Origin of the sequence: Sphingomonas nostoxanthinifaciens, assembly GCF_019930585.1 — a bacterium.
GTDB classification, from domain to species: domain Bacteria; phylum Pseudomonadota; class Alphaproteobacteria; order Sphingomonadales; family Sphingomonadaceae; genus Sphingomonas_I; species Sphingomonas_I nostoxanthinifaciens.
In genome coordinates this window covers 3,225,568-3,281,107 of the sequence record NZ_CP082839.1, presented here as the reverse complement: position 1 = coordinate 3,281,107, position 55,540 = coordinate 3,225,568, and the positions used below count along the sequence as shown (strand labels likewise).

The following is a 55,540-nucleotide window of genomic DNA, read 5'->3' as shown; positions in this document are numbered from 1 at the left end:
CGCCTTCATTCCCGGCGGCCGGCCGGATCCCCTGATCCGGGAGCAGCATGGCCAGGTTGGCCGCCCGCTGTCGCGCCTCGATGGCCCGCTCAAGGTGCGCGGCGCCGCGCCCTTCGCCGCCGAATTCCCGCTCGATGGGATGCTCTATGCGGCGATCGCCTTCAGCACGATCGCCAAGGGTCGCATCGTCCGCATCGACACCGAAGCGGCGGATCAGGCACCCGGTGTGAAGCTGGTAATGACGCACCTGAATGCGCCGCATATGGCCAAGGTGCCGCTCTTCATGAGCCAGCCCAAGGCGGCCGGTGGCATCGATCTGCCGATCATGCAGGACGATCGCGTGCACTGGAATGGCCAGCCGATCGCGGTCGTGCTGGCCGACACGCAGGAGCAGGCCGATCACGCCACGTCGCTGATCCACGTCGCTTACGCGACCGAGCCCGCTGCCGTGCACTATGCCGAGACCAAGGCCAAGGGCACCGAAACCGGCAAATTCATGGGCCAGCCGCTCAAGCTGGAATTCGGCAAATCCGAAGCTGCGCTGACGGCCGCGCCGCACAGGGTCGATGCGAACTACACGACCCCGCGGCACAGCCACAATGCGATCGAGCCGCATGCCACGACGCTCGCCTGGGATGGCGATACGCTGCGCGTGCACGACGCGTCGCAATTGGTGTCGCACACCGCCTGGTCGCTGGCGCAGGTCTTCGGCCTGGAGGAGGCGCAGGTCCACGTCACCTCGCCGTTCGTTGGCGGCGGGTTCGGCGGCAAGTGCCTGTGGTGGCATCAGGTTCTTGCGGCCGCAGCGGCCCGGATGGCCGGGCGCCCGGTGCGGTTGGCGCTGTCACGCGAGGGCGTCTATCGCGTCGTCGGCGGTCGCTCGTTGACCGAGCAACGCGTCGCGATCGGCGCTGCCGGCGACGGCACCTTCGCTGCGATCATCCATTCCGGAACCACGGCGATGACGCCGCACAACGAATTTCCGGAACCGTTCATCTTGCCGACGATGAGCGCTTATGCGTCGGGCACGCTGAAGCTGGGCGTGGAAGCGGTGCGCCTCGACATGCTCGCCAACACCTTCATGCGTGCGCCGGGCGAGGCGGTCGGGACGTTCGGGCTGGAGAGCGCGATCGACGAACTCGCCGTGGCAATGGACGTCGATCCGATCGAGCTGCGCCTGAAAAACGAACCGAAGAAAGACCCGGTTACCGGCGCGCCCTTCTCGCAGCGGGACGTCGAGAAGGCGTTTCGCGACGGTGCGGAGCGCTTCGGTTGGTCCCGCCGCGGTCCGGCCGGCGGTCGGCGCGAGGATGAGTGGCAGATCGGCATGGGCGTCGCCACCGCCTGCTATCCCTATCACCGCATGCCAGGTGGTGCCGCGCGCATCACTTTGAAGCACGACGGCAGCCTCGTGGTCGAAATCGCCGCGCACGAGATGGGCATGGGAACGATGACCGCCCACACGCAGGTTGTCGCCGATCGCTTCGGTCTGGCGCTCGACCAGGTCGCCTTCCGCTATGGCGACAGCTTCCAGCCGGGCGTGGTCCTTGCCGGCGGCTCGCAGCAGACCGCATCCATCGGTATATCGATCATCGCGGCGCAGCGTAAGCTGGTGGACGAACTGCTCAAATTGGCTGGAAACGATTCGCCCTTGGCCGGCCTGTCGGCCGACGACGTCGGCGGGATGGGCGGCGGCCTTGCCAAGCTGGACGAGCCGGGCCGCCACGAAAGCTATTCCTCGATCCTCGCACGCGCCCAACGCAGCGAACTGGTCGTGGAGGGCGTCGCGCCGCCGCCGCTCGAGACGCAGCATTGGTCGATGCACAGCCATGGCGCGATCTTCTGCGAGGTGCGGGTAAATGCAGTGACGGGCGAGGTGCGCGTCAGTCGCATGCTCGGCTCGTTCGACTGCGGCAGGATCCTGAATCCCAAGACTGCGGCGAGCCAGTTCCGCGGCGGGATGATCATGGGGCTGGGCCTCGCCCTGATGGAGGAGACCCTGTTCGACGAGCGCAACGGGCGCATCATGAATCCCAACCTGGCCGATTACCATCTTCCCGTGCACATGGACGTGCCGGCGATCGAAATGATGTGGACGGACATCGCCGATCCGCACGCGCCGATGGGCGCGCGCGGTATCGGCGAAATCGGGATCACCGGGGTGGGCGCCGCCGTCGCGAACGCCATCTACAATGCTACGGGCAAGCGTATCCGCGATCTGCCGATCACGCTCGATAAATTGATGTGATCATTTGCAAGGCGGGCTCGTAGCAGCCTTCAACCGCATTGCGCGTCATTCCGGCTGCCAAGCGCGCGCTGACGGTTTTCAGGAAGGAACGCTCCCTTATATCTCACCGGCTTGCCGCCGGTGGTGCCGGAAGGGCGTCTAGCCCGGTCTCTGCATCCGCGGCCTATCGCCGAACATTGGCGCTTATTAATGAGGGTTGGGCGGAGCTTCGGCGGCGATCGTGTCGTTAGAGACGCCCGTTCCCGGCGCGGCGTCACGATGCGCACGCTTTGATATTCCTGCGCGGCGCTCCGTCGCAACGAGGGCTCGACGTCCAGTGGATTCAGAACAGGCTCCAGCCCAGCAGGCGACGCCGTGGCAGCGATTGATGGACCTTCGGCTGGGGATCGTCCCAATCCCGGTCGCGGTCGCCCTTGCCCTGATAATCTGCGGCTTCCTGCTGTCCGGCAAGCTCGCGTCGGACATCCTCGTCGCCATCGGGCTGCTTGGGCTCGGTGGCTTTGCGTGCGCCGAACTCGGTCGGCTCGTTCCGATCGTGCGGCGGCTCGGCGCACCGGCCATCTTCGCGACCTTTCTCCCGTCATATCTGGTCTACGCGCATCTGCTTCCGGCGCCGCTGATCAAATCCGTGTCGGAGTTCACCAAGGCCAGCAACTTCCTGTACCTCTTCATCGCGGCGGTGATCGTCGGCAGCATCCTCAGTATGGATCGGACTGTGCTGCTGCGCGGCTTCCTGCGCGTATTCCCGACGCTGTTCGGCGGATCAATCGCCGGCTTCGCCGTCGGGATGGCGGTGGGCACGGCGCTCGGTATCGAGCCGCGCCACCTGTTTTTCATTGTCCTTGTCCCGATCATGGCCGGTGGCGTCGGCGAAGGTGCGATCCCCTTGTCGGTCGGCTATGCCGCCCAAGGGTCGGCCGGCACGCTCGGCCTGTTGCTCCCGTCGGTGATGCTCGCGAGCCTGACCGCGATCCTCTGTGCCGGCGCGCTCAACATGCTCGGCAAGTATCGGGCCGACTGGACCGGGCCCGGCCTGCTGGCGCAGGGCAGCGACACCCTTCCGGAATCGGGCCAGGCGCTGCCCGATCCATCGACGGAGACGATCGCCGCCGCCACGATGATGATCGTGACGCTCTATCTGGCCGGCGCGCTGGCCCAGCAACTGACGGGCTTCCCCGCGCCCGTCGGGATGCTGCTGCTCACCGTCGTCGTCAAGCTCGGCAGGCTGGCGTCACCGACGCTCGAAGGTGGGGCTGCGGCCGTCTATCGCTTCTTCCGGGCCGGCGTCACCTATCCGCTGCTTTTCGCGATCGGCATCGCGATGACGCCCTGGCAGCAGATCCTCGCCGCCCTCCAGCCGGCGATGGTCCTCACCATCGTCGCGACGGTCGTCGCGATCATCGGCACGGGTTTCATCCTCGCGCCGTGGTTCGGCATGCATCGGATCGACGTCGCGATCGTCAACGCCTGTCATAGCGGGCAGGGCGGTACGGGCGACGTCGCGATCCTGACGGCGGGGGATCGCGTGGCGCTGATGCCGTTCGCGCAGATCGCCACGCGAATCGGCGGCGCGATTACCGTTTCGGCCGCCCTGCTGCTTCACGCCCGCATCGGGGGATGAAAACACGGCCGCGGCGCGGTCTGCGGAGGACGCGGCTGCCGAAGATGCCGGCGCGCCTTCACGAAGCCCCTGTGGGGTGAAGATCGCACGGGGCGCGTGACGCCGGCGCCGTGTCTCGCCCTCGCGACCTTCTCGCCGTTGTCGGTGCTTCGATAGAGCGGTATCGCCATGGTTCTAATCCCATGGCGCCAAGGGGCAATTGTAACCAAATGGAAGCGCCCGTCTCGTCGAACCACCCCGCCGTTGCGCCGGAGCGGGCCCCGTGAGTTCGGCGGCCCTGGATCAGCTTACGCGGCGACAGCGCGAATGCCTGGCTCTGGTCGCTCTTGGACTGACCTCCAAAGAGATTGCGACGGTGCTCGGCATCGAGCCGACGACGGTCGACGTCACGCTGAAGCGCGCCGCGCGGCGCACAGGGATCAGCGACCGGCGACGGCTCGCACGGGCCATGGCCGAGCAGGAGCCGGAAATGACCCAATTGATGCTCCAACGATTGGGTCACGAGCAAAAACGGCTTGTTTCCAATGATTTTGCGCTTGAACAGGGCGGTGCTCAGAGCGGTGCGGACCTGGGGCTGGTAGATCGGACCGGCCTTGGGGCGACGCCGCGAAGGGCATCGGAGGACTTGTCGCCGACCGAGAAGCGGCTGCTCGCGATCGCCGTCGCCTTTGCGGCGATTGCGACGCTGCTCGCGCTCGTCCGGTTGTCCAAGTTCGCACTCGCGTCCATCGCCGCCTAGCGAACCGGGCGGTGGTGGACGCGCAAACAGGGGAACATCAATGCGCAACAAGGTCTTGTCGCTCGGCACCGCCATCCAGCAGCACGTCAAGCAGACGGAGCGGATGCTGGATATCGGCCTCATGGAACAGTCGAACCTGCTCCACTCGCTGTTGAAGGCGCGGCTGGAGCTGGGGTTTGCCGCCTGCGTGGCGCAGGATGTCATCGACGATGCGGGGCGCATGATCGCCGATGGGCTCGATCAGCGCCGCCGGGCCATCAGCCTGCACGATCGGCTGGCAGCGATCAGCCATGGCATGAAGATCGACCCGAAGGCGTTCGGCGATGGCGGCGGCAAGGACATCGTCGCGCCGCTGACCACCGGCCTCGCGCCCGTGGGCGACGCGGACGAGCGACAGGCGGCCTGACGCCGAAGCCTGCAGCAAGCCACCGCGATGCCCAACTGGTTCCTGGCAGCGCCGCTGATCTACGATGCAGCGTTGGTGGCTTGCTGCGGATATGCCGTGGCGGTCGGCGGCCGTCCGGAACGCATCGGCGCGGGGATCGCCATCGCGGCGAGCGGCGCGAGCGATTGCGTGATCCTGCTGCGCCATTGGTCGGCGTTCGACGCCAGCGACGGCCTCGCCATGGTCGATCTGGGCACGCTGATCGCGTTCGACGCGCTGATGGTTCGTTCCAGGCGGCATTGGCCGATCTTCGTGACCGGCGTTCAACTCGCATCGGTGACGATCGACCTGGCCATGCTGCTGAGCCCGATACCGTTGCGGCCTTATCTGCGCTGGCAGGGCAAGTTCGCCTACCCGATCCTGATGGCGCTGGCGGCGGGAGCCTTCAGATATCACCGCCGCAAGATGATCGCGTCCCGTTCGTGCGAGTACGGAGACCCCAATTGAAGATTTCTGGTGGACCGCTCAGCTTCGACCCGCGGCATATCCGGCCCGACGCGTCGATATGCAGTCTCGGCGACCTGGCCCAGACGCTCGTGGACGCGAACGGCCGGATGGGCGATTATTTCGAGGGGCTGTATTCGGGCGACCCGACGCGGTGCCTGCTGCTGGAGCTGTTCGTCGCCGCGGAGGCAGGCATGCGCCTGAAAGCGGCCGCGTCGTGCCTCAGGACCGTTCCGTTGACGACCGGAGCGCGCTGGATCGGGCTGCTCGAAAGCATGGGGTTGATCGTCCTGAGCGCCGACGATCGTGATGCCGAGGTTTCGCTGTCGCTGTCCGACGGCGCACGCGAAACTATGACGCGCTATCTGTGCGATCTTCGGTCGCGAATGTGGCCTCCCCCGCCTTCAATTCGGCGGTGAGGAGGTGGATAGCCAGATCGAGGTGAGGGGCGGCCGTCAGGCCGACCTTGCCTTGGTCGAGTAACCGCAGCGCTTCCGACGTAAGGCTGACAGCGCGGGCGAGAGCGTTCGTCACGGCAGCATTCCATAGCGCATGCGAACCACGATCCCCATCGGCGTTGCGCAGATCGCCGACGATCGACCGGACGCTTATGACCGGCGAATAATGACGCCACACGCGAGGATAAACCGCATCCGGCCCGGGGTTCAACCCGTTCGACAAGCGACGGAATGATGCGGCCGGGGGTTGCGGGCGGCGCTCCGGCGCATCATCTATTGTGCAGTGCAGCAAGATGGTCATGGCCACGCCTGTGCCGGCTTCACCATGAAGGACGCTGCCGATGCGAAAACTTTCCGATACGATGGCGCGCCTGTCGGCGCTGCGCGATGCCGCCATCGTGGGGGGCTCGCCTGGCGATAGCGGCCGTTTGTCCGCCCTTGCCGCTTTCGGGTCGAATCCCGGCGCGCTGCGCGGCCATATCTACGTTCCGGCATCTCTCCGCGAGGATGCGGCGCTCGTCGTCGTCCTGCATGGCTGCACGCAGACGGCCGCGGGCTACGACCATGGCGCGGGCTGGTCGGAGATGGCGGATCGCCACGGCTTCGCGCTGCTGTTTCCCGAGCAGCAGCGGCAGAACAATCCCAACCTCTGTTTCAACTGGTTCACGCCCGAGGACAGTCGGCGCGGGACGGGCGAGGCGTTGTCGATCCGACAGATGATCGCCGCGACGTGCGATGCCTGCGGGATCGACCCCGCCCGCATCTTCGTGACGGGCCTTTCGGCCGGCGGCGCGATGGCCACCGTGATGCTGGCGACCTATCCCGAACTCTTCGCCGGCGGCGCGATCATCGCCGGCCTGCCCTATGGGAGCGCCAGCACGATCCCCCAGGCCTTCGATCGGATGCGCGGCTACGGCGTACCGGGCGAGCCGGAGCTTGCGGGGCTGGTCCGCGCCGCGTCCGATCATGCCGGTCCCTGGCCCACTTTGTCGATCTGGCATGGCAGCAGCGATGTGACGGTGAGCCCCGTCAATGCCGAAGCCATCGTCCGTCAATGGCGGTCGCTCCACGAGGTCAGCGCGGCGCCGAGCCGGCTGGACAAGGTGGACGGTTATCCGCGGCGCGCCTGGCGCAACGCTCAGGGCCGCGAGGTGATCGAGGAGTACAGCATCACCGGCATGGGCCACGGCACGCCGCTCGACACGACCGGCGAGGACGGCTGCGGCACCGAGGGCGCCTACATGCTCGAGACGGGCATTTCCTCGACGCGGCACATCTGCCGCTTCTGGGGTCTGGTGTCGACCGGGCACGCAGGCGAGCGGGTCGCGCGCCAGCCGGCGCTCGTTCCGGCGCTCGCTTCCGCCGCGCCGCAAGCGGCATCACCGCTTCGCCCCCGGCCGCAGAGTCCGGTCGGAACGTCCGGCCTCGCGGGCGTGGGCAAGGTGATCGAGGATGCGCTGCGCGCGGCCGGACTGATGCGCTAGACGTATCGCCGCGCGCCCGGCGGCCGCCCTTTGACCCTGACGATCGGGCCTGCCAGTCTTCGCCGCGCCGGCTGGTGCCGAACGAAGGGCTGAAGCGATGACCGATCCGGTTCAGGAAAAGATCGATAGCCTCGGCGACTGGCGCGGCCCGCTTCTGGCCCGCATTCGCGCGGTGATCCTGGCGGCGGATGCGGACATCGCCGAGGAGATCAAGTGGCGCAAGCCGACCAATCCGCTGGGCGTGGTCGTCTGGTCGCGCGCCGGCATCATCTGCACCGGCGAGACATACCGGGACAAGGTCAAGCTGACCTTCATGAAGGGCGCCGCTGTGAGCGATCCCGGCGGGCTCTTCAACGCGAGCCTCGACGGCGTTCGTCGCGCGATCGATATCAGGCAGGACGACGCGCCCGACGAGGCTGCGCTCACCGCGCTCATCCGCGCCGCGATTGCGATCAACCTGACGGGCAAGCGCGGCTAGCGTCTGGCCATGCCCGCTGAAACATTCCTATGATAACGCGCGCAAAGCGGGGGCGGCGACAGCCGGGCCCGTGGGCGGGCATCCGCTTCCTCGACTAACATGGAGGACGACTTGGGCTACATCACGACATCCGACGGCGCGGAGATCTTCTACAAGGATTGGGGCCCGAAGGAGGCCCAGCCGATCGTGTTCCACCATGGCTGGCCGCTGTCGTCCGACGATTGGGACGCGCAGATGCTGTTCTTCCTCGCCAACGGCTATCGCGTCGTCGCCAGCGATCGCCGTGGCCATGGCCGCTCGTCGCAGATCGCGACCGGCCACGACATGGACCATTATGCAGCCGACGCGTCGGCGGTGGCCGAGCATCTCGACCTTTACAATGCGGTCCACATCGGCCACTCGACCGGCGGCGGCGAGGTTGCACGCTACGTCGCGAAGTTCGGCCAGCCGCAGGGCCGCGTCGCGAAGGCGGTGCTGGTCAGCGCGGTGCCCCCGCTGATGGTGAAGACCGACGCCAACCCCGACGGCACGCCGATCGAGGTGTTCGACGGCTTCCGTTCGGCGCTCGCCGCCAATCGCGCGCAATTCTTCCTCGATGTCGCGTCGGGGCCGTTCTACGGCTTCAACCGCGACGGCGCCAATGTCTTGCAGGGCGTGATCCGCAACTGGTGGCGTCAGGGCATGGAGGGCAGCGCGCTCGCCCATTACGAAGGCATCAAGGCCTTCTCCGAGACCGACCAGACCGAGGATCTGAAGGCGATCACCGTGCCGACGCTCGTCCTGCAGGGCGACGACGACCAGATCGTGCCGTACAAGGATGCGTCGCTGCTCCAGGCCAAGCTGCTGCCGAACACGACCCTCAAGGTTTATGAGGGCTTCCCGCACGGCATGCTGACCACCCATGCCGACGTGATCAACCCGGACCTGCTCGCCTTCGTGCGCGGCTGATCCGGATCTCGACAGGGAAGGGGCGGGCTCGATCCGCCCCTTTTCGCTGTCAGTAGAAACGCGGGATCGGGCCGATCTGCGGGGTCTGGTCGGGCAGGTCGACCTCGACGTCGTCGGCGAAGCACCAGCCCCAGCCTTCGGGCGGATCATAGCCCTCGATGATCGGGTGGCCGGTGCCGTGGAAATGAGCACGCGCGTGGCGGTGCGGCGAATCGTCGCAACAGCCGACATGCCCGCACGTGCGACACAGCCGTAGATGCAGCCACACGCTGCCGATCCTCAGGCATTCCTCGCACCCTCGGGCGCTGGGGGTCACGTCCTCGATCGTGTTCATGTGGCTGCAGGACATCGTGCATTCTCCTCGGCGGCCGGCTCGGTAAGCGTCGCGTGGATCGCGCGGCCGAGAATAAGCCGCTGTTGAACGCGTGCAACGTCGCAACCGCCAACGCCGCGCTGCACAGTGCTGGCGGCCATGCTATGTTCTCCACCGATGAGTCTCTCTGCCTCCCGCATCGATGGCCCCGCCACCCTGGCCAACGACCCCAAGAACGCGCCCGACTTCGTCGTGATCGACGTGGAGACGGCGTGCGCGCGGGTCAGCAGCATCTGCCAGATCGGCATTGTCGGCTTTCGCAACGGGGCCGAAATCTTCGAATATGAGACGCTGATCGATCCGTGCGACGAATTCTCGTCGTTCAATACCCGGATCCACGGGATTACGTGCGACCATGTGTTCGGCAAGCCGACCTTCGCCCACGTCCATTCGGCCGTGGACGCGCACCTCTCCGGCCGGATCACGGTCGCGCACTCCTTTTTCGATAAGGGCGCGTTGAGCGCCGCGTGTCGGGTTCATGACCGGACCGCGATCGAGACCACCTGGCTCGACAGCGTTCGCGTGGCGAAGCGCGCATGGCCCGAACTGCCGAGCCATCGGCTCAACGTGCTGAGCAAGTTCCTTGGCATCCGGCACAAGCACCACGATGCGCTGAGCGATGCCCGCGCGGCCGGCTGGGTGATCGTACGCGCGATCGAGCATACGGGCCTCGATCTGGCGGGATGGCTGGCTCCGACCCCGCGCGGCGGCTCGGCCCCGAAGCCTGCGCCGGTCGGCCCGTTGCAGGGCGCGCGTGCCGCCATCCTCGGTGCATCGCGCGATGGGGCTCTGGCGCACTGGCTGGCGGCGGCCGGCGCCCGCGTCGTGAGTTCGGTCGGCACTACCACGACCTTGCTTGTCGTCAGCAACGAACAGCCGTTCGGTCGCTACTTCGCCGCAAGCCCGGCCCACCGCCGCGCCGACGAACTTCGCCGCGCCGGATCGCCGATCGAGATCGTCGCGGAAGACGAGCTGCGCGCGCGCATCGCATTGCCGCTCGCATCCTGACCGCCGATCGCGCGCGCCTCTAGTCGCGCATCGCGGGCGGCCGAGGCGCGCGGACGACCTTCACCAGCCCGGCGAGCGACAGCGCCGCGAGGCCGAACCAGGTGATGGCGTACATCAGGTGATTGTTCGGGAAGCGTAGCACCGTCAGCCCGCCATGCGGCCACACGGCCGGATCGGGGCTCGCGCCGGCGTCGATGAAATAGGGCGCGACCGGCCCCAGCTTGCGCGCCGCCGCGATCGCCGCGACATCGCGGGAGAACCAGCGGTCGTTCGCCGGCTGGTTGGCGCGGAGCAGCGCGCCCTTGGGTTCGCTGATTCGCAGCAGGCCGGTGACCGAAACGGGGCCGTCGGCGGGGCGGAAGTGGCCGGGCTGGCGCGCCACGTCCTCCGGCACGAAACCGCGATTGACGAGCACGGTGAAGCCCGCGTCGCTCCGCAACGGCGTCATTACCCAGGAGCCCGCGCCCTCCTCGGTCAGCGCCCGTACCAGCGTGTCGCGTCCGGCGAGGAAGGTGCCGTGCACGACGACGCGGCGATAGGCGTCGTGGACGGCGGTGACATTGCTCCATGCCGCCGGCGGTGGGGCCGGGGTGGGTGCGGCATAGGCCCGCTCCTCGACCGCGTGGATCAGCGCCAGCTTGCCCGCGCGACGCTCGATTTGCCAGACGCCGAGGCTAAGGAAGGCTACGATCAGGAACAGGCAGAGCGCGACCAGCGACCAGCCTTTCGGCCCCCGCGGGCTCGCGCGATCGGTCACTGCATAGGGCCTGCCGTGCCGCCCGGCATCGGCATCATGTTGGTGTTGAGGTGATACATTACCCAGATCGATCCGCCGATGGTCAGCACGACGATCACCGTGGTGAACAGGAAGGCGAGCAAAGTCCAGCCGCCCTCCGATCGCGTGTCGAGATGCAGGAAGCACACGACATGCACGACGATCTGGGCAAGCGCCATCGCGAAGATCAGCGCGATGGTCGTCTGCGCGTCGTGCAGCACGTCCGACATGACGAGCCAGAAGGGCAGCGCCGTGAGCACGATCGCGAGGATCGTCCCGACCCGATAGCCCCGGCTATGGCCCGAGCTGTGGGCGGCGTGAGCGGGGTGCGCGGCGGCCCCCTCGTTGGAAGAGCTGCTCAACGGACGACTCCAAACAGATAGACGAAGGTGAAGACCCCGATCCAGATGATGTCGAGGAAGTGCCAGAACATCGACAGGCAGATCAGCCGGCGCTTCATCGGCTGGCTCAGGCCGTGCTGGCCGAGCTGGACGAGCAGGACGACCATCCAGATCAGCCCGATGGTGACGTGCGCGCCGTGCGTGCCGACCAGGGTGAAGAAGGCCGACAGGAAGGCGCTACGCTGCGGCCCGGCGCCCTCGGCGATCAGGTGCGAGAATTCGTAGAGCTCGATCCCGACGAACGCCGCGCCGAGCAGCCCGGTGAGGACCAGCCAGAAGCGGGTGGCGCCGACCCGGTTCGCCTCCATGTGCGGCATCGCCTGGCCGAAGGTGATCGACGATGCGAGCAGCAATGCGGTGTTGAGCGCGACCAGCGGCAGGTCGAAGATGTCGCGCGGCGCGGGTCCGCCGGCAAAGGCGGTGCTGACGACCCCGAACATCGCGAACAACGAGGCAAAGATGAGCGCGTCGCTCATCAGGTAGATCCAGAAGCCCAGCACCGTGGCGCCGTTGCCGCCGTGATCGTGATCGTCTTCGGCGACGTGCCATACGGGCGTGCCGTCGCCGGGCTGAAGGGCGTGGTCGGTCATGTCAGGCTCCCGCGACGAGCTGGGCACGCTTGCTTTCCGTCCGGGCCACTTCGTCGGCCGGAATGAAATAGTCGCGCTTGAAGTTGAAGGTGTGGCCGATCGCCACGACGAGCAGGCCGGCGAAGCTCAGCGCGGCGAGCCACCAGATGTACCAGACCATCGCGAAGCCCAGCACCATCGCCAGCCCCGCCAGGATGATCCCCGCGCCGGTGTTGCGCGGCATGTGGATCGGGCGGTAGCCGCCGGCCGGACGCTCGTAACCGCGGCGCTTCATGTCGTACCACGCGTCGAGATTGTGGATCACCGGCGTGAAGGCGAAGTTGTAGGCGGGCGGTGGCGACGTGGTCGACCATTCCAGCGTGCGGGCGTCCCACGGATCGCCGGTGGTGTCGCGCAGCTTGTCGCGCTTCACGATGCCCATGACGATGCTCATCACGAAGCCGAGGATGCCGACCAGGATCACCAGCGCGCCGATCGCGGCGACGATGAAATAGGGTTGCAGGCTGGCGTCGTCGAAGTGGTTCACGCGCCGGGTCGTGCCCATCAGGCCGACGATGTAGATCGGCGTCCACGCGATCCAGTACCCGAGCACCCAGCCCCAGAAGGCGACATGCCCCCAGAATTTGTCGAGCTTGAAGCCGAACGCCTTGGGGAACCAGTAGACCATGCCGGCGAACAGCCCGAACACCACGCCGCCGATGATCGTGTTGTGGAAGTGGGCGACAAGGAACAGCGAGTTGTGGAGGACGAAGTCGGCGGGCGGGATCGCCAGCAGCACGCCGGTCATGCCGCCGACCACGAAGGTGATCATGAACGCCAGCACCCACATCATCGGCAGCTCGAAGCGGATGTCGCCGCGATACATGGTGAACAGCCAGTTGAAGATCTTCGCGCCGGTCGGGATCGCGATCACCATCGTGGCGATGCCGAAGAAGCTGTTGACGCTGGGGCCTGCGCCCATGGTGAAGAAGTGGTGCAGCCACACCAGGTAGGACAGGATCGTGATGACCACCGTGGCGTAGACCATCGAGGAATAGCCGAACAGGCTCTTGCCGGTGAAGGTCGAGGTGATCTCCGAATAGATGCCGAAGGCCGGCAGGACGAGCACGTAGACCTCGGGGTGGCCCCAGATCCACACCATGTTCCAGTACATCATCGGCGCGCCGCCGAGCGCGTTGGTGAAGAAGTTGGTGCCGATGTAGCGGTCGAGCAGCAGCAGGAAGAAAGCGGCGGTCAGCGCGGGGAAGATGGCGATGGCGAGCACGTTGGAGCAGAGCGCGGTCCAGCAGAAGACCGGCATCTTCATCATCGTCATGCCGGGCGCGCGCATCTTGATGATCGTGGCGACCATGTTGATCGCGGACAGCGTCGTGCCCACGCCCGCTATCTGCAGCGACCATAGATAATAATCGACGCCGGTATCGGGGCTGTAGGCCAGTTCGGCGAGCGGTGCGTAGGACAGCCAGCCGGTCCGCGCGAACTCGCCGACGAACAGCGAGATCATCACCAGCACGGAACCCGCGACGGTGAGCCAGAAGCTGAGATTGTTGAGGAACGGGAAGGCGACGTCGCGCGCCCCGATCTGCAGCGGCATCACGAAGTTGATCAGGCCCACCACCAGCGGGATCGCCACGAAGAAGATCATGATCGTGCCGTGCGCGGTGAAGATCTGGTCATAATGGTGCGGCGGCAGGAAGCCGTGGTTCGACCCGAACGCGACCGCCTGCTGCGCCCGCATCATCAGCGCGTCGGAGAAGCCACGCAGCAGCATGATGATGCCGAGGACGACGTACATGATGCCGATCTTCTTGTGATCGACGCTCGTGAACCATTCGCTCCAGAGATAGCCCCAGAGCCGGAAGCGCGTGATCGCGCCGACGACGCCGAGCCCCAGCAACGAGACGACGATGAACGTCCAGAGCAGGATCGGCTCGTGGAAGGGGAATGATTCCCAGGAGAGACGTCCGAAGATCGTCTTCATAAGGCTGCTGTCTGTCATGATTACCCTGACGGCTGGCGATCAGGCCCGGGCGGCGCGGGGGGCGCCGGGGGCGTGGAGGGGCACGATTGTGGAAAGATCCCGGTTGCGCGGGTCACCGGGCTTCTTCGCGCCCGGGGGACCAGGCTCGGCGGGCTTGGTGACGTTGGGGCCCGTACCCTTGTCGGCCGGAGCCTTTTCGAGTGCGGGCGTCGGCTTGGGCTCGTTTGCGGGCGTGGTGTCGCGGCCCGGCGGCATCATGCCATGCTCGCCCACGGGCGCGGCCCCGCCGCGCGCCATGTCGTGGCGCATCACGTCGACCATGCACGGCGTGCCGGGGGCGACGCAGCGGTTGAGCACGCGGTCGAACAGGCCGGGCGCGACCGAGGCGAAGTGCATCACCGGCACCTTCTCGCTGGGCTTCTCGAGCACCAGGTAGCTGGCCGGTTCGAGCGCGCTCTGGCCGCTGCCCTTCACCTGGGCGACCCACTGGCCGAACTGGCCGGGCTCCATGGCGCGCAGCTTGAAGCGATTGTCGGTGTGCCCCGCGCCGGTATAGTTGCCCGAATAGCCCCAGCTCTCGCCCGGCTTGTTGACCACCGCGTGGAGCTGCGACTGCATCCCCGGCATCACGTAGATCATGCCCGCCATGGTCGGCGCGTAGAAGGTGCTGAACTGGTTCGCGGAGGTGATCTTGAAGCTGACCGGTCGATCGACCGGAAGCGCGAGCTCGTTGACCGTGGCGATGCCCTGCTCGGGGTAGATGAACAGCCATTTCCAGTCGAGCGAGACCACGTCCACCTCGAGCGGCTTGGTGCCCGCCGGGATCGGCCTCCCCGGCGCGATCCGCGCGAGCGGCCGGAACGGATCAAGCAGGTGGGTGCTCGTCCAGGTCACCGCGCTCAGCGCGATGATGATCATCAGCGGGCACACCCAGATCACCAGTTCCAGCGTCGTCGAATGATCGAAGCCGGGGTCGTAGACCTTGTTCGGATTGCCGCGCCGGTAGCGCCACGCGAACAGGATCGTCAGCGCGATCACCGGCATGATGATCAGCAGCATGACCCCGGTCGATAGCAGGATCAGGTTTCGCTGCTGCAGGGCGACATCGCCGGTGGGGTTCATCACCACCATGTCGCATCCGCCGAGCAGGGCCGGCAGAGCGAGGAGTGGCAGGCGTAGGGCCCATCGGGCAAAAGGGGGTGCTGCGTTGCGCATGCGAGCCAGCTAGCCCGACCCAGGCCGCCGGCATTTGATCTGAGTCAAAGGCGCGGCCGCTGCCGCGGCGTAGATCGACCGGCATATGGCGTGCCACATTGGCGCGTTTCAACGCGATCGCACGTCGTCGACCCCACCGGGTCGGCCGGGAGGACAGGACGGGATGGTAGCCAAGACCCTAAGCGCGGGGAACTCCACGTCGATGGAGCGCGACGCCCGGCTGATCGATGCGCGCGGCCATCATGTCGGCGCGGGCGACATCGCCGTCGGTGTCATCATCGGTCGGTCGTCGGAATTCTTCGACTTCTTCGTCTATGCGATCGCCTCGGTCCTCGTGTTCCCGTCGTTGATCTTCCCTTATGTGAATGCGCTGACCGGCACGCTCTATTCCTTCGCGATCTTCGCGCTCGCATTCGTCGCCCGGCCGTTCGGCGCGCTGCTGTTCCTGCAGCTCGATCGCAAGCACGGTCGCGGGGTCAAGCTGACCCTCGCATTGTTCCTGCTCGGCGGAAGCACCGCGGCGATCGCCTTCCTGCCCGGCTATGCCCAGATCGGCAGCCTGGCCGCTGTCCTGCTCGCCTTGTTCCGCATGGGACAGGGCTTCGCGCAGGGAGGGACGTGGGACGGGTTGCCGTCCTTGCTCTCGCTCAACGCACCGGCGGAGCGCCGGGGCTGGTATGCGATGATCCCGCAGCTGGGGGCGCCGGTCGGCCTGTTCGTCGCCACGGCGGTCTTCGCTTTCCTGTTGAAGGAGCTCGGCACCGCCGACTTCCTCGATTGGGGCTGGCGCTATCCGTTCTTCGTGGCGTTCGTGATCAACGTCGTCGCGCTCTTCGCCCGGCTGCGGCTGATCTCGTCGCCCGAATTCGAGGAATTGTACGAGAATGGCGAGCTGCGCCCGTCGACGGTGTCGTCGTTGTTCAGCGAAGAGGGGCGTACGGTCGTCCTGGGGGCGTTCGCGCCGCTGGCGAGCTTCACGATGTTCCACCTCGTCTCGGTGTTTCCGCTGTCGTGGGTCGTGCTCCACTCGGAGGAGCCCGCCACCCACTTCCTCATGATCGAGCTGGTCGGCGCGGTCGTCGGGCTCGTCGCGGTGGCGCTGTCGGGCGTGATCGCCGACCTGATCGGCCGCCGCACTTTGCTCGGCAGCTCCGCCGTGCTGATCGGCATCTTCGCCTGCTTCGCGCCCTTGCTGCTCGGCCAGGGGCCCTCGGGCGAATGGACCTACATGATGCTCGGCTTCGTCCTGCTGGGCCTGTCGTTCGGCCAGTCGTCCGGCGCGATCAACGGCAGCTTCTCGCCCAAGCATCGCTATACCGGCGCGGGCACCACGGCGACCGCGTCGTGGTTCATCGGCGCTGGCTTCGCCCCGCTGGTGGCGTTGCTGCTGGCGAGCAACTTCGGGCTGTTCTCGGTCGGCGCCTACCTCCTGTTCGGCGCGCTCTGCACGCTGGCGGCGCTCCGCCTCAACCGCAATTGGGCGCTCAAGGCGAACTGAAGCGTCGCCTTCCGATCTGCCGGCCGGGCTGGAGGTTTCAATGCGTTTCGATGTGGTCGTGGTCGGCGGCGGCCCGGTGGGGCTCGCCTTCGCACGGTCGCTGCGGGGGCGCGGGCTCCGGATCGCGATCGTCGAGCGCCAGCCGCTCGCCGCGCTTTCGGAGCCCGCGAGCGACGGGCGAGAGATCGCGCTGACCCATCGTTCGGCGCGGATATTGGAAGAATTGGGGGCGTGGCAGCGCCTTCGCGCGGACGATATCGCGCCGTTGCGCGCGGCGCGGGTGCTCAACGGCGCGTCGCGCTTTGCCTTGGCGTTCGACCCTGCCGCGAGCGGCGATGATCGGCTGGGCCAGCTGGTGCCGAACAATTGCATCCGGCGCGCGCTCTTCCAGGCGGTCGAGGGTCAGCCTGGGCTCGAGCTGATGACGGGGGCGAGCGTCGCATCGGTCGCGCGCGACCGGGCCGGCGTGACCGTGCAGCTGGCCGACGGCCGCGCCATCGGTGCGCGGCTGCTCGTCGCCGCCGATTCGCGCATGTCGGCCGTACGGGACCAGCTCGGCATCGCGGCGGAAGTGAACCGCACCGGGCGTTCGATGATGGTGGCGCGCATGGCGCACGAACGCGATCATCACGGGATCGCGACCGAATGGTTCGGGGGCGACCAGACCATCGCCATGCTGCCGCTCGCCGGGCGTCTGTCCTCGGCGGTGCTGACGCTGCCCGCGTCCGAGATCGAGCGTATCGCGGCGTTCGACGCCGCGGCGTTCGGCCGCGAGATCACGCGCCGCTTCGACGGCCGGCTCGGTGCGATGACGCTGGCGGAGGGACCGCACGTCTATCCGCTGGTGACGACCTATGCGCGCCACTTCGCCGCCCCCCGCGCGGCTTTGATCGGCGATGCGGCGGTGGGGATGCACCCCGTCACCGCGCATGGCTTCAATCTCGGCCTGACGGGGCAGGCGACGCTCGCCCGCCTCGTCGCGTCGGCGGCGGCGCATGGCGGGGACATCGCATCGTCCAGTCTGCTGCGTCGGTACGAAACGACGCACCGGCTGGCGACGCGCCCGCTCTACACGGCGACGAACCTGCTGGTCCGCCTCTATACCGACGAGCGCCCGGCTGCCCGCATCGTGCGCCACGCGACGCTGCGCGCCGGCGCACGCCTTCCGCTCGTGCGCAGGACGGTGACCGGCCTGCTCATGCAGCATTGATCCGTTCCGCTCCCCGTTTGGAGACCATATCCGTGACCGACGCGCCCGCCGCCCGCGATCCCGCCACCAGCTTGTACGATCGCGCCGGGGGCGCCAGCGGCATCGCCGCCATCGCCAATCGTTTCTACGATCTGATCGAGCAGGAGCCCGAATATGCCGAGCTTCGGGCCATGCACGCGCCCGATCTGCTGCCCATCCGCGTCTCGCTGACCGAGTTCTTGTCCGCATGGCTTGGCGGCCCGCGGACGTGGTTCGAGGAGCGGCCGGGCAGGTGCATCATGTCCGCGCATCGCGCGATGGACGTGACGCAGCGCACCGCCGCACAGTGGGTCCATGCGATGAGCCGCGCTTTGGCGGAGAACCGCATCGAGCCGGCGCTCGGCCGCCAGATGCAGCAAGCGTTCCTGGGCATGGCGAACGGCATGATTCCGCGCTGACGGTGTCCGTCGGAATGGTTGATCGCGGTCAAACCGGCGCGGCCGCCGCGCTGCTAGGCGGATGGCTTCAACATCGGACGGGATGACGGCGTGCAAGCGGCGACCAAGGGCTCCTTCTGGACGCGATCACATCATCTGGATCGCATGACGTTTCGCGAGTTGGTGGTGGCGTATTTCCAGCATCATGCGATCGTCGCCTATCTGGCGCTTACCGGCGTCGCGATCGGCATCTATTCCTGGCATCCGGCCGCCGCGCTTCCGACCGCCGCGACGATCGCGCTGATCGTGCTCGCCTATCCGCTGATCTGGTATGTGCTGCACCGTTGGGTGCTGCACTGTCACTGGATGTTCAAGGTGCCTGCGCTGGCCGGCATCTGGAAGCGCATCCATTACGATCATCATCAGGATCCGCATCATCTGGAGGTGCTGTTCGGCGCGCTCTACACGACGGTGCCGATGCTGCTCCTCGTCTCGGCGCTCCCGGGCTATGCGATCGGGGGCGTCGGCGGCGCGGCGATCGGGTTCGCGACGGGGCTGTTGTGCACCTGCTTCTACGAATTCTTCCACTGCATCCAGCACCTTACCTACAAGCCGCGGCTGAAATGGCTGGCGACGATGAAGGTGCGCCATATGGAACATCATTTCCACGACGAGGACGGCAATTTCGGCATCACCAACTTCGCGTGGGATCGCCTGTTCGGCACGCTCTACACGCGCACGCAGCGGCCGGCCAAAAGCCCGACGGTATTCAACCTCGGCTATACCGAGGACGTGGCGCGCGCTTATCCGTGGGTCGCGCGCCGTTCGGGCGGCGTCGCGGTCGGCCACCCCGGCCGCCGCGGTTCCTCTCGGCGCCGGTGAGCCGTAGCGCGCGGCGCGCGCTTCAGCCCGGATATCGTAGCGCCTCCACCAGCAGAGCGAAGGCCGCCGAAGGCTGGCGACGGCTGGGATAATAGAGATGATATCCCGCAAATGGCGGGCACCAATCTTCCAGCACGCGCACCAGTCGGCCGTCCGCAAGCTGCGCCGCGACCGCGTCCTCCATCACGAACCCCAGTCCGAGTCCGGCCGCAGCGGCCTGCGCGATCATCCGCGTATTGTTGCAGGTGAATTGCCCATCGACGCGCACACGAACCTCGCGCCCGTCGCTCTCCAATTCCCACGCATAGAGGCCGCCGGCACTCAGCATCCTGAGATTGATGCACTTATGGCGTTGCAGATCCTGCGGCGTCGCGGGCGCCGGATTGCGCGCGAGATAGTCGGGCGAGCCGACCACCACCATGCGCAGCTCCGGCCCGATACGGACGGCGATCATGTCCTTGGCCAGCGCCTCCCCCAGGCGTACGCCGGCGTCGAACCGATCGGACACGATATCGGTAAACGCGGAATCGACGCTCAGCTCGACGTGGACATCGGGATATTCGGGCAGGAAACGTTCCAGCACCGGCCACAGGATCGTCGTGGCGGCGTGCTCCGACACGGTGATGCGGATCGTCCCGGCAGGCCGGTCGCGCAGGTCGCTCAGCGAAGCGAGCTCGGCTCCGATATCGTCCAGCGCGGGCACGAGCGTGGCGAGAAGACGGTCGCCCGCCATGGTCGGGGCCACGCTGCGAGTCGTGCGCGTCAGCAGGCGCACGCCAAGGCGGGTCTCCAGCCGCCGCACCGTATGGCTCAGCGCGGATTGCGAGGTGCCGAGCTTCGCCGCGGCGCGGGTGAAGCTCCTCTCCTCCGCGACGGCCATGAAGGCGTTGAGGTCGACCAGATCTTCGCGCTGCATTGATGAGCCCTAGACATGGGCTCACCTCAATTCCAGCGCCTACGGACATGGCACCTGTGCCATGTCCGCCGGTACGGCGGACGGTTCAGCGGTAGGAATGCTGCAGGATGGCTTCGGGCAGGCGCGCGCCGACGATGTCGATCATCGACGTCGCCCGTTCGATCTCGCTCAGATCGTCATCCGTGAGGCTGACGCTGGCGGCACCGAGATTTTCGGTCACGCGATCGAGCCGGCGCGTGCCGAAAATCGGGACGATGAAGGGCTTGCGCGCGAGCAGCCACGCCAGGGCGATCTGGGCCGGGGTCGCGGCCTTGGCGTGCGCGATCTGCGCGATCAGATCGACGATCGCCTGGTTCGCCGCCATCGCCTCCGGCTGGAAGCGTGGCGAGTAAGCGCGGAAGTCGCCCGCCTCGAAATGGGTGCGGGCGTCGATCTTGCCGGTCAGGAAGCCGGCGCCGAGCGGGCTCCACGGCACGAAGCCGATGCCGAGTTCCTCGCACAGCGGCAGCACTTCGGGCTCGGGCTCGCGCGTCCACAGCGAATATTCGCTCTGGATCGCGGTCACCGGCTGCACCGCATGTGCCCGGCGGATGGTGCCGGCCGCCGCCTCGGACAGTCCGAAATGGCCGACCTTGCCGGCGGCGATCAGCTCGCCGACGAGCCCGGCGACCTCCTCGATCGGCACTTCGGGGTCGACCCGATGCTGATACAGCAGGTCGATCTTGTCCATGTTCAGCCGCTTCAGCATGCCGTCGACGGCGCGGCGGATATGATCGGGCCGGCTGTTCAGGCCCGGCTGGCGCTCGCCCGTCGCATTGTCGATGTTGAAGCCGAACTTGGTGGCGACGATCACCTCGTCGCGGATCGGCGCGAGCGCCTCGCCGACCAGCACCTCGTTGGTGAAGGGGCCATAGGCTTCGGCGGTGTCGAACAGCGTCACGCCCTGCTCGTGGGCACCACGGATGACGCGGATCGATTCCGCCTTGTCGGCCGCTGCGCCGTACACGCCTGCGAAGCTCATGGTGCCGAAGCCGAGTTCGGAGACGGTCAGGCCGCCGAGGGTCCGCATCTGCATTCTTTCTCCAGTCGTTCGGTGTGGAGGCGGGATCGACGAAACGGGCGGGCGACAGCGCCCGCCCGAAATCGCCGCGCCGATGTCAGCGGCCGGTGGTCGCCATCAGATGCTCGGGATAACGCTCGCCCTCGACGGGGATCGCCGCGAGCGCCTCGCCGATGGCGGCAAAGTCGTCCGACGACAGCGCCAGCTCGGCCGCCGCGATATTCTCCTCGAAGCGGCTTAGCTTGGTGGTGCCGGGGATCGGCACGATCCACGGCTTCTGCGCGAGGATCCACGCGAGCGCGACCTGCGCGGGCGTCGCCTGCTTCTGATCGGCGATGCCCTTGATGCGATCGACCAGAGCCTCGTTCTTCGCCATCGCTTCGGCGGTGAAGCGCGGCAGGCCCTTGCGGAAGTCGTTGTCGGCGAGCTTGCTGTCCTTGCCCATCGCGCCGGTCAGGAAGCCCTTGCCGAGCGGGCTGTAGGCGACGAGGCCGATGCCGAGCTCCTCGCACGCGTCGAAGATGCCGTTGGTCTCGGGCTCGCGCGTCCACAGCGAATATTCATTCTGCAGCGCGGTCACCGGCTGCACGGCGTGCGCGCGGCGGACGGTGGCGGCGCCCGGCTCGGACAGCCCGAAGTGCTTGACCTTGCCCGCTTCGATCAGCTCCTTCACCGCGCCGGCGACGTCCTCGATCGGCACGTTCGGGTCGACGCGATGCTGGTAGAACAGGTCGATCTGCTCGATGCCCAGCCGCTTGAGCGAGGCATCCGCCACCGCCTTGATCTGCTCGGGGCGGCTGTTCATTCCCGCCATCTTGCCGTCGACGATGTTGAAGCCGAACTTGGTCGCGATCACGACCTGATCGCGTACCGGCTTCAGCGCCTCGCCGACGACCTGCTCGTTGGTATAGGGGCCGTAGACCTCGGCGGTGTCGAAGAAATTCTCGCCGCGCTCGACCGCCTGACGGATCAATGCGACGCTCTCTTCGGTGCTCAGCGCGTGGCCGTAGCTGAAGTTGAGCCTCATGCAGCCGAAGCCGATGGCGGAGACCTTCAGGCCGCTCGTTCCGAGTTCACGCTGCTGCATATTCTGTCTCCTGCTCGGCGCGCCATGGGCACGTCATCTCAGGCGAGGAGATAGGCAGGATCGCCCGGCGCATTAGGCCGGTTCTTCTGCATGAAGCTATATCGCAGGCTCATCAATCGCCCGCGGCATCCCGTCAGGCGGCCGCGATACCGTTCAGCAGATAATCGTAGACGTCGAAATTGCGAACCTCGGTCCGCCGCGCCTTGGCGGCATATGCCGGCGTCAGCGGCTCCGACAGCAGGAACGGCATATGCTGTTCAGACAGGCCGCCATGCGAGCGCAGCCGCCGGCCCTTCAGCCCCGACAGATCGTGAAGCACCGCCGACGAGCCGATCACGACATGGGTGTTCGCGACGACCGTGAAGTCGCCTTCATATTCCGGCGGCGTCTCGAAGCGGCGCGCCGCCTCCGCGCCGGTCAGCACCAGCTCGACCCCGTCCAGTGCGCGCGTCGTCGCCATCATCGCGGCGATCCTGCTTTGGTCCCCGCGCAGATAGACACGGACGAACGAACCGAGCGCGCCGTGGTGGCGCACGAACGGATCGGTGATCGGGCAGATCACGCGCACCGCGCCCGCGCCGAAGCGCGCGTTGAGCACGTCCTCCAGCCAGATCACGTTGGGCGTGCCGTCCGGCCGCGACTTGTCGTTCATGCCGTGATCGCCGGTGACGCCCACGACTGCGTTTAGTTCGACCAACCGCCCGATCCGCCGATCGATCTCGGTCATGAACGCATTCGCCTCGGGCTCGCCGGGCGCGTAGCTGTGCTGGATCACGTCGGACAGCGACAGATAGAGCAGGTCGGCCGCGCGCCGCTCGATCAGCCGCGCGCCGGCATCGAGCACGAAATATGAGAGATCGGGATCATATTGATCGGGCGTCTTGCGCCCGACCAGCGCCTCGACATTGTCGATCCCCGCATTGGCCAATGTCGCATCCTTGGCCTTTTGCGACGAGAAGACGATGCCGTCCTTCATCCGATAGCCGATGATCTCGCGCAATTTGTCCTTGGCGGTGACGCCTGCGACGCGGACGCCCGCCTGCGACAGCCGGCCGAGGATCGTCTCGCACCGCAGCGCGCTGGCATCGGTGATCATCACCTCCTTGCCGGTGCGCCGATCGAGATAATAATTGCCCGAAATGCCGTGCACCGCCGGCACCGTGCCGGTCAGGATCGAGGTATTGTTGGGGTTGGTGAAGCTCGGCATCACGCCGCGCGCCGTGGCGGCGAAGCCGTGGCGCACGAACTGCGCCATGTTGGGCAGGATGCCGTCTTTCAGCCCCTGCTGCAGGTAAGCCGGGTCGAATCCGTCGACGCAGATTGCCACCGTCGGCCGGCGCGGCGGCTTATAGCTGCGGCCGTTCACCGTAATCTGCCCGGCCGGCATGGCCGCGCGCACCGAAGCGCTCGCGGCGGCCGCCATTGCCACAAAGGCGCGTCTCGTCACCCGGTCCAAGCGCAGCTCCGACATTGGCGCGCCAGGGGGATCCGGCGCGCGCATCATGTGCCAGCGGGAAGCCGGAAAGGGCAAGGGACCACAACCCCCTTCACCCCATGCGTAGGCGCCATTAGGCTGCCCGGCGAAGGGAAGAAATCACATGTCGAGAATCTGGCTGGGCGCCGCCGGCGCGCTTGCGCTTGCCGTACCTTCGTTCGCCACTGCCGCGCAGGCGCCGGCAGCGACGCAATCGTCCGAGGATGCGCGCCTCTACGCCTTTCTCGACCAGGAATTTGCCGAGCAGCTGCGCCAGCAGCCGCAACTCGCGACCCAGCTCGGCATGAAGGAGGGCGAGGACAAGCTCGACGATAACAGCGATGCTGCCCGGCTCCGCCAGCTCGAATGGCGCCGCGCCAGCGTCGCGCGGATGAAGGCGCAATTCGATCGGTCGAAACTGTCGCTCGATGCGCAGGTCAATTACGACATCTGGGCGCTCGAGCTGGATCGCGCCGAGCTCGCCTATCGCTATCGCCGCTGGGCGCCGCCTTTCTACTCGTTCCTCTACTCGGCCCATTCGCAGCTGCCGAACTTCCTCATCAACACCCACGTGGTGAAGGATGCCGGCGACATGCGCGCTTATGCGGCGCGGCTGCGTGCGATCCCCGCCGTGCTGGACGAGGCGATCGCGCAGAGCCGGGCGTCGGACGCCGCCGGCATCCACGCGCCGAAGTTCGAGATCGAGCGCGTCATCGCGGGCAGCCGCGCGATCGTCACCGGCGCGCCGTTCGACAATGGTCCTGCCTCGCCCTTGTGGGCGGATGCCCAGGCCAAGGTCGCGCGGCTGCAGGCGGGCGGGACGGTCTCGGCAGCCGAGGCGCAGGCGTTGCTCGCGGACACGCGCGCCGCTTTGCTCACGATCAAGCCGGCTTATGATCGCGTGATCGGCTGGGCGGAGAGCGACCTTGCGTCGGCGCCGAGCGGGAAGGTCGGCGCGATCACGCTGCCCGGCGGCGCCGATTATTATGCGGCGGCGCTCAAGCTTAACACCACGACCGATCTCACCGCCGCCCAGATCCACCAGATCGGGCTGAGCGAGGTGAAGCGGATCGAGGGCGAGCAGGACACGCTCGCGCGGCAGGCGGGCTTCAAGGATCGCCAGGCTTATTATGCCGATCGCGAACGGCGCTTTCCGCCCGTCCCGTGGACCGATGCGTTGCGCGCCGATTATCTGACCAAGGCCAATGCCGTCCTCGCGCACAACCGCACGCTGCTGCCCAAATTCTTCGGACAATTGCCCGCCTATCGCATGGAGGTGGTGCGCGAGCCGTCGTTCAGCGAGGTCGCCGGCGGCGCCGCGCACGCATCCGGGGCCAGCCGCGACGGATCGCGGCCCGGCCGCGTCTACGTCCATCTGCTCGGCACCACCGATGATCCGTCCCCCGACGCGATGGTCGACCTGATGTGCCACGAAGGCGTGCCGGGGCATGTGACGCAGGGCGACATCCAGGTGCGCCAGAGCGCCGGGCCGAAGTTCCGCGCGACCGCCCGCTACGTCGCGTTCAGCGAGGGCTGGGGCCTGTATTCCGAGGCGCTGTGTAAGGAGATGGGCGCCTATCCCGATCTCGCCAGCGACTTCATGCGGCTGGAAGCCGAGCTGTTCCGCGCGGCGCGCCTCGTGACCGATACCGGCATCCACGCCAAGGGTTGGACCGAGCAGCAGGCGATCGATTACATGATCGCGACCGGCCGGGCCTCGCCCGATCAGGCGCGGTCGGAGGTGCGCCGCTACATCACGCTGCCGGGGCAGGCGACCGGCTACAAGATCGGCATGCTCAAGATCATGGAGCTGCGCCACCGCGCGGAGCAGGCGCTGGGCCCCAAGTTCGACATCCGCGCCTTCCACGATCTGCTGATCGGCTCGGGATCTTTGCCGCTACCGATTCTCGAGCGACGCGTGGACAGCTGGATCGCGGCACGGAAGTAAGGTGATAATGTCAGCTACGCTGCTCGCATCGGCGGACATGACGGCACGCGCTCTGATCAATGTTGGGCCGCGCTGGCGCGACCTCGTGCGTGGCTTTCCTGCGGCATTAGTGGTCACGCTGTCCTAAGTCGATCAAGAAGTATTGTCGTCTCGCGAATTAAGACTTCCACATCAACACTGAATTCATTTCTCTTCTTATTCCATTCATAAGCCCGATCACGTATCTCATCTGTATTTTTGATAAAGCTCAGCTTCTGTTCGTCCGTCCAGCGACTAAAGTGTTTGGCGGCAACATCTGTATAATGACGACCTGTTTTATACGGGTAATGTCTATCAGTTTCCATAAACATTTGCTTCTTGAGTTGCTCGCTTGCGCGCGTAAACGTCTTGAAAGCTTCCGTTGGATCGGACTCGGCAATCGCAACGTGCATCTCATAGCGTGAGTAGTAATTATCGATTTTCTTTGTGTTCGGTCTCTTCTTGGCTCGCTCCCGCGAGTAAGCGTTCTGGAAAGCCTTTCCTGCTTTAGGCAAGTCGCCGTGTATGGTTGCTGCAATTCCAACTTGAAGCCAGTAGTCCGGGTTATTCTCTGTCCCACCGAATACCCGTATTTCGTCATAGTAGCGCGAGATATTGGCAGACTTTCCTGCTCCGCCGAATAATGGCTCGATAGAACCGTATCGTGTTAACTTAAATCGTAGAGATTTAAAGTCCTCATCAGTTGACTCTCCCTTTATCGCGCGCTCGTAAAGATCGACGAGGCATTCTCTCACGAGTTCATCCTCTGAAAATGTCTTTAAAATATGGGCGCTAAGAACGCCCGCGCGAGGAAAAATAGTATCTCCCCGAACATTCAAAAAATTCTTTACCTGCTCTGAATAGGTTCGCATGATTCGCCTGACCCACTGAGCTTCAAAAACCGTTTGCCAGTCGTTAATAGAAAACTCTAGTCCTAATACGTTGACTATGAAGGATGACATGAACAGCTTGAGTGCCCGTCTGTCTGGCCTTAAAGGGGCCAACAACGCGCTAACATCTGCTTGAACCTTTTCGGACTCTATGACTTCCAAAAGGAGCTTATACAGCGATCCTTGAAGAACATCGGTAATTATGCGCTTTCTAGCGGCGGGGTTAGCGCCAGCTTTATCTCCCCAAAACCCTCCGAAATTTACAAGGGCTTCGAACTGATCGGCATCAGACTGATCAATTCGGTCTAATATGATTTCATATACCGGGCCTAGATGCGCAGTTTTCTCGAGAAAGTCTGATATCAACTCATGAGAAACAGAGCGCGCCGTAAGAACTACCCGCTGCTCCTGCTTGCGGAGTGAGACGAATTCCCGAACCTCTGCCGTGAGGGATGCATAGTCCTCGAATATAACGGCTGCTCTCTCTCCGCTTCGCGCCAAAGTGCCAAGTTCGTCGATGAGACTCGCTGAGCGTCGGGCATAATAAACGCGATAACCGGTAGCGATCAAATATTTGGCAAGGACTAGGCAACTTGCCGTCTTCCCGGACGCAATTTCGCCGAGAAATAGTACGTCTCGCCAAGGGCCCCTCTGAATGGCCGAAACAGCATCCCGATCTTGCTGGCGCGTAACTAGATATGGCTGCATTCCAAAAACTGAGTCTTCCTGTAGGTACTCCGTTTGTTGAAGGCGACCGTAGACCATCTGCTGATACAGCTTTTGCGCATTCGTGTCCCGGTTTTCAGCCTCAGCAACTTTGACTTCCTCAAGAGCCACAAACGCACGGGCCGTCGTGCGAGGCTCGTAATTGTCGAAGACCTCCGCGATAGCTTTAGTCAGCGTGAAAACGCCGCCGTCGATTACGTGACCATATTGTGACATCGTGCCTAGTTCGATCGTATCCGCGCCTGGGGACACGAAGAAAAGGACTTTGCGGGCGAGCGTCTCGTCTTCGATAAGGGCCCTCGCGATGTCGAGATCATACAGACTATAGCCCGCGAAGATAATGGCCCTTGCCGTCTTTAGATCCCGAAGGAATAGGCGGAACCAGTCAGAGCTAGTAAGCCTTGATGTGGCGTAGGATAGATCTGTGAGCGCCAAGCCGGCTTGCAGATCTTCTGGACCGACGCTCGCAATAGAACCGTTTAGATGCACAACTGAGCCGGGCTTTGACCGGGAAACCTCGTCATCGATCGTGAGAGAAGACTCTGGGTAATTGCCCTTGCGGCAAAGCTCCGCTGCGTTATCATAGTTCGTAGTGTAAATGCGTCGCCAAGGTAGGTTGTAAAGTCTTGACAGACGATCGTCCACTTTGGAGACGGTGAGGCTCGCCTTAAGTGTTTCAAATACCCAATCTACGCCGCGCGTGCGGACAGCGTGACCAGCCACTCGGTCGAGAGGATGAGGTGATCCAGTTCCTAAGGGCTGATCAAGAAGGATGTCCTTCAGCGCATTACCCGCAGGAAGCTCCGTGTCGTCCGCGGTCTTGGAGAGAAACGAGAGCCCGGCTCCGGCGAACAACACCGCATCTCCGTCAAAGGCGATGCGCACGGCGTCATGTAGCTCCATTACCCCTCTCCCCAACGCACCGAAGATGTGTACTCGTACGCTTTCAGGGAGCAATGCTAATAAGCGCAACAATCACCGCTCAGCGCCCCAACCCAAAATGCTAAAAACTAGGAAAGCAATGTGGCGGGGCAGCTTCGGAGGAAATTCACCGCAAAAAGGGTGAACCCTTGTGCTCGCAGGCTCACTGCTACTTATTTGCTGTCAGGGCAGACTTATGCCCCACACGTCGAAAAACCGACGTTAGCTAAGTCACTGACATTAGCGAGAGAATGTTGGTGCGCCCGGAGCGATTCGAACGCCCGACCCTCAGATTCGTAGTCTGATGCTCTATCCAGCTGAGCTACGGGCGCCTGGGACGCTCCCCCTAGTCGAGGGCGTTGCGGGGCGCAACCCCGTATTGCGACACTTTCGTGCGTGCCGGATTTGGCGTTCCGGGGCAGGCGCGCGGCGCTTCCACCGATAACGATCAGGCTCTACAGCGCCGGCATGATACGCCGCTTGCTCCTCGTCGCCCCGATCGCGCTGGTGACGGCCTGCCATGGCACGGTCGGCGCGCCGTCGCTCGCGCTGCGGCCGGTCGAGGCGCAGCCGGTCGAATTGCCCGCGCCGGCCAGCGAAACCGAAACGCCGCTCGATCCCACGCTCGCCGGCCGGGTCGAAGCGCTCGTCGCGACGGCCGAGGACAGCCAGCGCGCGTTCGATGCGCGTCGTGCGACGACCGAAAAGGCGGTCGCGGCCGCCAGGGGGGCGCCGGCCGGCAGCGAGGCGTGGACGGTCGCGCAGCAGGAATTGTCCGCGCTCGTGGTCGCGCGCGGCCCGGTCCACGACATCAACGCGCAGGTCGATGCGCTGCGGCAGGAGCCGGGCGCCGCCGGCACCGCCAATCGCGCGCTGATCGACGCGACGGTGAAGCAGCTGGCGGCGATGGACGCCGCGCAGGCGGCCGCGATCGAGGCGTTGCAGCGGCGCCTGCGCTAACCGCGCAGCGCCGATCGCCGCTTCATCCGGCGAGCAGGCGCGCGGCGTGCAATGCGTGATAGGTGAGGACGCCCGAGCAGCCCGCGCGGCGGAACGCCAGCAGCGTCTCCAGCACCAGCGCGTCGCGCTCGCCCGCGCCGACCGCGACCGCGGCCTCCAGCATCGCATATTCGCCCGACACCTGGTAGGCGAACACCGGCACCTCGAACCGTTCCTTCACCCGCCGGACGATGTCGAGATAGGGCAGGCCGGGCTTGACCATCACCGTGTCGGCGCCTTCGGCAAGATCGAGCGCGACCTCGCGCAGCGCCTCCTCGGCATTGGCCGGATCCATCTGATAGCCGCGCTTGTCGCCCTTCAGCAGTCCGCGCGAGCCGACCGCATCGCGGAACGGGCCGTAATAAGCCGAGGCATATTTGGCGGCATAGGCCATGATCTGCACGTCGTGAAAGCCTTCGGCCTCCAGCGCCGAGCGGATCGCGCCGACGCGGCCGTCCATCATGTCGGACGGCGCGATGATGCTCGCGCCCGCGCGCGCCTGCACCAGCGCCTGCTCGACCAGCAGCTCCATCGTCGCGTCGTTGAGCACGCGGCCCTGCGCGTCGACCAGCCCGTCATGGCCGTGCGCGGTATAGGGGTCGAGCGCGACGTCGGTGAGGATGCCGATATCGGGCACGGCATCGCGGATCGCGCGCACCGCGCGGCACATCAGATTGTCGGGGTTGAGCGCTTCCTCGCCGCGCGCGCTGCGCAGATGCGCGGGCGTGTTCGGAAACAGAGCGAGGCAGGGGATGCCGAGCGCCGCCGCCTCGCGCGCCCGCGCCACGATGCCGTCGACCGACCAGCGCGACACGCCGGGCAGCGTGGCGATCGGTTCCTCGACCCCGCTCCCCTCGGTCACGAACAAAGGCCAGATCAGGTTGGCGGGGGTCAGCACATGTTCGGCGACCATCGCCCGGCTCCAGGCGGTGGCGCGGGTGCGGCGGAGCCGCAAGGCGGGGTAGGGGGCGTGGGTCATCGGCGGCTGCATAGACCCCGCGCGCGGCGGGCGAAACAGGCGAGGACATGGACGTAAGAAGGCGCGCGGCAACGCGTCGGGCACCATATCGTTCCATCCTGCGGCCAGCGGAGCGAAAAAAGCGGCGGCCGCGTTTGCGTGCAATGCAGCATTAACGCATTGCTAGGGCCGTCCTGTTAACCATCGCCCGGTTAACCCGCCGACCGACCCGAGGGATCGCGCCCGATGTTTGAATTTGCCGCTTTGACCTACGGTGTGCTCGTCAGCTTCATTTTGTCGAGCGTCAGCAGCAATCGCCGCCAGGCGCGGCGCAATTCGGCCATGCTCAACATGTTCGGCTGGGGCATCATGTCGTTCAGCTTCGCGGCGGCGCTCATCATCGTCAGCTACCTGTCCTATCAGGCGCTGTCGGGACAGGCGACCAGCCTGCTCGCCTGACGCGATCGGCGCGCGGGCCCTGCAACCGGCGCCGCGCGTTTCCCTCGCGTGAGCGCTCCACCCCGCACCGCCGCGCTGGTCGTCAACGCCAAGTCGCGCAAGGGCCAGGCGGCGTTCCGCGACGCCTGCCGCCTGCTCCGAGATCAGGGCATCGTCCTCGCCTCGGCCGAGGCGGTGGACGATCCCAGGCACCTGCCCGATGCCGTCAAGGCGGCGGTCGCGGGCGCGCCGCCGATGGTGATCGTCGGCGGCGGCGACGGCTCGATCTCGTCGTCGGTCGATCATGTCGTCGGCACCGATACGGTGTTCGCGATGCTGCCGCTCGGCACCGCCAACAGCTTCGCGCGCACGCTCGGCATCCCGCTCGACATCGCCGGCGCGGTGGGCGTGATCGCGCGCGGGCGCGTGCGCCCGATCGATCTGGGCGTGATCGACGGCGATTATTTCGCCAATTGCGCGGCGATCGGCATTTCGCCGCTGATCGCCGAGACGGTGCCGCACGGCCTCAAGAAATGGCTCGGCCGGCCCGGCTACCTCGCCTGGGCCGCGTTGCAGATGACACGCTTCCGCCCCTTCCGGCTCACCGTCGACGGCGAGACGATCGACGCGCTGGAGGTGCGGATCGCCAATGGCCGCTTCCATGGCGGCGCCGAACTGGTGGACACGCGCGTCGATAATGGCGAGATCGTCGTGCAGGCGGTGGTCGGCACTGCGCGCGCTAAACTGCTGTGGAGCTGGGGCTTGACCTTGCTGGGACCGGACAAAGCGCGCGGCACGGTGCGCGAGTTTCGCGGGCGCGCGTTCAGGATCGAAACCGATCCGCCGCTCCCCATCTCGATCGACGGCGAGGTGCTGTGCCGCACGCCGGTGATGGCGCGCGTGGCGCCGCGCGCGATCCGCATGGTGGTGCCCGCCTGATGGCCGAGATCGTCAACCTGCGCCGCGCCCGCAAGGCGCGCGATCGCGCGGAAGCGGCCGCGCACGCCACCGCCAATCGCGCGCGCCACGGCCGCACCAAAGCCGATCGCTCCGCCACGGAGGCTGAAGCCGCGCGCGCCGAACAGCGGCTCGACGGCCACCGCATCGAGGACTGAGCCCGCCCGCACGGCGTCAGTTCTGGCGCTTCACCCGCATCGCGATCATCCGATCGACGTTCGCCATATAGCTTCCCATCGCTGCCTTGCGGATGCGCACCGGCATGCCCCGCTTCGGGTCGCGCGGCAGCTGCTGCGTATCGATCTGGACCCAGCGCGCACCATCGTCGAGCACGATCGTCCAGCCGCCATACCCCTGCGAGGCCGATGCGATCGTGGCGTTGATCTCCGATTCGCCCTCCTCGACGCGCGGGGCGTGATCGCCGGGCTTGGCGCTGACGAGCGTGTCGAGGATCGGGATCGACAGTCCGAACAGCGATCGCCGCGCTTTCTGCAATTGCGGCTGATCGGCGACGACCAGATCGCGGTTTTTCAGCGCATCGGCGACTGCGCCAGCCTGTGCATCGAAGCAGGCGAGCCGCGCCGCATTTTCGCCAATCGTACGGCAATCCAGCAGCTTGCGCACCATCGGCGGCGTCTCGTCGGCGGGCGCCGCAGCGGTCGCCACGCCCTCCGTAACGAGGGTGAAAACGCCGATAAGCATCGACCACTGCGCAACATTCTTCCAACCCATGGGCAACATAGACGTCACAAACCTTCCCAAGCCACACTGTGTGGCAATTGTGCGACAGCGAACGAGTATCGTATACCGCCGGATTAACAGCAGCTTTACAGCGCATTCGGCGATCATGCATCACTTGCACATGCCGCAACGGCCGGGGGACGCAGATTCCCCGCCGGAGCGGTCAGGAAGCGGCGCCGATCCCGCCGCCTCGAGAAAAGGGACCCGACTGTGTCGAAATCTTCTACCTTCCTTGCACGGAGCGCCGGCGGCGCCAGCGCGATGTCGCTGGCGATCGGCCTGGTGTTCGCCGCGCCGGCTTTTGCTCAGGATGCTCCGGCTTCGACCCTGCCGGGTGACGCCGCAGGCGGCGCACCGACTGCGGGCGGCGAAATCGTCGTCACCGGTTCACGCATCGCGCGCCGTGATCTCGACACGCCGGCCCCGCTCGCCGTCGTTTCCGACGCCGAATTCAAGCAGTCGGGTCAGGTCAACGTCGAGCAGGTGCTGAATGCACTGCCGCAGGTCATTCCGGGCAGCACGGCCTTCTCGAACAATCCGGGCGGCGGCGTCTCCACGCTCAACCTGCGCGGCCTGAAGTCGCAGCGCACGCTGGTGCTGGTCGATGGCAAGCGCTGGATGTCCTATGACACGTCGCAGACGGTCGACTTGAACACGATCCCGCAATTCCTGCTGCAGGGCGTGGACGTCGTGACCGGCGGTGCATCGGCCGTGTACGGTTCGGACGCGATCGCGGGCGTCGTCAACTTCCGCCTGAAGAACAATCTCCAGGGTGTCGAAGTCGGCGCGCAGTACAATCTGACCGGCGAGGGTGATGGTCCCCGCTTCGACGCGCACGCTGCCCTGGGCACCGAGTTCGCCGAGGGCAAGGGCCACATCACGATCTACGGCGAATATTACAAGCGTAACCCAATCTTCCAGAATGAGCGTGATTACACGCGCCTCGCGCTGCTGGAGAACGCCACGAAGACCGGACTGGTCGGCGGTGGTTCGGGCTTCGTTCCCGCAGGCCGCTTCGTAGCACTCGGCGACGCATCGCTGAGCGCGGGCACCAACTTCGCCAGCGGCACCTCGGGCGCGATCTTCCCCACGGTCGGTGGCACGTCGCGTCCCTATGTCAGCACCGATGCGTACAACTACGCACCGTCCAACTATCTGATGGTGCCGCAAGAGCGCTGGCTGATGGGCGGCTATGGCGAGTATGAGATCGACTCGCACGCGACCGCCTACATGCAGGTCAGCTTCGTCAACAACCGCGTCGACGCCAGCCTCGCGGCCAGCCCGTTCGGCGGCAACTACGTCTACAACCTTGCCAATGAAGGCAAGTATCTGAGCGCGGCGGATCTCGCCACGCTGACCGCGATCGGCAACGCGCAGGCGGCAGTCGTAAATGCGGATAAGTCTGTCGGCCTCAAGGTCACCAGCGCCAGCGGCACGACGTACACGATCACGCCGGGTCTGGTCGCGCTGAGCACCAACCGTCGTACGCTGGAAGTCGGCCTTCGTCAGAACCATGACGATCGCAACGCCTACCGCATCCTGGGCGGCCTGAAGGGCGATATCGCGCTCGGATGGACCTACGACGCGTCCTACATGTACTCGCGGACGCGTAATGCCGAAGTGCAGTCGGGCAACCTGTCGCAGCGCGCGATCCAGGCTGGCCTGCTCGATGGATCGCTCGATCTGTTCGGCGCCGGCTCGCTCACCCCGGCGATGGCCAGCCAGATCGCCATCCAGGCGCAGAATGGCGACATCTCGACCCTCGAAGTCGCGAACATCACGACCCAGGGCAAGCTGTTCAACTTCGGTTGGGGCGCGGACGACGTCGCGCTGGTGGTCGGTGGCGAGTGGCGTGCGATGCACAGCCAGTTCATCCCCGATACCGCGCTCGCTTCGGGTGACGTGGTCGGCTTCAACGCCGCCAAGCCGACCGCAGGCGGCTACAACGTCAAGGAAGTCTTCTCCGAGCTGAGCGTTCCGGTCATCGCCCACAAGCCGTTCATCGAACGGCTCGAGTTCGATGCCCGCGCGCGTTACTCGAAGTATTCGCTCGGCGCCGTCGGCGGCGTGTGGACCTACGCCTTCGGTGCCGAATACGCGCCGATCAAGGACATCACCTTCCGCGGTCAATATTCGAAGGCCATCCGTGCACCTAACGTCGGCGAGCTGTACGGCGGTGCCGGCCAGGACTCGGCTCAGGCGAGCGATCCCTGCGCTGTCGCTTCGGCAAAGAGCAACGCTACGCTCAACGCACTCTGCATCGCGACCGGCGTGCCGGCAGCGAACGTCGGCACCGGCATCGCGCTGGCACCGAACGCGCAGATCGGCGGCATCACCGGCGGCAATCCGAACCTGCAGCAGGAGAATTCGACCTCCTACACCTATGGTGCAGTCATTCGTCCGCACTGGATCCCGCGCCTCAACTTCACGGCCGATTACTTCAACATCGACGTGAAGAACGCGATCGCAGCGGGCGGCGGCGGCGTCGCGAACATTCTGAACCTCTGCTACAACGTCATTCAGAGTGCGAGCAGCCCGATCTGTCAGCTGATCCATCGCAACCCTTCGACGGGCGTGATCGACGGCAGCACCGGGGCCAATGGCCAGCAATATGCGGTGTTCGAGACCCAGGCGAACCTCGGCTTCTACAAGACGACCGGCGTCGATATCGGGGCTGACTATACCCAGCCGCTCAACTGGGGCATCGGCGTCTCGCAGAGCCGCCTGAATGCCCGGGTTCTCGCGACCTGGACCCAGCATTTCGACATCCAGGCGATTGCTGGTCTGCAGACCGTCCATTGCGCGGGCCACTTCGGCCTCACCTGCGGCGATCCGCAGCCGCACTGGAAGATCAACAGCCAGCTGACGTGGCAGAATGGCCCGGTCACGCTTAACGGCCGTTGGGAGCATCTCGGCGAGGCGTATAACGACAGCTCGACGGTGTTCTTCGTCAACCGGCTCAAGTCGTACGACAAGTTCGACGTGACCGTGACCGCCGACCTGACCGACCATTTCCAGGTCAGCGCCGGCGTCAACAACGTCGCCAACAAGACGCCGCAGCTTCTCGGCGGCAACCAGCAGCAGTCGAATACCTATCCGGGTACCTACGACGTGCTGGGTCGCGACTTCTTCGTCTCGGCATCGGCCCGCTTCTAAGAAGCGAGCAAAGCGTAAGATCGGGGCGGGTCGCGCAAGCGGCCCGCCCTTTTCTTATGGGCCACGAGCTCGGGCGAGCTCGTGGCCTCGTGATCGAACAAAAACGGAACAATTCCGCTTGCAAAGTGGTATTTCGCGTGAGAGCCTTAGGCTTGGCTTGTTCAGCGGAGGGTTCGCATCATGACCGTCGCCACAGTATTACGCTGTCTGGATGGGCATGGCGGTGTCCTCCGGAACGAAGCTCCGAACGCAGGGCTGGCATAGGGCAGGGGGCATCGACCCCCGACGTAGCGTCACCTTTGTCACCTTCCGCCCGGCGCGGCCGGACGGGCGGCTAGACGGCGACGTCGAACGCGACGGTGATGCGCTCGCCCTCCGCGAACGGGCGGGTGCCGTGGTAGAGACTCGACGGGAACAGCGCGAGCCGGCCGACCTGCGGCTGGATCGTCCTGACCGGCGGCAGATCGAGCCGCAGGTCGGCGGGCGGGCGGCCGATCTCCAGCCACCCCGCCTGCGCATCCTCGCTTGGCGTGGGCGCCGGCAGCACGAAATAGCTCGCCGACGACAGCACCCCCTCGGGGTGGATATGCGCGACGTGAAAGCCCGATTGCAGCAGCCGGACCGACCATGATCCGGTGAGACGCGTCTGCGCTTCGCGGTGTCGCAGCAACGGGTGGCGCGGGTCGAATGGCGGCAGTTCCGCCCAATGCGTCGCGACCGCCTGCTTGATCGCGGCATGGAGCCGCCGGATTTCCGGTTCGGTCCGCGCGAAGATCACGCCGCGCGTCTGCGTGCCGCCGCGCAGCGACTGGCCGATCGGATGGGTGTTGGTGCGGTGGAGCGCGCGCAGCAGTTCGGCGGTCTCGGCAAGCGCTGCCGGGTCGAGCTCCAGCGCGCGTGCCGCGACCAGTCCCTCCTGCCCGTGCAGCCATTCGGCGCGGTCGTCGCCCTGCAGCCGCCACACCAGCCCGCTCAGCGCCCAGCCGCTGATGCTGGTGTCGTCGGCGGCGCGGACCGCGTCGAGCAACGCCGCCGCGCGCTCGATCTCGCCGGTGCGGATGCGGTGGCGCGCCTCGTGCAGCTGCCGATTGGGGAGCGAGGCAGGCATCGCCGCGAACAGGCGCTCGGCCCGCGCATCGTCACCCGCTTCGCCCGCATGGATCGCCTCGCGCAACGCGAAATCGGGTGTGCCGTCGGTCGCGGCACGGCCACGCGCGGCGGCGTCGGCCGCCTCGGCAAACATGTCCGCGCCGGCGAGCGTATCGATCAGCGTGGTCCACATCGCGATATTGCGCGGCTGTTCGGCCAGCGCCGCCTCGAACGCATCGGTAAAGCCGGCGGCGTCGCCCGCCTCCCACCGCATCCGCGCCAGCACGCGATGCCCTTCGGTCCAGTCCGCGCGCCCGGCGACCATCGGCGCCAGCCGGCGGTCCGCGTCGGGCGCGCCCGCGCCCTCCAGCGCTTCGGCTTCGCCGATTGCGACGTCGCCTTCGTCGGGCAGCAAGGCCGTCGCCGCGGCATAGCGCGCGACGGCATCGGCCTCGCCGCGTTCCAGCGCGACGCGTGCCCGGCCGTGGACGGCACGCGCATTGCCGGGCTCCAGCGCGATGGCACGCTCAAACGCATCGGCCGCCATGTCGAGATCGCGCATGTCGCGCGCGACCGCGCCCAGCGCACCCCAGCCGCGCGCGAAATCGGGCGCGATCTGCAGCGCATGCTCCAGCACGTCGAGCGCCTCGGGCAGCTTGCCGATCTGTTGCAGCAGCAAGGCGATGTTGAGCCGCGGTTCGATCCACTTGGCGTCGATGTTCGTTGCCGCGACGTAGGCGGTGAAGGCCGCGGGCGTGTCACCCATCTCGGCCGCGACCACGCCCAGGCTGTTGGCGATCTGCGCATGGCGCGGGGCGAGCGCGCGCGCCTGATCCAGCGCGCTACGCGCCGCCGGCAGATTGCCGCGCCGATGCTCGATCAGGCCCAGCAGATGGTAGACGGTCGGGTGCTGCACCGCGCCCGCGACGGTCGATGCGGCGCCATGCGCCTCCTCGATCCGGCCGGCACGGAACGCGGCCTCGGCACGCGCGAACAAGGCATTCAGGTCGGTCATCTCAGCGCTCGAACAGGCCTGCCTGCACCTCCTGCGGTGCCTCCAGGCCGAGGTGGGTCCAGGCGCGGCCGGTCAGGCAGCGGCCGCGCGCGGTGCGCGCGACCAGGCCGAGCTGGATCAGATAGGGCTCGATCACTTCCTCGATCGTGTCGCGTGGCTCGCTTAAGCCCGCCGCCAGCGTCTCGGCACCGACCGGGCCGCCGCGATAGATGTCGGCGATCATGTTGAGGTAGCGGCGGTCCATCGCGTCGAGGCCGAGCGTGTCGACCTCCAGCCGCGCGAGCGCGGCGTCGGCATCGGCCGCCTCCACCACCGCGTGGCCCGCGGCATGGGCGAAGTCGCGCACCCGCCGCAGCAGCCGTCCGGCGATGCGCGGCGTGCCGCGCGCACGCCGCGCAATCTCGCCCGCGCCGCCGGCGCTGATCGCGAAGCCGAGCAGCCCGGCGGCGCGGCGCACCACGCGCTCCAGTTCCTCGGCGGAATAATATTGCAGCCGTACCGGGATGCCGAAGCGATCGCGCAGCGGCGTCGTCAGCAGGCCCGCGCGAGTTGTCGCGCCGACCAAAGTGAAGCGCGGCAGATCGATGCGCACGCTGCGCGCCGACGGTCCTTCGCCGATCATGATGTCGAGCACGCGATCCTCCATCGCCGGATAGAGGATCTCCTCGACCGCGGGCGCCAGCCGGTGGATCTCGTCGATGAAGAGGACGTCGCCTTCCTCGAGGTTGGTGAGCAGAGCGGCGAGATCGCCCGACTTGACGATCACCGGGCCGGAGGTCGCGCGGAAGCCGACCCCCATTTCGCGCGCCACGATCTGCGCCAGCGTGGTCTTGCCCAGCCCCGGCGGCCCGAACAGCAACACGTGATCCAGCGCCTCGCCGCGCGCGCGCGCCGCCTGGATGAACACGCGCAGATTGTCGCGCGCCGCCGCCTGCCCGACGAATTCGTCGAGCGTGCGTGGACGCAGCGCCGCGTCCTTGTCCTCGGCGGCCTGGTCGGGAGAGAGGAGGCGATCCTCGGTCATCGCCGCCGGTCTAGCGGCAAGTGCGGTTGCCACCAACGCCAATCGCGCCGGCGGATTATTGCTGCGGCTCGTTCAACCGCGTCAGGATCGGCTGGTCCTTCCAGCCGGGCTTGGCGCCGCCGGTGTCGACCTGCGCGCCGGGGCAATTGTCGAGCCGGAAGACGGGCTCGGTGCCCGCGCGCGGCACCGGCCGGATCGGCTCGATCGTACCGCCCTGAAACACGAAGTCGCGGCAATCGGTGGCGTAGATGGGGATCCGCATCCAGTGATCGATGCGGTGGTTGAGGATGTGGACGCGGTCGGCCGACTGGAACTGCATCACCGCGCCGCCGATATTGCCGCCATCGGGCACGACGACGGTGGTGCTGCCGCCATCGATCGTGATGCCTTCGACGCTCGCCCCGGTATCACGCCGGCGGTTGTACACCGCGACCGGCAGCCCGGCGCCGAGCGGCATCAGCTTGGTCTCCATCGTGCAATTTTTGAGCATGACGTCGCGGATGATCGAATTGTTGGCGAACGAGACGAGCAGCACCTTCAGGCTGCTATGCCCTTCGTTGCGCAATTCGCAATTGGTGAGGGTGATGCGCTCGATCACCGAGCCGGCATGCTTGGGCACCTCGACCGTCAGGCCGATGCTGTCGTCGCCCGATCCGGTGCGAACGCGATCAAGCGTTATATCGGAGCAATTCTGGGTGAAATGAATCCCATCCGAACCTTGTTGTCCGGAATTGATCGAGAACAGGCCACCGCGGATCAGCCCGCGCTTCGATCCGCGCACTTCGGCCGAGAAGAGATTGATCCCCTTGGGCGCGGCGCCGCCGACGACCTGGACGTTGTGGACCTGGAAATCCTCGAGGAAGGTCATCCCCAGGCCCTTGCGCGACATGTCGCTGTCGCCGTTATAGACGATCTCGCCGCCGGCAGTGGCGTCGATCACCACGCCCCCGGTCGGCTTGCTCCAGTCGAGCGAGCACATCGCATAGCCGCTCGGCCAGCCGCGCCGATACAGCAGCTTGCCCTCCCAACGCTGGATCTTGAAGCCGGAGTTGAAGCGCAGCGGCCCACTGAAGCAGAAATTGCCTGCCGGGATTTCCCCGCCGCCGGCCAGCACCCAGCGGCCAAGCGCATCGGTGTCGTCGGTGAGCCCGTCGCCCTTGGCGCCGAAGCTATACGGGGTGGGGGGCATATCGGTCCTCCGGCGCGGGATCGGGCTGGCATCACGTTGCCGATCCGCCGCACGCTTGCAAGCGTGCGGCCCGACAGACGGAGGCGCGCGCGCGCCGGGCGGCTTCCAAAAGGCGCTTCGTTCCGTTAACCATGTCGAAGCCGTGGCCAATCGAAGGGCCGCCGGCCCGTACTGCCTGAGGGAGACTCGGATGGACGTCGGTACCAGCCTGGCTTTGTGCGCGATCGTTCGTGGCTTGCGCAGCTCGGGCACCATCACGCCCCACACGATGACGGTGATCGTCGACGAACTGCGTTACGCCGCCCGCGAGGCCAAGGATTCGCTGTTCGATAGCGAGGCCACCATGATCGATCGCCTCGCCGCCGAATTGGCGAGCAGCGACGACGTCAACATTCCGGTCAAGCCGGTCCAGCGCATCGCGCGTTAACGCGCCGCCTTGCGCAATGCGAGGCGGACCAATGCATCCAGCGCCGCGTCCGGGCCCAGTTCCGTCTCGGCGGCGGCGACTGCGGCGCTCGCCTCGCCGGGACGGAAGCCGAGCGAGGCGAGCGCGGCCAGCGCATCCGAAGACGCGCCGCCCGAAGGGGACGCCGATGTCTCGCCGCTCGGGCCGAGCGACAGGCCGGCGACGCGATCCTTCAGTTCGGTGACGATGCGGAGCGCGAGCTTCGGGCCGACGCCGTTCGCCCGCGCGATCATCGCCTTGTCGCCGCCGGCGATCGCGCGCGCCAGCTCGGCCGGGGCGAGTACCGACAGGATCGCGAGCGCCACCCGTCCGCCGACGCCCTGAACCGATGTGAGCAGGCGGAACCAGTCGCGCTCGGCGGCCGAGCCGAAGCCGAACAGGGTGATCGCATCCTCGCGCACCTGCATCTCGGTAAACAGCGTCACCGTCCCGCCGACCGGGCCGATCGCCGTCAGCGTCCGGGTCGAGGCCTGCACGAGATAGCCGACGCCGTGCACGTCGAGCACGGCATGGTCGGCAGTGGTTTCGGCCAGCGTTCCGGACAGGCGGGCGATCATGTCGTTGCCTTAACTGCCGCCGTCGCGAAGTCGAGCGTCGTCGCGTGGGCGGGGAGGCACGGCTACCAGTCGAACGACCGCTGGTCGCGCGCCAGCCGTTCGCGCGTCGCGCGGTCGCCGGCGTCCGAGTGGAACACCACCCGATCGCGCCCGGCATGCTTGGCATCGTACAAAGCGCGGTCGGCCATGCCGTACAGCCGCTGGAACGGGGTCGCGGTAGAGCCCGCCGCGACGCCGATGCTGACCGTCACGCGGCGCTGGCGCGTCACGGCATCGTGGTCGATCGCGCCCAGCTCGCGCCGGATGTGGTCGGCGAATTCCTCCAGCGCGATCGAGTTGAGCCCGCTGATGCCGACCACGAATTCCTCGCCGCCGAGCCGCCCGGCGATGCACAATTCGCGTTCCAGCAGGTGCAGGCGTGCGGCGATGCGGCACAGCACCGTGTCCCCCACCTCGTGGCCGAAGCGGTCGTTGATGCCCTTGAACTTGTCGACGTCGATCAGCAGCAGGCCGAAGGATGCGGTGTTGCCGCCGTCGAAGGTTGCGTTGGAGCGCTCGATGAAGCCGCGGCGGTTGAGCAGCCCGGTCAGCGGATCGCGATTGGCGAGCTCGGCGAGAACCGTCTCGGCCGCGCGGGCGGCATCGAGCTCGACGCGCATCCTGCTGAATCGGCGCGTCGCCGTGATCGAGAGGATGACGGTCTGGACTGCCGAGGCGGTCAGCACCGCCAGCTGCGCGCCGCCGCCGAACAGGCTGGTGCCGAAGTCGATCATGCTGGTGAGGCCGAACACCACCATCGGTGTTACCCACGCCAGGGTGAGATCGCGCGCCTCGCCGTTGCCCGCGCGCCACGCGAGCGCGAGCGCCCCGGCCACCAGGACGACGTCGATCAGGCAAATAGCGTCCATCAGGATGAAGCTGTAGCTGAACACCGTACCGTGAAGGAACGAAGCGGTTACGCCCACGATCGGCGCCGCAAATCCCACCGCGGCGACGATCCGTCGCCAGCGCGGCGTCATCGCATCGCCCAGTGCGGTGACCACGCTCATCGTCGCGGCGGTAAGCGCGACGCTCGACAGTAGGGTGCCCATGCGACTGGTCGTGGTGCCGGCGAGGCTGGGCAGCGCGATCAGCACGAGCTGCGACCAGACCATACCCCACGTCATCACCAGCGACGCCCACAGCGCCTGCCACGCCAGGAACTGGCGCCGCACCGCCAGCGCCAGCGACACGTTATAGATGGCGCCGATCAGCAGCAGCGTCAGCGCCCAGCTCGTCGCTGCGGCGGCCAGCGCCAGATCACGCGTGGCGGCGACGCGCGACAGGATCCGCACGCGCGCCAGCCTGTCGCTTGCCAGCCCCCGATAGGCGATCCGGATCTCGCGCACCGGAACCTGCCGGGACGGGGAGAAGGATATCTGATTGCCGGTGCGCCAGCGCGAGCCGAAATCGCCGCGTCGGACGCTTTGCTGCTCGGAGCTGCCGTCGGCGTAGGAATATTGCACCGTGAGGCGCTCGAACCGCGTGACCCGGAACAGCAGTGCCATGTCGGTCGGATCGATCCCATGTTGCGCGGGATCGACGCGAAGCAGCAGAATGCGCTGGGTGTAGTCGCGGGCGCGGCCATCGCACGCGAAAGCCGAAGCGGGCGGCTGCTCGATCGGTGTGTCGTTCGGGACGATCGCGTAGCAGAGGCCGTCGTGCAGCGTCAGCGAGACCGCGCGCGCCGCCTGTGGGAGGGCCAGCAGAGCCAGCGCGAGCAGAAGCAGCATGACGCCTGGGAACCGCCCGCGGCGGCCGATATCCATCTCTCCCACGCTCGCTCGACGCTCCGCCCTCGTCCCCGAGCGCTTCGTATACGACATGGGTAAACAATTGCAGAGTAAACGTACTTTTAGAGAAGCTGGCCGATCGTTTCGTCGCGCGGCGTGGCGATGGCCTCCGTCTCGGGCGCGGTGGAGCAGCCGAGTTCGGGCACGGCGATCGCGCGCCTGCCGCGAAAATCCTTGCGGCAGGCGATCAGCCCCTGCGCTTCCATATAGCCCAGCAGCCTGCGCAACCGGCCGAGCGATTGCGTCCCATAGACGCGCGCAAGCTCGGGGTCGGTCGGGCAGGGCAATCCCTCCCGCGCGGCGCGGGCGAGGGTCAGGAACACGCCGAGCATGTCTTCCGGCACGCGCTCGGCAATGGCGAGCGCGGGCGCCCATTCGCTGTCCGCCGCATCCGCCGACGACAGACCCGCCCGCGCCAACGCCAGCGCGCGCATGAAGGCCGGCAACAGCAGCGGCGGCCGGACGGCGCCGCGCATCCGGCAGCGGACGACGAAATCCTGGTAGAGCGCCGCGGCGGGGCGGTGCGCGGCATCCTCGTCGGCGACGATGTCGCCGAGCACGGCGTCGCACAGCGCGGTAGCCTCGGCCGGGTCCGATTCTGCGGGCTCGGGCTCGAGCGTCGCCGGCGCCAGTCCGGGCCCGGCGGGTCGGCGGAACAACTCGTCGAGCGACGGCGGTGGCGTCGGGGCAGGCGCGGGCATGGGCAGCGCCTCCTGCTCGATCCCGTCGAACAACAGGGCTTCGGTATCGGCGCCGGATCGGTCGGGCAGCGGCGCCAGCGTCGGGCCGCCCCCGCGGCTGCCGGTCCTGACCGTGCCGATCCGCAGCAGCTGCGGGCGGCGCGAGAGCGCCGGGCCGAGCGCGAGGAACTGGCCGCGCTCCAGATCGCGGATCTGCTCGGCCTGACGGCGCTCCATGCCGAGCAGGTCGGCCGCGCGGGCCATGTCGATGTCGAGGAAGGTGCGCCCCATCAGGAAATTGGACGCCTCGGCGGCGACATTCTTGGCGAGCTTGGCCAGGCGCTGCGTCGCGATCACTCCGGCCAGGCCGCGCTTGCGGCCGCGGCACATCAGGTTGGTCATCGCCGCCAACGAGACGCGCCGCGCTTCCTCGCCCACGTCGCCGGCGGCGGCGGGCGCGAACAATTGCGCCTCGTCGACCACCACCAGCGCCGGATACCATTGGTCGCGCGGCGCATCGAACAGGCGGTTGAGGAAGGCGCCGGCGCAGCGGAGTTGCGCGTCGACCTCCAGCCCCTCCATGTTGAGCACCACCGAGACGCGGTGCGCCCGCACCCGCCCGGCGATGCCGCCAATCTCCGCCTCGCCATATCCCGCGGCGTCGATCACGCGATGGTCGAATTCATCCGCGAGGCTGACGAAATCGCCCTCGGGATCGATGATCACCTGCTGCACCCACGGCGCGCTTTCCTCGAGCAGGCGACGCAGCAGATGCGACTTGCCCGAGCCGGAATTACCCTGGACGAGCAGGCGGGTGGCGAGCAGCTCCTCGAGATCCAGACCGGCGTCGGCACCGGACGAATCCTTGCCCATGGCGATTCGGACGGTCATGGGCGCTTCCTGCAACAGCCGCGCCGATGGGAAAAGCCGTGGGCGTGAAATGTCCACAGCTTATTGGCCGGGCGTCGGGTCGCGCGCTGGCATGCACGAGTGCACTCGCGCCGGTGGATCGCGTGTCCCGCTCGGCAAGATTCGGAGATGCCGCTTGATGCCGGACATGCGTTGAACGATCGATGCTGACCGTCGTCCACCACCCCGATTATGTCTCGCCGGCGCCGATCGGCAGCCGCTTCCGCTTCGACAAATACGGGTTGGTGATGGAAGCGCTGGCCGAACGCGGCGCACCGTTCGTCACCGCTCTGCCGGAGCCGATGCCGCGTGAATGGATCGAGGCGGTGCACGATCCCGTCTATGTCGCCGAGGTGCTGAGCCACGCCGTGCCGCGCGAGAAGGAGCGGCGGATCGGCTTTCCGATCACCGCCCGTATCGCCCGGCGCAGCCTGCTTTCGGCGGGGGGCACCTATCTCGCCGCGCGACTGGCACTCGCGCAGGGTTATGCCGCCAATGCGGCGGGCGGCAGCCACCATGCGCTGGCCGACACCGGCGCGGGCTATTGCGTGCTCAACGATCTCGCCATCGCCGCCAACCGCCTGATCGCCGAGGGCCATGCGCGCCGCATCCTGATCCTCGATCTCGACGTGCACCAGGGCGATGGCACCGCCGCGCTGATGGCGGGCCGCGACGATGTCTTCACCCTGTCGCTCCACGCCGAACGCAACTTCCCCGCCCGCAAGCAGCGCTCGACCCTCGACGTGCCGTTGCCCGACGGGATCGGCGACGCCGATTATCTCACAACGCTGGGCGACATATTGCCGCGCATATTCGAGGGCTTCGTTCCCGACGTGATCCTGTATCAGGCCGGCGTCGATCCGCATGCTGACGATCGGCTCGGCCGGCTGGCCCTGAGCGACGCAGGGCTGGAGATGCGCGACCGTATGGTCATGCGCCTCGCCCGCGGCCACGGCGCGTCGGTCGCCAGCATGCTGGGCGGCGGTTATGGCGACGATCAGATGGTGGTCGCGCGCCGCCATGCCGCGACCATCATCGCACTCGCCGACGAGAATGAGCGGGTCGGCGATCAATAAGCGCTTGCGCGGGCGCCGAAGCGACCGCCCGCACGCCGTCGGCCGCCGCGTTACAAACTGTCACGAAACTTCACGCGCGGCGCGAACGGCGCAGCCTCACGAAAGATAGGCAGGTCGGCGCTTAGCTCTCAGAATCACGGACCAGGATCGTCATGCAATATCTGAATCCGATCGCCGCACTGTTCATCACCGTCGGCCTTGCCGGCGCAGCGCCCGCGCAAACCGCGGACGATGCGCCGAATGCCGCGCAGCAGGCATTCGACAAGGCCGACACCGATCATGACGGCGCCCTGTCATTGGCGGAATGGAAGGCGATGGGCCGTCGCGAACGCGGCTTTAACTTCATCGACGCCAATCATGACGGCAAGGTCACGCCGGACGAAATCCGTGCGGCCATGGCCCGCTTTCGCCGCTGATCCGGCGCCGGTGCGGAGGTATGCGACGCCATGGACCTGTACCGCCGCGGCGAACCGGACCGCGGACCCGCCGGACGAGGACCAGACGTGACCGAGGATAGTCGCCCGTCGAACGGAACGGTGGCGATCGTGGAAGACGATCCCGGCATCCGTGACCTGCTGCAGATACTGCTCACGCGCGAGGGTTTCGAGGTGCTCGCATTCGCGGGCTCGGCCGGTCTCGAGAAGGCGGGCCTGCTGGAGCGACTCGATTGCCTGATCCTCGATCTGATGCTGCCCGGCGAGGACGGTCTGGAGATCTGCCAGCGGCTGCGCGCTCGTCTTCCCCGTCTGCCGATCCTGATCGTCACCGCCAAGGACGACCCGATCGATCGCATCATCGGGCTGGAGATCGGCGCCGACGACTATCTGGCCAAGCCGTTCAACAAGCGCGAGCTGCTGGCCCGGCTGCGTTCCGTGATCCGCCGCACGCGCGACCTGACCGCGGCGGCGAGCGCGGAAACCGGCGACAATTTCCGCTTCGACGGCTGGCTCTTGCGCCTCGGCGCGCGCGACCTGCTGAATCCGGCAGGCGAATCGGTGACGCTCACCACCAGCGAGTTCGACCTGCTCCACGCGCTGGTGCTGCACCCACGGCGCGTCCTGTCGCGCGAACTGCTGATCGACTGGACCCGCGGTCGCTCGGCCATGCCGGTCGACCGGGTCATCGACGTCCAGATGAGCCGGCTCCGCCGCAAGCTGGCGGATGATCCGCGCGAGCCCGCGATCATCCGGACGATCCGTGGCGACGGCTATCTGTTCGCCCCGGCGGTCGTCCGATGTTGAAACGCAGGCCGCTGCGGTTGCGCGGGCGCATCGGCGTCATCCTGCTCGTTCACACCGCTCTGATGAACCTGGTGCTGTTCGGCTTCGCCACCTGGATCGACGGCAGCCACCTTACGCCGCTCTATCGTCTGCCTGTGCCCGAGAAGGTCGCGCTCATCGCAACCGCCTTCGAGCATACTCCGCCCGACACGCATGCGGATCTCAGCCGCGCCTTTTCCGATCAGATTTGGACGGTGCGCCTCGAGCGCACCTTGCCGCCCGAGCGCGCGGGCATCGCGACGCCGGACACGATCGCGCGCTATCGCGATGTCCTGGGCGGGCGGCCATTCCGCATCGAGACGACCGCGCGCCGGGCGCCGGTCAGCCTCGATGCGCGGCCATTATTCTCGCCCGAGCTGGTGCGCGTCGCCGTGGCGTTGCCCGGCGGCGGGGCGGTCGCGATCGCGCAGACGGCGAACATGCCGTTGACGAAGATCCTGGACCATCGGCTGCTCTTTCTGTTGGCGATCCTCGTGATCGACATTGCGGTGGTGTTGTGGCTGGCCGCCCAGACGACCCGACCGGTCGAGCGGCTGGCACGGGCGGCGCGGGACGACCGGCTCGACACGCTGCGCGCCGGCGGCCCGCGCGAAATCGTCGAACTGACCGAGAGCTTCGTCCAATTGCGCACGCGATTGCGCGATCTGCTGCACGAGCGCACCCGCATGCTCGCGGCGATCGCCCACGACTACCGCACCTATCTGACCCGGCTCGAATTGCGGGGGGAGTTCATCGAGGACGAGGCGCAGCGCGCGCTGGCAGCGCAGGATCTCGCGGAGATGCGCGCGCTGCTCGACGACACGCTGACCTTCGCCCGCGAATCCGTGGACGATTCAGCAGGCGATGCGACCTGCGACATGCGGATCGAACTGGCGCGGATCGCCGACGAGCGACGCGAACGGGGAGAGAATCTTCAGGTGCCGCGGCAGAGCGGGCCGCTGCTGGTTCGCGCCTCAGCACTTTCCTTTCAGCGCATGATGGCCAATCTCATCGATAATGCCATGCGCTACGGGGGTGGCAGGGCGATTGTACGCGTCCAGGCCGGCCCGACCATTGTGCATGTCTTCGTGGAGGACGAGGGCCCCGGCGTTCCCGAAGAGAGTCTCGCCCGGCTGGTCGAACCGTTCGAGCGGCTTGAAACGTCACGGGCGCGCCACACCGGCGGCGTCGGTCTCGGCCTTTCCATCGTCCAGGCGCTGGCGAAGCGTTATGGCGGCACGCTCGCGCTGGAAAATCGGAACGGTGGCGGCTTCCGTGCGATCCTCACGCTGCGCGCCGCGTGATCGGTCGCCGCCCCATGCCGTTGATACAAAGCCGTACATAAGCCGCATCGGGCTGTTGCAGGCGAACGCGACAAGCAGGCTCCGTACAAGGAGCCGATCATGACCTTCCCGATTATCCATTGCCGGCGCCCGGCGCTCTCGGCGCTGCTTGGCAGCCTGCTCGCGCTGACCCCGGCCGTTGCCCTGGCCCAGAACTCCGGCGGCGATCCCCATGGACCTCCCCCCTCTGGCGGCGCCGATCATGGCCATGGCGGTGGTGGCAGCCCGCAGGGGGGCGACCCGCATGGCGGCTATCCATCGGGTGGTGGCGATCACGGCTACGGCGGCGGCGATCATTATAATGGGGGTCATCCGTCTTATGGCGGCGATCCGCATCGTGGCGGCGGCTGGGGCTATCGAGGGCGCCCATATTTTCACGTGATCGATCGCGGCCGGCCCGGATGGTGGCGAGGCACCCCGGCCTTCGCGGGCTATTATGGCTTCCGCCCAGGTTATTATTACGCACCGGGCTACGGCTATTATGCGATCCCCGCAGCCTATGCCGCCATGGCATGGGTCGTGGGCGCGACCTTGCCGCCGCCGATGCGACGCTACGTCGTCGTCGAGCCTGCCGCTTATGGGCTGGCGCCGCCGCCGCCCGGCCTCGGCTGGTATTATGCAGGCACCAATTTCGTACTCGTCACCCGTTCGAGCGGCGTCATCGTCCAGTCGGTCGCGGGCGGCTGGTAAGCGCATCCCGCAAAAGATCAGACCAAGAAAGATTCAGGTATGTTCACGCTTATCCCGAAATCGATCGTTCGTCGCGCGGCCGCGGCGATCACCGCCATTCTCATCGGCACCGCCCTGCTCGCGCAGCCGGCGGCCGCGCGCGATCAGAGCGGCCATCTGACATTCGACGGAAAGGACCGGACCTACGCCGTCCACGTGCCGGACGGGCCGCCACCGCCGGGGGGCTTCGCCGTGATCCTGGCGTTCCACGGCGGCGGCATGCAGGGCGCGGCGATGCGTAAGCTGACGCATTTCGATCAGGTCGCCGACACGCGCCGCTTCATCGTCGTCTATCCCGATGGCCTCGACAAGCATTGGAACGATGGTCGTCTGACCATCCGAAACCCGCAGGATGACGTGGGTTTCGTGTCCGCTCTGATCGATCGGCTGGAGAGCGATTACCCGGTAAGCCGGGGTCGCGTCTATGCGACCGGAATCTCCAACGGTGCGCTGTTCGCCGAACGGCTGGGTTGCGATCTGGCCGGGCGCATCGCCGCGATCGCGCCGGTCGCCGGAACGCTGCCCGCCGATCTCGCGCCGCGCTGCCGGCCGGCCGCACCGGTCGCCGTCATGCAGATCGACGGCACGGCGGACCCGATCATGCCTTTCGGGGGCGGGAAGGTCGCCGATTTCGGCGGCCGGGGCGAGGGCGGTGTCGTTCTGTCGGTCGCGGCCACCACCGATTTCTGGGCCGGGCAGGATCACTGCGCCGTTCGCGGCGTGGCCGAACCCTTGCCGCCGATCGCCCCCTTCGATCGCACGCGGATCGTTGCCACCCGCGCGACGGACTGTGCGAACAGTGCACGGGTCACGTTGCTGACCGTCTTCGGGGGAGGGCATGCCTGGCCCGGCGGCATGCAATATGCGCCCCGGCTTTTCATCGGCTCGACCAGCCGGCAGATGGATGCCAGCCAGGTCATCGCCGACTTCTTTCTGTCGCAGCCGGTCCACTAGCGGTGCGTCAGACGCAGCCATAGAGAAGCAGGAGCGGCGCGGCCCGCGAGGCGCCGCGCCGCGACAGATTTGCGGTGCTGCCTGCGGCCGCTCGACAGATGCCTCATGTGCGTCGAAATAGCGTGATGCCGACCATCATAGACGTCGCCAACGCCGCGGGGGTTTCCACCGCTACCGTTTCCCGCGTGCTCAGCGGGTCGGGTCGGGTCGTGGCGGAAACGCGTGCGCGGGTTCTCGCCGCGGTCGAACGCCTCGGCTACGCGCCCAACGTGGCCGCCAGATCGCTGCGGACCACGCGGGCGGGCAAGTTGCTGGTCACCGTTCCCGATATCTCGAACCCGTTCTTCTCCAACGTCATCCGCGGTGCGGAGGCGGCGGCGCGCGGCATCGGCTATTCGGTGGTGCTCGGCGATACGCGTCATGACGCGGCGATCGAAAACCAATATGCCGAGATGCTGGCAAAACGCGAAGTCGACGGGCTGATCTTCCTCGGTCATCGCCTGCCGGATTCGCTGGCAACGCTGGTGCGCGCCAGCGCCGGCGGCGCGCCGGTGGTGAACGGCTGCGAATATAGTCCGGGTCTCGATGTCCCGAGCGTTCATATCGATAATGCCGGCGCCAGCGAGGAAGCCGTCGCGCACCTGATCGGGCTGGGGCACCGGGATATCGGCATCGTCACCGGCCCGATGGCAAGCCCGCTCGGCCGGGATCGGGTGGCGGGCGCGCGCAAGGCGATGGCGATGCACGGCCTCGCCGATCGTCTACAGATCGATCACGGTGATTATTCGGTCGAAGCCGGCGCAGCGGCGGCGCACCGCCTGCTGGCAGGCGGCGTCACGGCATTGTTTTGCTGCAGCGACGAGATGGCGATGGGCGCGCTCAGCGCAATTCGAGCGACGGGTCGCATCTGTCCGACCGACATCTCGCTGGTGGGGTTCGACGATATCCGCTTTGCCCGTTTTCTGGAGCCGGCATTGACGACGATCGCGCAGCCGCAGCAGGAGATCGGGCGGGAGACCGTTCGCCTCCTGCATCTGCTGATCACCGGGCAGCATGCGGCAGCGACGTCGGTCACGCTGCCTTATCGGCTCGTCGTTCGAGACAGCACAGCGCCTTTTCAGCCGCGCTGATCGGCCAAATTGCCGCCTTACGGGGTTTGGATCGCGCATATGTAATCCTTTACATCGCCGGATGCGCGACCTAGTTTCGATGTCGACGAGCCGGGCGGACGCGGCGCAGGATAGGATGAGGAATGGGCGCTTCGGTCGAAGCTGGGCCGGATTTCGGTACGGCAGCGCATGGATCGGCACTGCTGACCGGCCGTCTCGGCGTGCTGATGTTTCTGCAATTCTTCGTGTGGGGTGCGTGGAACGTCACGCTGGGCCTCGTCATGCAGACCGTCGGGCTGGGCGCGATGATCGGCAATGCGTTTTCGGTCGGCCCGATCGCCTCGATCGCCGGCTCCTTCCTGCTCGGCATGGCGGCGACCCGTTATCTGAGCCCGCGCATGCTGATGGCGGTGCTCCACCTCGTCGGTGGCGCTCTGCTGCTGTTCCTGCCGCATCTGGTGACGCCGGCGCACGGCGGAACCTTCGTGTGGGTGCTGCTTGGCTACATGATCCTCTACATGCCCACGGTGGGGCTCGCGAATACCATCGCGCTCAAGAGCTTCGGTCCGCGGGTGGATCGTTTCCCCTTCGTCCGCGCGTTCGGCACGCTGGGCTGGATCGTCGCGGGACTGATCGTCGGCTGGGCCGGCCTATCGGCCAGCCCGCAAATCTTCGCGATCGCCGGCGTCGTATCGTTGGTGCTGGGGCTCTATAGCGTCACCTTGCCCGCCGTTGCCGCCGACGTGCCCCATGCGAACGGGCTGGTGCGCGAGATATTGTGCGTCGAGGCATTCGCATTGCTGCGCCAACCATCCTTCCTGGTGTTCATCGGCTGCGCGACGCTGATCTCGATCCCGCTCGCCATGTATTATGCTTATGCATCGCCCTATATCGGCGCGACCGGCATCACCAATGTCGGCGGAACGCTGGCGATCGGGCAGATGTCGGAGCTCGGCTTCATGCTGTCGATGCCGCTGCTCTATCGCCGCTTTGGCGTGAAGCCCTTGCTGCTCGTCGGCATGATCGCGTGGGCGGTGCGCTACGCGCTGTTTGCGATCGGCGACGGCGGCACCTCGGTCTGGGCCGTCTATCTCGGCGTGGCGTTGCACGGCGTCTGCTACGATTTCTTCTTCGTCGCCGGTGCGATCTACACCGGCAGGATCGCGACCCCGCACGGGGTGAACGCACAGGCGCAGGGCATGCTGACGCTATTTACCTATGGCCTCGGCATGCTGCTCGGCTCGCAGATCGGCGCGTGGCTGTATGGCGCCATGCCGGCGAACCCGAGCGTCGCCGACTGGCACCATATGTGGTGGTATCCTGCCATCGCCGCGGCGGTGATCGCCATCCTGTTCCAGCTCGCCTTTCGCGATGACAGCCGATCGGACATTCCCGCATGAAGACGATCAACGGCCCGGCCATCTTCCTCGCGCAGTTCCTGGGCAGCGATGCGCCGTTCGATACGCTCGACCATCTCGGCGAATGGGCGGCGAGCCTCGGCTATAAAGGCGTGCAGATTCCTTGCGATCCGCGCCTGATCGACCTCGCTACTGCCGCGGGGAGCAAGGATTATTGCGACGATCTGCGCGGCCGGCTCGCGGCGTTCGGCGTCGAGCCCACCGAATTGTCGACGCACCTTCAGGGTCAGCTCGTCGCGGTACACCCGGCCTATGATCTGCTGTTCGATGGCTTCGCCCCGCCAGCGCTGCGCGGAAAGCCGGCCGAGCGCCAAGGGTGGGCGGCGGAGCAGGTGATGCTGGCGGCAAAGGCCAGCGCGCACCTCGGCCTGAAGGCGCATGCGACATTCTCGGGTGCGCTGGCGTGGCCATATGTCTATCCGTGGCCGCAGCGCCCGGCCGGGCTGATCGACGAGGCCTTTGCGGAGCTGGCGCGGCGCTGGCGTCCGATCCTCGATGCCTTCGACGATGCCGGCGTCGATTGCGCGTTCGAGATCCATCCCGGCGAGGATCTGCACGACGGTGCCTCGTGGGAGCGTTTCCTCGCCGCCGTGGACGGGCACCCGCGCGCGCGCATCCTCTTCGATCCGTCGCATTTCGTGCTGCAGCAGCTGGATTATCTCGACTTCATCGATCGCTACCATGATCGGATCGTCTGCTTCCACGTCAAGGATGCCGAATTCAACCCGACTGGCCGGTCGGGTGTTTATGGCGGCTACGAAAACTGGGTCGATCGGGCCGGGCGCTTCCGCTCGCTGGGCGACGGGCAGGTCGATTTCGGCGCGATCTTCTCGAAGATGGCGCAATATGACTTTCCCGGCTGGGCGGTGCTCGAATGGGAATGCGCGCTGAAGCATCCCGAAGACGGCGCGCGCGAGGGTGCCCCGTTCATCCGCGATCATATCATCCGCGTCACCGAGCGTGCGTTCGACGATTTCGCGGCGAGCGGCGCCGATCGCTATGTCAACCGCGCCCTGCTTGGCCTCGCGACCCCCGATAAGAACGATGGAGAGACCCTATGATCGATCGACGCCATTGCATGTTCGGCGCCGCTGCAGCGGGAGGAGCGCTGATCGCGGGCGCCAGCGGCGCGGCGCCGCGTATGGCGGCCAAGCCGTTCTTCGCGCGCCACATGCTGCCGCTCGGCCTGCAGCTTTATTCGCTGGCGCCCGATCTGGATGCCGACTTCGACGGCACGCTGGCAAAGCTCCACGCGATCGGCATCCGGTCGGTCGAGACCGCGGGTTTCCACGGACGCAGCCCGGCGCAGTTGCGCGCCTCATTCGATCGCGCAGGACTGCGGTGCACCAGCGCGCATATTCAGGCGAGGGCGAACGGCAACGGCCCCAGCCTCGACGGCGATTTCGATGCCCTGGCGCGCGATCTGCATGTGGTCGGGATCACCAACGTCGTGATGCCCAGTCCACCCCTGCCGAACAGGCCGAAATCATCGGAAGGTTTCGCCGCCGCCATTACGAAGCTGACGCAGGACGACTGGCATCGGGTGGCCGATCTGCTCAACACCGCCGGCAAGGCTCTGCGCCAACGTGGCTTGGCGGTCAGCTATCACAATCACAATCCCGAATTCGCGCCGCACGATTGGGGAACGGCGTTCGACCTTCTCATGCGCGAAACCGATCCGTCGTCGGTCTCGTTCGAGATGGATGCGGGCTGGGTCGCCGCGGCAGGGATCGATCCGATCGCGCTGTTGCGTGCGCATCCGCATCGCTTCACCCAGATGCACGTCAAGGACATCAAGGCCAGCACCGTCACCAACTATGTCGTAGAGCAGGACCCGACCGAAGTGGGGTCGGGGAAGATGGATTGGCACGCGATCCTGCCCGCCGCTTATGCCGACGGCGTCCGCGGATTCTTCATCGAGCAGGAACCGCCTTTTGCCGGCCCGCGGATCGATGCGATCGCAAAGAGCGCGACCTATCTGCTCGCGTTGAAGACGGCATGATGGCGGCACGGCGGCTGCGCTATGCGATGATCGGTGGTGGGCCGGGCGCGATGATCGGCCCGATCCACCGGCTCGCCGCGCGACTGGACGATCGGTGGGAACTGGTCGCCGGGGCATTGTCATCCGATCCGGCCCGCGCCGCGCGCGGCGCTGTCGAATGCCGCATCGCGCCGGAGCGCAGCCACGCGGACTGGCGGGCGTTGATCGCGAGCGAAGCCGCCCGCGGTGAAGACCGGATCGATGCCGTTGTCATCGTCACGCCCAACCATCTCCATGCAGCGCCGGCCGTGGCGGCACTTGAGGCAGGCTTCCACGTCATCTGCGACAAGCCCATCGCCGCGACGTTGAGCGACGCGCTCGCGATCGAGCGTGCGGCACACGCCGCCAAGCGCGCCTTCGTGCTGACCCATACCTATTCGGGCTATCCGATGGTCCGGATGATGCGGGCGATGGTGTCGGAAGGCCGGCTGGGCACGATCCGCACGATCCAGCTGCAATATGCGCAGGATTGGCTCGCGCGCACCATCGAGACCGGGGATAACAAGCAGGCGGCATGGCGCACTGACCCGGCCCGCTCCGGCGCGGGCGGGGCGCTCGGCGATATCGGCACGCATGCTTATCATCTCGGCGGTTTCGTCACCGGCCTGCAGGCGGAAGCGGTGTTTTCCGATCTGTCCGCGTTCGGCGAAGGTCGCACGCTCGACGACAATGCCCACATCCTGTTGCGCTACGCGGGCGGTGCAAAGGGCATGATGTGGCTCAGCCAGATCGCGCCCGGCAAAGGCAACCAGCTCCGCATCGGCGTCTATGGCAGCGAAGCCGGCGTTGAGTGGGATCAGGAAAATCCCAACCAACTGCGTTACACCGTCATCGGCGCGCCATCCGTGACGCTCGAACGCGGCGGCCCGGGCGGCCTGGGCGGCGATGCGACGCGCACCCCCGCGCATCATCCGGAGGGCTATCTGGAGGCGTTCGCGCAGCTCTACAGCGATGCGGCGGACCTGATCGTCGGCTTCGACGATCCGGACGCCTCCGGCCAGGCCTCGATGCTGCCGGGCATCGAGGACGGTATCGAGGGGCTGCGCTTCGTCGCAGGCGCCGTCGCGGCGCATGCCGCCGAACGCTGGATCGAGCGGACCAACTGGGGCTGAGCGCGCAATCGTCCTCGTCCCAACGGGCGGCCCGTCCGAAGCTGGGATAAAAAGCTGGGGAAAAGCGTGCCCGAGAGGTCGACGCTGCACCGCTGGTCTGGCTATCGGCAGCGCATGAGCATCAAAGCCACTGTCATGAATGCCGCGACCGGCGAGCAGATCCAGAAACATATGTTCGGCCGCATGCCGATGGCCGGTACGCCCTTCCATCTGGAAAACGGCGAGCGCGTGACCG

The 55,540-nt window shown here is 66.6% G+C and carries 53 protein-coding genes and 1 tRNA gene (2 of these 54 running past the window's edge); 33 read left to right on the top strand and 21 right to left on the bottom strand.

Annotation, left to right across the window (positions count from 1 at the left end; translation table 11 throughout):
• The 6 genes from K8P63_RS15550 to K8P63_RS15525 all read left to right on the top strand — a co-directional run.
• Positions 1-2,248: the 3' portion of a xanthine dehydrogenase family protein molybdopterin-binding subunit gene (locus tag K8P63_RS15550; protein ID WP_223796927.1), read on the top strand. The gene continues 86 nt to the left of window position 1, outside the view; 2,248 of the gene's 2,334 nt are visible here — the last part of the coding sequence; its start codon lies beyond the left edge, outside the window; the stop codon is at positions 2,246-2,248.
• A gap of 367 nt (positions 2,249-2,615) precedes the next feature.
• Positions 2,616-3,869 (top strand): 2-hydroxycarboxylate transporter family protein, encoded by a 1,254-nt coding sequence (locus K8P63_RS15545; protein ID WP_223796926.1) that lies wholly within the window; start codon positions 2,616-2,618, stop codon positions 3,867-3,869.
• 262 nt (positions 3,870-4,131) lie between these two features.
• Positions 4,132-4,608, top strand: a complete 477-nt coding sequence (locus tag K8P63_RS15540; RefSeq protein ID WP_223796925.1) for a helix-turn-helix domain-containing protein — start codon at positions 4,132-4,134, stop codon at positions 4,606-4,608.
• 40 nt (positions 4,609-4,648) lie between these two features.
• Positions 4,649-5,014 (top strand): hypothetical protein, encoded by a 366-nt coding sequence (locus K8P63_RS15535; RefSeq protein WP_223796924.1) that lies wholly within the window; start codon positions 4,649-4,651, stop codon positions 5,012-5,014.
• A 27-nt stretch (positions 5,015-5,041) separates the two neighbouring features.
• Positions 5,042-5,500: a hypothetical protein gene (locus tag K8P63_RS15530; protein WP_223796923.1), complete on the top strand. Its 459-nt coding sequence runs from the start codon at positions 5,042-5,044 to the stop codon at positions 5,498-5,500.
• The gene (locus K8P63_RS15525) at positions 5,497-5,916 is read left to right on the top strand and encodes a hypothetical protein (protein ID WP_223796922.1); all 420 of its coding nucleotides are present in this window, start codon (positions 5,497-5,499) and stop codon (positions 5,914-5,916) included. The genes K8P63_RS15530 and K8P63_RS15525 overlap by 4 nt, the downstream gene beginning before the upstream one ends.
• On the opposite strand, the gene K8P63_RS15520 is transcribed toward K8P63_RS15525, so the two are convergent.
• Positions 5,849-6,256, bottom strand: a complete 408-nt coding sequence (locus K8P63_RS15520) for a hypothetical protein (protein WP_223796921.1) — start codon at positions 6,254-6,256, stop codon at positions 5,849-5,851. The genes K8P63_RS15525 and K8P63_RS15520 overlap by 68 nt on opposite strands.
• Positions 6,257-6,296: 40 nt before the next feature.
• Here K8P63_RS15520 and K8P63_RS15515 point away from each other — a divergent pair, with 40 nt between their 5' ends.
• The 3 genes from K8P63_RS15515 to K8P63_RS15505 all read left to right on the top strand — a co-directional run bounded on the left by K8P63_RS15515 (position 6,297) and on the right by K8P63_RS15505 (position 8,865).
• Entirely contained in the window at positions 6,297-7,439 is a 1,143-nt protein-coding gene (locus K8P63_RS15515) for an extracellular catalytic domain type 1 short-chain-length polyhydroxyalkanoate depolymerase (protein WP_223796920.1), read from the top strand.
• A gap of 97 nt (positions 7,440-7,536) precedes the next feature.
• Positions 7,537-7,917 (top strand): DUF1801 domain-containing protein, encoded by a 381-nt coding sequence (locus K8P63_RS15510; protein WP_223796919.1) that lies wholly within the window; start codon positions 7,537-7,539, stop codon positions 7,915-7,917.
• 111 nt (positions 7,918-8,028) lie between these two features.
• Complete coding sequence (locus K8P63_RS15505; RefSeq protein WP_223796918.1) at positions 8,029-8,865, top strand: alpha/beta fold hydrolase; 837 nt, start codon at positions 8,029-8,031, stop codon at positions 8,863-8,865.
• 49 nt (positions 8,866-8,914) lie between these two features.
• On the opposite strand, the gene K8P63_RS15500 is transcribed toward K8P63_RS15505, so the two are convergent.
• A complete protein-coding gene (locus K8P63_RS15500) occupies positions 8,915-9,214 on the bottom strand; it encodes a UBP-type zinc finger domain-containing protein (protein WP_223796917.1) in 300 nt (99 codons plus the stop codon).
• A gap of 141 nt (positions 9,215-9,355) precedes the next feature.
• On the opposite strand from K8P63_RS15500, the gene K8P63_RS15495 reads away from it, so the two are divergent.
• A complete protein-coding gene (locus K8P63_RS15495) occupies positions 9,356-10,246 on the top strand; it encodes an exonuclease domain-containing protein (RefSeq protein WP_223796916.1) in 891 nt (296 codons plus the stop codon).
• A 19-nt stretch (positions 10,247-10,265) separates the two neighbouring features.
• Here K8P63_RS15495 and K8P63_RS15490 read toward each other — a convergent pair whose 3' ends face one another.
• From K8P63_RS15490 to cyoA, 5 genes are read right to left on the bottom strand one after another with little or no spacing between them, the layout of a single operon-like run.
• Complete coding sequence (locus K8P63_RS15490; RefSeq protein WP_223796915.1) at positions 10,266-11,003, bottom strand: SURF1 family protein; 738 nt, start codon at positions 11,001-11,003, stop codon at positions 10,266-10,268.
• Positions 11,000-11,383 carry a cytochrome o ubiquinol oxidase subunit IV gene (gene cyoD / locus K8P63_RS15485; protein WP_223796914.1) on the bottom strand — a complete coding sequence of 128 codons (384 nt, stop codon included), beginning with the start codon at positions 11,381-11,383 and terminating at the stop codon, positions 11,000-11,002. Before cyoD ends, K8P63_RS15490 begins: the two co-directional genes overlap by 4 nt.
• Complete coding sequence (gene cyoC, locus K8P63_RS15480; RefSeq protein ID WP_223796913.1) at positions 11,380-12,012, bottom strand: cytochrome o ubiquinol oxidase subunit III; 633 nt, start codon at positions 12,010-12,012, stop codon at positions 11,380-11,382. Before cyoC ends, cyoD begins: the two co-directional genes overlap by 4 nt.
• Before the next feature lies 1 nt (position 12,013).
• Positions 12,014-13,993, bottom strand: coding sequence for a cytochrome o ubiquinol oxidase subunit I (gene cyoB, locus K8P63_RS15475; RefSeq protein ID WP_398287754.1), 1,980 nt, complete (start codon positions 13,991-13,993; stop codon positions 12,014-12,016).
• A gap of 39 nt (positions 13,994-14,032) precedes the next feature.
• A complete protein-coding gene (cyoA, locus tag K8P63_RS15470; RefSeq protein WP_263282649.1) occupies positions 14,033-15,124 on the bottom strand; it encodes a ubiquinol oxidase subunit II in 1,092 nt (363 codons plus the stop codon).
• Between the two features lie 247 nt (positions 15,125-15,371).
• Between cyoA and K8P63_RS15465 the strand changes: the two genes are divergently transcribed.
• The 4 genes from K8P63_RS15465 (at position 15,372) to K8P63_RS15450 (ending at position 19,214) form a co-directional block, all read left to right on the top strand.
• Complete coding sequence (locus K8P63_RS15465; protein ID WP_223796910.1) at positions 15,372-16,706, top strand: MFS transporter; 1,335 nt, start codon at positions 15,372-15,374, stop codon at positions 16,704-16,706.
• A 40-nt stretch (positions 16,707-16,746) separates the two neighbouring features.
• Positions 16,747-17,916 carry a 5-demethoxyubiquinol-8 5-hydroxylase UbiM gene (gene ubiM, locus K8P63_RS15460; protein ID WP_223796909.1) on the top strand — a complete coding sequence of 390 codons (1,170 nt, stop codon included), beginning with the start codon at positions 16,747-16,749 and terminating at the stop codon, positions 17,914-17,916.
• A 32-nt stretch (positions 17,917-17,948) separates the two neighbouring features.
• Entirely contained in the window at positions 17,949-18,353 is a 405-nt protein-coding gene (locus tag K8P63_RS15455) for a group II truncated hemoglobin (protein ID WP_223796908.1), read from the top strand.
• Between the two features lie 144 nt (positions 18,354-18,497).
• Positions 18,498-19,214 carry a sterol desaturase family protein gene (locus tag K8P63_RS15450; RefSeq protein WP_223796907.1) on the top strand — a complete coding sequence of 239 codons (717 nt, stop codon included), beginning with the start codon at positions 18,498-18,500 and terminating at the stop codon, positions 19,212-19,214.
• Positions 19,215-19,236: 22 nt separating this feature from the next.
• Here K8P63_RS15450 and K8P63_RS15445 read toward each other — a convergent pair whose 3' ends face one another.
• From K8P63_RS15445 to phnA, 4 genes are all read right to left on the bottom strand, one after another.
• Positions 19,237-20,130, bottom strand: coding sequence for a LysR family transcriptional regulator (locus K8P63_RS15445; protein ID WP_223796906.1), 894 nt, complete (start codon positions 20,128-20,130; stop codon positions 19,237-19,239).
• An 85-nt stretch (positions 20,131-20,215) separates the two neighbouring features.
• Positions 20,216-21,205 carry an aldo/keto reductase gene (locus tag K8P63_RS15440; protein ID WP_223796905.1) on the bottom strand — a complete coding sequence of 330 codons (990 nt, stop codon included), beginning with the start codon at positions 21,203-21,205 and terminating at the stop codon, positions 20,216-20,218.
• Between the two features lie 82 nt (positions 21,206-21,287).
• A complete protein-coding gene (locus K8P63_RS15435; RefSeq protein ID WP_223796904.1) occupies positions 21,288-22,277 on the bottom strand; it encodes an aldo/keto reductase in 990 nt (329 codons plus the stop codon).
• Positions 22,278-22,410: 133 nt separating this feature from the next.
• On the bottom strand, positions 22,411-23,700 hold the full coding sequence (gene phnA, locus K8P63_RS15430) for a phosphonoacetate hydrolase (protein WP_223799843.1): 1,290 nt from the start codon (positions 23,698-23,700) through the stop codon (positions 22,411-22,413).
• Between the two features lie 175 nt (positions 23,701-23,875).
• Between phnA and K8P63_RS15425 the strand changes: the two genes are divergently transcribed.
• Positions 23,876-25,699, top strand: coding sequence for a DUF885 domain-containing protein (locus K8P63_RS15425; protein ID WP_223796903.1), 1,824 nt, complete (start codon positions 23,876-23,878; stop codon positions 25,697-25,699).
• Positions 25,700-25,812: 113 nt separating this feature from the next.
• Here K8P63_RS15425 and K8P63_RS15420 read toward each other — a convergent pair whose 3' ends face one another.
• Together K8P63_RS15420 and K8P63_RS15415 are read right to left on the bottom strand one after the other, a co-directional pair.
• Complete coding sequence (locus tag K8P63_RS15420; protein WP_223796902.1) at positions 25,813-28,236, bottom strand: SIR2 family protein; 2,424 nt, start codon at positions 28,234-28,236, stop codon at positions 25,813-25,815.
• A gap of 273 nt (positions 28,237-28,509) precedes the next feature.
• Positions 28,510-28,586 (bottom strand) — tRNA-Arg (locus K8P63_RS15415).
• A gap of 148 nt (positions 28,587-28,734) precedes the next feature.
• Between K8P63_RS15415 and K8P63_RS15410 the strand changes: the two genes are divergently transcribed.
• A complete protein-coding gene (locus K8P63_RS15410) occupies positions 28,735-29,214 on the top strand; it encodes a hypothetical protein (protein WP_223796901.1) in 480 nt (159 codons plus the stop codon).
• Between the two features lie 22 nt (positions 29,215-29,236).
• On the opposite strand, the gene hemB is transcribed toward K8P63_RS15410, so the two are convergent.
• Complete coding sequence (gene hemB, locus K8P63_RS15405) at positions 29,237-30,232, bottom strand: porphobilinogen synthase (RefSeq protein WP_223796900.1); 996 nt, start codon at positions 30,230-30,232, stop codon at positions 29,237-29,239.
• A gap of 225 nt (positions 30,233-30,457) precedes the next feature.
• Here hemB and K8P63_RS15400 point away from each other — a divergent pair, with 225 nt between their 5' ends.
• From K8P63_RS15400 to K8P63_RS15390, 3 genes are read left to right on the top strand one after another with little or no spacing between them, the layout of a single operon-like run.
• A complete protein-coding gene (locus tag K8P63_RS15400) occupies positions 30,458-30,670 on the top strand; it encodes a hypothetical protein (protein ID WP_223796899.1) in 213 nt (70 codons plus the stop codon).
• 48 nt (positions 30,671-30,718) lie between these two features.
• Positions 30,719-31,588, top strand: a complete 870-nt coding sequence (locus K8P63_RS15395; protein WP_223796898.1) for a YegS/Rv2252/BmrU family lipid kinase — start codon at positions 30,719-30,721, stop codon at positions 31,586-31,588.
• Positions 31,588-31,764, top strand: coding sequence for a DUF4169 family protein (locus tag K8P63_RS15390; protein WP_223796897.1), 177 nt, complete (start codon positions 31,588-31,590; stop codon positions 31,762-31,764). Before K8P63_RS15395 ends, K8P63_RS15390 begins: the two co-directional genes overlap by 1 nt.
• A gap of 16 nt (positions 31,765-31,780) precedes the next feature.
• Here K8P63_RS15390 and K8P63_RS15385 read toward each other — a convergent pair whose 3' ends face one another.
• On the bottom strand, positions 31,781-32,455 hold the full coding sequence (locus tag K8P63_RS15385) for a hypothetical protein (protein WP_223796896.1): 675 nt from the start codon (positions 32,453-32,455) through the stop codon (positions 31,781-31,783).
• A 102-nt stretch (positions 32,456-32,557) separates the two neighbouring features.
• On the opposite strand from K8P63_RS15385, the gene K8P63_RS15380 reads away from it, so the two are divergent.
• Positions 32,558-35,503, top strand: a complete 2,946-nt coding sequence (locus K8P63_RS15380) for a TonB-dependent receptor domain-containing protein (protein WP_223796895.1) — start codon at positions 32,558-32,560, stop codon at positions 35,501-35,503.
• Between the two features lie 334 nt (positions 35,504-35,837).
• Here the strand turns inward: K8P63_RS15380 and K8P63_RS15375 are convergent, their stop codons facing one another.
• Genes K8P63_RS15375 through K8P63_RS15365 form a run of 3 tightly spaced genes read right to left on the bottom strand, consistent with a single transcriptional unit; the run spans position 35,838 to position 39,820 of the window.
• Positions 35,838-37,607, bottom strand: coding sequence for a putative 2OG-Fe(II) oxygenase (locus K8P63_RS15375; RefSeq protein ID WP_223796894.1), 1,770 nt, complete (start codon positions 37,605-37,607; stop codon positions 35,838-35,840).
• Between the two features lies 1 nt (position 37,608).
• Positions 37,609-38,631 carry a Holliday junction branch migration DNA helicase RuvB gene (gene ruvB, locus K8P63_RS15370; RefSeq protein WP_223796893.1) on the bottom strand — a complete coding sequence of 341 codons (1,023 nt, stop codon included), beginning with the start codon at positions 38,629-38,631 and terminating at the stop codon, positions 37,609-37,611.
• 55 nt (positions 38,632-38,686) lie between these two features.
• Complete coding sequence (locus K8P63_RS15365; protein ID WP_223796892.1) at positions 38,687-39,820, bottom strand: glycoside hydrolase family protein; 1,134 nt, start codon at positions 39,818-39,820, stop codon at positions 38,687-38,689.
• Positions 39,821-40,010: 190 nt separating this feature from the next.
• Between K8P63_RS15365 and K8P63_RS15360 the strand changes: the two genes are divergently transcribed.
• Positions 40,011-40,247 (top strand): hypothetical protein, encoded by a 237-nt coding sequence (locus tag K8P63_RS15360; protein WP_223796891.1) that lies wholly within the window; start codon positions 40,011-40,013, stop codon positions 40,245-40,247.
• Here the strand turns inward: K8P63_RS15360 and ruvA are convergent.
• The 3 genes from ruvA to K8P63_RS15345 form a co-directional block, all read right to left on the bottom strand.
• Entirely contained in the window at positions 40,244-40,843 is a 600-nt protein-coding gene (ruvA, locus tag K8P63_RS15355; RefSeq protein WP_223796890.1) for a Holliday junction branch migration protein RuvA, read from the bottom strand. The genes K8P63_RS15360 and ruvA overlap by 4 nt on opposite strands.
• 62 nt (positions 40,844-40,905) lie before the next feature.
• Positions 40,906-42,615, bottom strand: a complete 1,710-nt coding sequence (locus K8P63_RS15350; RefSeq protein WP_223796889.1) for a sensor domain-containing diguanylate cyclase — start codon at positions 42,613-42,615, stop codon at positions 40,906-40,908.
• Positions 42,616-42,737: 122 nt separating this feature from the next.
• A complete protein-coding gene (locus tag K8P63_RS15345; protein WP_223796888.1) occupies positions 42,738-44,246 on the bottom strand; it encodes an ATP-binding protein in 1,509 nt (502 codons plus the stop codon).
• Positions 44,247-44,428: 182 nt separating this feature from the next.
• Between K8P63_RS15345 and K8P63_RS15340 the strand changes: the two genes are divergently transcribed.
• From K8P63_RS15340 to K8P63_RS15285, 12 genes are all read left to right on the top strand, one after another.
• On the top strand, positions 44,429-45,340 hold the full coding sequence (locus tag K8P63_RS15340) for a histone deacetylase family protein (protein ID WP_223796887.1): 912 nt from the start codon (positions 44,429-44,431) through the stop codon (positions 45,338-45,340).
• Between the two features lie 152 nt (positions 45,341-45,492).
• Positions 45,493-45,756, top strand: coding sequence for an EF-hand domain-containing protein (locus K8P63_RS15335; protein ID WP_223796886.1), 264 nt, complete (start codon positions 45,493-45,495; stop codon positions 45,754-45,756).
• Positions 45,757-45,843: 87 nt separating this feature from the next.
• Positions 45,844-46,581 carry a response regulator gene (locus tag K8P63_RS15330; protein WP_223796885.1) on the top strand — a complete coding sequence of 246 codons (738 nt, stop codon included), beginning with the start codon at positions 45,844-45,846 and terminating at the stop codon, positions 46,579-46,581.
• Positions 46,575-47,903, top strand: a complete 1,329-nt coding sequence (locus K8P63_RS15325) for a sensor histidine kinase (protein ID WP_223796884.1) — start codon at positions 46,575-46,577, stop codon at positions 47,901-47,903. The genes K8P63_RS15330 and K8P63_RS15325 overlap by 7 nt, the downstream gene beginning before the upstream one ends.
• Positions 47,904-48,002: 99 nt before the next feature.
• Positions 48,003-48,632, top strand: a complete 630-nt coding sequence (locus K8P63_RS15320) for an RcnB family protein (protein ID WP_223796883.1) — start codon at positions 48,003-48,005, stop codon at positions 48,630-48,632.
• A gap of 39 nt (positions 48,633-48,671) precedes the next feature.
• Entirely contained in the window at positions 48,672-49,625 is a 954-nt protein-coding gene (locus K8P63_RS15315) for an alpha/beta hydrolase family esterase (RefSeq protein ID WP_223796882.1), read from the top strand.
• Between the two features lie 125 nt (positions 49,626-49,750).
• Positions 49,751-50,755: a LacI family DNA-binding transcriptional regulator gene (locus K8P63_RS15310; RefSeq protein WP_223796881.1), complete on the top strand. Its 1,005-nt coding sequence runs from the start codon at positions 49,751-49,753 to the stop codon at positions 50,753-50,755.
• A gap of 122 nt (positions 50,756-50,877) precedes the next feature.
• Positions 50,878-52,134: an MFS transporter gene (locus K8P63_RS15305; protein ID WP_223796880.1), complete on the top strand. Its 1,257-nt coding sequence runs from the start codon at positions 50,878-50,880 to the stop codon at positions 52,132-52,134.
• Positions 52,131-53,213, top strand: coding sequence for a sugar phosphate isomerase/epimerase family protein (locus K8P63_RS15300; protein WP_223796879.1), 1,083 nt, complete (start codon positions 52,131-52,133; stop codon positions 53,211-53,213). Before K8P63_RS15305 ends, K8P63_RS15300 begins: the two co-directional genes overlap by 4 nt.
• A complete protein-coding gene (locus K8P63_RS15295; protein WP_223796878.1) occupies positions 53,210-54,154 on the top strand; it encodes a sugar phosphate isomerase/epimerase family protein in 945 nt (314 codons plus the stop codon). The genes K8P63_RS15300 and K8P63_RS15295 overlap by 4 nt, the downstream gene beginning before the upstream one ends.
• Complete coding sequence (locus K8P63_RS15290; protein WP_223796877.1) at positions 54,154-55,305, top strand: Gfo/Idh/MocA family protein; 1,152 nt, start codon at positions 54,154-54,156, stop codon at positions 55,303-55,305. Before K8P63_RS15295 ends, K8P63_RS15290 begins: the two co-directional genes overlap by 1 nt.
• A 114-nt stretch (positions 55,306-55,419) precedes the next feature.
• Positions 55,420-55,540: the 5' portion of a hypothetical protein gene (locus K8P63_RS15285; protein WP_223796876.1), read on the top strand. The gene runs 80 nt beyond the window's last position; 121 of the gene's 201 nt are visible here — the first part of the coding sequence; it begins with the start codon at positions 55,420-55,422; its stop codon lies off the right edge, out of view.

What these genes read in the sequence shown, in the direction of transcription:
- K8P63_RS15545 (WP_223796926.1), top strand. Translation starts at nt 2,616, where the DNA reads ATGGACCTTCGGCTGGGGATCGTCCCAATCCCGGTCGCGGTCGCCCTT.
- K8P63_RS15535 (WP_223796924.1), top strand. Translation starts at nt 4,649, where the DNA reads ATGCGCAACAAGGTCTTGTCGCTCGGCACCGCCATCCAGCAGCACGTC.
- K8P63_RS15530 (WP_223796923.1), top strand. Translation starts at nt 5,042, where the DNA reads ATGCCCAACTGGTTCCTGGCAGCGCCGCTGATCTACGATGCAGCGTTG.
- K8P63_RS15520 (WP_223796921.1), bottom strand. Translation starts at nt 6,256, where the DNA reads ATGACCATCTTGCTGCACTGCACAATAGATGATGCGCCGGAGCGCCGC.
- K8P63_RS15515 (WP_223796920.1), top strand. Translation starts at nt 6,297, where the DNA reads ATGCGAAAACTTTCCGATACGATGGCGCGCCTGTCGGCGCTGCGCGAT.
- K8P63_RS15510 (WP_223796919.1), top strand. Translation starts at nt 7,537, where the DNA reads ATGACCGATCCGGTTCAGGAAAAGATCGATAGCCTCGGCGACTGGCGC.
- K8P63_RS15500 (WP_223796917.1), bottom strand. Translation starts at nt 9,214, where the DNA reads ATGTCCTGCAGCCACATGAACACGATCGAGGACGTGACCCCCAGCGCC.
- K8P63_RS15495 (WP_223796916.1), top strand. Translation starts at nt 9,356, where the DNA reads ATGAGTCTCTCTGCCTCCCGCATCGATGGCCCCGCCACCCTGGCCAAC.
- cyoC (WP_223796913.1), bottom strand. Translation starts at nt 12,012, where the DNA reads ATGACCGACCACGCCCTTCAGCCCGGCGACGGCACGCCCGTATGGCAC.
- cyoB (WP_398287754.1), bottom strand. Translation starts at nt 13,993, where the DNA reads ATGAAGACGATCTTCGGACGTCTCTCCTGGGAATCATTCCCCTTCCAC.
- cyoA (WP_263282649.1), bottom strand. Translation starts at nt 15,124, where the DNA reads ATGGTGGTGATGAACCCCACCGGCGATGTCGCCCTGCAGCAGCGAAAC.
- K8P63_RS15465 (WP_223796910.1), top strand. Translation starts at nt 15,372, where the DNA reads ATGGTAGCCAAGACCCTAAGCGCGGGGAACTCCACGTCGATGGAGCGC.
- ubiM (WP_223796909.1), top strand. Translation starts at nt 16,747, where the DNA reads ATGCGTTTCGATGTGGTCGTGGTCGGCGGCGGCCCGGTGGGGCTCGCC.
- K8P63_RS15450 (WP_223796907.1), top strand. Translation starts at nt 18,498, where the DNA reads ATGACGTTTCGCGAGTTGGTGGTGGCGTATTTCCAGCATCATGCGATC.
- K8P63_RS15445 (WP_223796906.1), bottom strand. Translation starts at nt 20,130, where the DNA reads ATGCAGCGCGAAGATCTGGTCGACCTCAACGCCTTCATGGCCGTCGCG.
- K8P63_RS15440 (WP_223796905.1), bottom strand. Translation starts at nt 21,205, where the DNA reads ATGCAGATGCGGACCCTCGGCGGCCTGACCGTCTCCGAACTCGGCTTC.
- K8P63_RS15435 (WP_223796904.1), bottom strand. Translation starts at nt 22,277, where the DNA reads ATGCAGCAGCGTGAACTCGGAACGAGCGGCCTGAAGGTCTCCGCCATC.
- phnA (WP_223799843.1), bottom strand. Translation starts at nt 23,700, where the DNA reads ATGGCGGCCGCCGCGAGCGCTTCGGTGCGCGCGGCCATGCCGGCCGGG.
- K8P63_RS15425 (WP_223796903.1), top strand. Translation starts at nt 23,876, where the DNA reads ATGTCGAGAATCTGGCTGGGCGCCGCCGGCGCGCTTGCGCTTGCCGTA.
- K8P63_RS15420 (WP_223796902.1), bottom strand. Translation starts at nt 28,236, where the DNA reads ATGGAGCTACATGACGCCGTGCGCATCGCCTTTGACGGAGATGCGGTG.
- hemB (WP_223796900.1), bottom strand. Translation starts at nt 30,232, where the DNA reads ATGACCCACGCCCCCTACCCCGCCTTGCGGCTCCGCCGCACCCGCGCC.
- K8P63_RS15400 (WP_223796899.1), top strand. Translation starts at nt 30,458, where the DNA reads ATGTTTGAATTTGCCGCTTTGACCTACGGTGTGCTCGTCAGCTTCATT.
- K8P63_RS15390 (WP_223796897.1), top strand. Translation starts at nt 31,588, where the DNA reads ATGGCCGAGATCGTCAACCTGCGCCGCGCCCGCAAGGCGCGCGATCGC.
- K8P63_RS15385 (WP_223796896.1), bottom strand. Translation starts at nt 32,455, where the DNA reads ATGATCGCCGAATGCGCTGTAAAGCTGCTGTTAATCCGGCGGTATACG.
- K8P63_RS15375 (WP_223796894.1), bottom strand. Translation starts at nt 37,607, where the DNA reads ATGACCGACCTGAATGCCTTGTTCGCGCGTGCCGAGGCCGCGTTCCGT.
- ruvB (WP_223796893.1), bottom strand. Translation starts at nt 38,631, where the DNA reads ATGACCGAGGATCGCCTCCTCTCTCCCGACCAGGCCGCCGAGGACAAG.
- K8P63_RS15365 (WP_223796892.1), bottom strand. Translation starts at nt 39,820, where the DNA reads ATGCCCCCCACCCCGTATAGCTTCGGCGCCAAGGGCGACGGGCTCACC.
- K8P63_RS15360 (WP_223796891.1), top strand. Translation starts at nt 40,011, where the DNA reads ATGGACGTCGGTACCAGCCTGGCTTTGTGCGCGATCGTTCGTGGCTTG.
- ruvA (WP_223796890.1), bottom strand. Translation starts at nt 40,843, where the DNA reads ATGATCGCCCGCCTGTCCGGAACGCTGGCCGAAACCACTGCCGACCAT.
- K8P63_RS15350 (WP_223796889.1), bottom strand. Translation starts at nt 42,615, where the DNA reads ATGCTGCTTCTGCTCGCGCTGGCTCTGCTGGCCCTCCCACAGGCGGCG.
- K8P63_RS15345 (WP_223796888.1), bottom strand. Translation starts at nt 44,246, where the DNA reads ATGACCGTCCGAATCGCCATGGGCAAGGATTCGTCCGGTGCCGACGCC.
- K8P63_RS15340 (WP_223796887.1), top strand. Translation starts at nt 44,429, where the DNA reads ATGCTGACCGTCGTCCACCACCCCGATTATGTCTCGCCGGCGCCGATC.
- K8P63_RS15335 (WP_223796886.1), top strand. Translation starts at nt 45,493, where the DNA reads ATGCAATATCTGAATCCGATCGCCGCACTGTTCATCACCGTCGGCCTT.
- K8P63_RS15325 (WP_223796884.1), top strand. Translation starts at nt 46,575, where the DNA reads ATGTTGAAACGCAGGCCGCTGCGGTTGCGCGGGCGCATCGGCGTCATC.
- K8P63_RS15320 (WP_223796883.1), top strand. Translation starts at nt 48,003, where the DNA reads ATGACCTTCCCGATTATCCATTGCCGGCGCCCGGCGCTCTCGGCGCTG.
- K8P63_RS15315 (WP_223796882.1), top strand. Translation starts at nt 48,672, where the DNA reads ATGTTCACGCTTATCCCGAAATCGATCGTTCGTCGCGCGGCCGCGGCG.
- K8P63_RS15310 (WP_223796881.1), top strand. Translation starts at nt 49,751, where the DNA reads ATGCCGACCATCATAGACGTCGCCAACGCCGCGGGGGTTTCCACCGCT.
- K8P63_RS15305 (WP_223796880.1), top strand. Translation starts at nt 50,878, where the DNA reads ATGGGCGCTTCGGTCGAAGCTGGGCCGGATTTCGGTACGGCAGCGCAT.
- K8P63_RS15300 (WP_223796879.1), top strand. Translation starts at nt 52,131, where the DNA reads ATGAAGACGATCAACGGCCCGGCCATCTTCCTCGCGCAGTTCCTGGGC.
- K8P63_RS15295 (WP_223796878.1), top strand. Translation starts at nt 53,210, where the DNA reads ATGATCGATCGACGCCATTGCATGTTCGGCGCCGCTGCAGCGGGAGGA.
- K8P63_RS15290 (WP_223796877.1), top strand. Translation starts at nt 54,154, where the DNA reads ATGGCGGCACGGCGGCTGCGCTATGCGATGATCGGTGGTGGGCCGGGC.